Origin of the sequence: Streptomyces sp. NPDC046465, from assembly GCF_040646035.1 — a bacterium.
In the GTDB taxonomy this organism is placed as follows: domain Bacteria; phylum Actinomycetota; class Actinomycetes; order Streptomycetales; family Streptomycetaceae; genus Streptomyces.
The window spans coordinates 1-56851 of the sequence record NZ_JBEYZK010000031.1 but is presented as its reverse complement, the minus strand read 5'-3'; the positions used below and the strand labels follow the sequence as shown (position 1 = coordinate 56851).

The 56851-nt window shown below is 70.0% G+C and carries 52 protein-coding genes, 1 tRNA gene and 1 pseudogene (1 of these 54 cut by a window edge); 23 read left to right on the top strand and 31 right to left on the bottom strand.

The window, feature by feature from the left end:
• A protein-coding gene (locus ABZ953_RS34840) for a GntR family transcriptional regulator (protein ID WP_361732715.1) crosses the window boundary here: on the bottom strand, positions 1-699 show its 5' portion. It extends 87 nt beyond the left edge of the window; 699 of the gene's 786 nt are visible here — the first part of the coding sequence; the start codon lies at positions 697-699; its stop codon lies beyond the left edge, outside the window.
• A 169-nt stretch (positions 700-868) separates the two neighbouring features.
• Here ABZ953_RS34840 and ABZ953_RS34835 point away from each other — a divergent pair, with 169 nt between their 5' ends.
• Positions 869-1762 carry a D-alanyl-D-alanine carboxypeptidase gene (locus ABZ953_RS34835; protein WP_361732713.1) on the top strand — a complete coding sequence of 298 codons (894 nt, stop codon included), beginning with the start codon at positions 869-871 and terminating at the stop codon, positions 1760-1762.
• Positions 1763-1845: 83 nt separating this feature from the next.
• Here the strand turns inward: ABZ953_RS34835 and ABZ953_RS34830 are convergent, their stop codons facing one another.
• From ABZ953_RS34830 to pdhA (ABZ953_RS34820), 3 genes are read right to left on the bottom strand one after another with little or no spacing between them, the layout of a single operon-like run.
• Positions 1846-3333, bottom strand: a complete 1488-nt coding sequence (locus ABZ953_RS34830) for a dihydrolipoamide acetyltransferase family protein (RefSeq protein WP_361732711.1) — start codon at positions 3331-3333, stop codon at positions 1846-1848.
• Positions 3334-3345: 12 nt separating this feature from the next.
• Positions 3346-4326 (bottom strand): alpha-ketoacid dehydrogenase subunit beta, encoded by a 981-nt coding sequence (locus ABZ953_RS34825; RefSeq protein ID WP_361732709.1) that lies wholly within the window; start codon positions 4324-4326, stop codon positions 3346-3348.
• 2 nt (positions 4327-4328) lie between these two features.
• Positions 4329-5528, bottom strand: coding sequence for a pyruvate dehydrogenase (acetyl-transferring) E1 component subunit alpha (gene pdhA / locus ABZ953_RS34820; RefSeq protein WP_361732707.1), 1200 nt, complete (start codon positions 5526-5528; stop codon positions 4329-4331).
• A 383-nt stretch (positions 5529-5911) separates the two neighbouring features.
• On the opposite strand from pdhA (ABZ953_RS34820), the gene ABZ953_RS34815 reads away from it, so the two are divergent.
• Positions 5912-6571: a response regulator transcription factor gene (locus ABZ953_RS34815; RefSeq protein ID WP_361732705.1), complete on the top strand. Its 660-nt coding sequence runs from the start codon at positions 5912-5914 to the stop codon at positions 6569-6571.
• A gap of 98 nt (positions 6572-6669) precedes the next feature.
• The gene (locus tag ABZ953_RS34810; RefSeq protein WP_361732703.1) at positions 6670-7113 is read left to right on the top strand and encodes a pyridoxamine 5'-phosphate oxidase family protein; all 444 of its coding nucleotides are present in this window, start codon (positions 6670-6672) and stop codon (positions 7111-7113) included.
• 24 nt (positions 7114-7137) lie between these two features.
• Here the strand turns inward: ABZ953_RS34810 and ABZ953_RS34805 are convergent, their stop codons facing one another.
• Positions 7138-8694, bottom strand: coding sequence for a protein kinase (locus ABZ953_RS34805; RefSeq protein WP_361732701.1), 1557 nt, complete (start codon positions 8692-8694; stop codon positions 7138-7140).
• Between the two features lie 308 nt (positions 8695-9002).
• On the opposite strand from ABZ953_RS34805, the gene ABZ953_RS34800 reads away from it, so the two are divergent.
• A complete protein-coding gene (locus tag ABZ953_RS34800) occupies positions 9003-10682 on the top strand; it encodes a protein kinase (RefSeq protein ID WP_361732699.1) in 1680 nt (559 codons plus the stop codon).
• 198 nt (positions 10683-10880) lie between these two features.
• Here ABZ953_RS34800 and ABZ953_RS34795 read toward each other — a convergent pair whose 3' ends face one another.
• The 9 genes from ABZ953_RS34795 to pdhA (ABZ953_RS34755) all read right to left on the bottom strand — a co-directional run bounded on the left by ABZ953_RS34795 (position 10881) and on the right by pdhA (ABZ953_RS34755) (position 20708).
• Positions 10881-11426, bottom strand: a complete 546-nt coding sequence (locus ABZ953_RS34795) for a bacterial proteasome activator family protein (RefSeq protein WP_361732697.1) — start codon at positions 11424-11426, stop codon at positions 10881-10883.
• 87 nt (positions 11427-11513) lie between these two features.
• Positions 11514-11948 (bottom strand): hypothetical protein, encoded by a 435-nt coding sequence (locus tag ABZ953_RS34790; RefSeq protein ID WP_361732695.1) that lies wholly within the window; start codon positions 11946-11948, stop codon positions 11514-11516.
• Positions 11949-12203: 255 nt separating this feature from the next.
• Entirely contained in the window at positions 12204-13181 is a 978-nt protein-coding gene (locus tag ABZ953_RS34785; protein ID WP_361732693.1) for an NAD(P)H-quinone oxidoreductase, read from the bottom strand.
• A 117-nt stretch (positions 13182-13298) separates the two neighbouring features.
• The gene (locus tag ABZ953_RS34780) at positions 13299-14396 is read right to left on the bottom strand and encodes a potassium channel family protein (RefSeq protein WP_361732691.1); all 1098 of its coding nucleotides are present in this window, start codon (positions 14394-14396) and stop codon (positions 13299-13301) included.
• Positions 14393-15955, bottom strand: a complete 1563-nt coding sequence (locus tag ABZ953_RS34775; protein ID WP_361732689.1) for a molybdopterin-binding protein — start codon at positions 15953-15955, stop codon at positions 14393-14395. The genes ABZ953_RS34780 and ABZ953_RS34775 overlap by 4 nt, the downstream gene beginning before the upstream one ends.
• Positions 15952-17016 carry an NTP transferase domain-containing protein gene (locus tag ABZ953_RS34770; protein ID WP_361732687.1) on the bottom strand — a complete coding sequence of 355 codons (1065 nt, stop codon included), beginning with the start codon at positions 17014-17016 and terminating at the stop codon, positions 15952-15954. The genes ABZ953_RS34775 and ABZ953_RS34770 overlap by 4 nt, the downstream gene beginning before the upstream one ends.
• A 73-nt stretch (positions 17017-17089) precedes the next feature.
• Entirely contained in the window at positions 17090-18523 is a 1434-nt protein-coding gene (locus ABZ953_RS34765; protein ID WP_361732685.1) for a dihydrolipoamide acetyltransferase family protein, read from the bottom strand.
• Positions 18524-18549: 26 nt separating this feature from the next.
• Positions 18550-19566, bottom strand: a complete 1017-nt coding sequence (locus ABZ953_RS34760; RefSeq protein WP_361732683.1) for an alpha-ketoacid dehydrogenase subunit beta — start codon at positions 19564-19566, stop codon at positions 18550-18552.
• Positions 19563-20708 carry a pyruvate dehydrogenase (acetyl-transferring) E1 component subunit alpha gene (gene pdhA, locus ABZ953_RS34755; protein ID WP_361732681.1) on the bottom strand — a complete coding sequence of 382 codons (1146 nt, stop codon included), beginning with the start codon at positions 20706-20708 and terminating at the stop codon, positions 19563-19565. The genes ABZ953_RS34760 and pdhA (ABZ953_RS34755) overlap by 4 nt, the downstream gene beginning before the upstream one ends.
• A 190-nt stretch (positions 20709-20898) precedes the next feature.
• On the opposite strand from pdhA (ABZ953_RS34755), the gene ABZ953_RS34750 reads away from it, so the two are divergent.
• Positions 20899-21399 carry an Lrp/AsnC family transcriptional regulator gene (locus ABZ953_RS34750; RefSeq protein WP_361732679.1) on the top strand — a complete coding sequence of 167 codons (501 nt, stop codon included), beginning with the start codon at positions 20899-20901 and terminating at the stop codon, positions 21397-21399.
• A 2-nt stretch (positions 21400-21401) separates the two neighbouring features.
• Here ABZ953_RS34750 and ABZ953_RS34745 read toward each other — a convergent pair whose 3' ends face one another.
• Both ABZ953_RS34745 and ABZ953_RS34740 read right to left on the bottom strand, forming a co-directional pair.
• On the bottom strand, positions 21402-21995 hold the full coding sequence (locus ABZ953_RS34745) for a TetR/AcrR family transcriptional regulator (RefSeq protein ID WP_361732678.1): 594 nt from the start codon (positions 21993-21995) through the stop codon (positions 21402-21404).
• Positions 21992-23503, bottom strand: a complete 1512-nt coding sequence (locus ABZ953_RS34740) for a 3-hydroxyacyl-CoA dehydrogenase (RefSeq protein WP_361732676.1) — start codon at positions 23501-23503, stop codon at positions 21992-21994. The genes ABZ953_RS34745 and ABZ953_RS34740 overlap by 4 nt, the downstream gene beginning before the upstream one ends.
• 197 nt (positions 23504-23700) lie before the next feature.
• On the opposite strand from ABZ953_RS34740, the gene paaN reads away from it, so the two are divergent.
• Positions 23701-25392 carry a phenylacetic acid degradation protein PaaN gene (paaN, locus tag ABZ953_RS34735; RefSeq protein WP_361732675.1) on the top strand — a complete coding sequence of 564 codons (1692 nt, stop codon included), beginning with the start codon at positions 23701-23703 and terminating at the stop codon, positions 25390-25392.
• A gap of 43 nt (positions 25393-25435) precedes the next feature.
• Here the strand turns inward: paaN and ABZ953_RS34730 are convergent, their stop codons facing one another.
• The 3 genes from ABZ953_RS34730 to ABZ953_RS34720 are packed head-to-tail and all read right to left on the bottom strand — an operon-like array spanning position 25436 to position 28474.
• On the bottom strand, positions 25436-26275 hold the full coding sequence (locus tag ABZ953_RS34730) for a TrmH family RNA methyltransferase (protein WP_361732673.1): 840 nt from the start codon (positions 26273-26275) through the stop codon (positions 25436-25438).
• Between the two features lie 10 nt (positions 26276-26285).
• Positions 26286-27548, bottom strand: coding sequence for an HTTM domain-containing protein (locus ABZ953_RS34725; RefSeq protein WP_361732671.1), 1263 nt, complete (start codon positions 27546-27548; stop codon positions 26286-26288).
• Positions 27545-28474 carry a DUF5819 family protein gene (locus ABZ953_RS34720; RefSeq protein ID WP_361732669.1) on the bottom strand — a complete coding sequence of 310 codons (930 nt, stop codon included), beginning with the start codon at positions 28472-28474 and terminating at the stop codon, positions 27545-27547. Before ABZ953_RS34720 ends, ABZ953_RS34725 begins: the two co-directional genes overlap by 4 nt.
• Positions 28475-28659: 185 nt before the next feature.
• Here ABZ953_RS34720 and paaA point away from each other — a divergent pair, with 185 nt between their 5' ends.
• The 6 genes from paaA to ABZ953_RS34690 all read left to right on the top strand — a co-directional run bounded on the left by paaA (position 28660) and on the right by ABZ953_RS34690 (position 33661).
• Positions 28660-29712 (top strand): 1,2-phenylacetyl-CoA epoxidase subunit PaaA, encoded by a 1053-nt coding sequence (paaA, locus tag ABZ953_RS34715; protein WP_361732667.1) that lies wholly within the window; start codon positions 28660-28662, stop codon positions 29710-29712.
• The gene (gene paaB, locus ABZ953_RS34710; protein WP_055569192.1) at positions 29709-29999 is read left to right on the top strand and encodes a 1,2-phenylacetyl-CoA epoxidase subunit PaaB; all 291 of its coding nucleotides are present in this window, start codon (positions 29709-29711) and stop codon (positions 29997-29999) included. The genes paaA and paaB overlap by 4 nt, the downstream gene beginning before the upstream one ends.
• A complete protein-coding gene (gene paaC, locus ABZ953_RS34705; RefSeq protein ID WP_361732665.1) occupies positions 29996-30733 on the top strand; it encodes a 1,2-phenylacetyl-CoA epoxidase subunit PaaC in 738 nt (245 codons plus the stop codon). The genes paaB and paaC overlap by 4 nt, the downstream gene beginning before the upstream one ends.
• Complete coding sequence (gene paaD / locus ABZ953_RS34700; protein WP_361732663.1) at positions 30727-31227, top strand: 1,2-phenylacetyl-CoA epoxidase subunit PaaD; 501 nt, start codon at positions 30727-30729, stop codon at positions 31225-31227. The genes paaC and paaD overlap by 7 nt, the downstream gene beginning before the upstream one ends.
• The gene (locus ABZ953_RS34695; RefSeq protein WP_361732661.1) at positions 31227-32312 is read left to right on the top strand and encodes a 2Fe-2S iron-sulfur cluster-binding protein; all 1086 of its coding nucleotides are present in this window, start codon (positions 31227-31229) and stop codon (positions 32310-32312) included. The genes paaD and ABZ953_RS34695 overlap by 1 nt, the downstream gene beginning before the upstream one ends.
• A 173-nt stretch (positions 32313-32485) precedes the next feature.
• Entirely contained in the window at positions 32486-33661 is a 1176-nt protein-coding gene (locus ABZ953_RS34690; protein WP_361732659.1) for an acyl-CoA dehydrogenase family protein, read from the top strand.
• A 35-nt stretch (positions 33662-33696) separates the two neighbouring features.
• Here the strand turns inward: ABZ953_RS34690 and ABZ953_RS34685 are convergent, their stop codons facing one another.
• From ABZ953_RS34685 to ABZ953_RS34670, 4 genes are all read right to left on the bottom strand, one after another.
• Entirely contained in the window at positions 33697-34026 is a 330-nt protein-coding gene (locus tag ABZ953_RS34685) for a rhodanese-like domain-containing protein (RefSeq protein ID WP_361732755.1), read from the bottom strand.
• 59 nt (positions 34027-34085) lie between these two features.
• Entirely contained in the window at positions 34086-35036 is a 951-nt protein-coding gene (locus tag ABZ953_RS34680; protein WP_361732657.1) for a hypothetical protein, read from the bottom strand.
• An 88-nt stretch (positions 35037-35124) separates the two neighbouring features.
• Positions 35125-36621 carry a DUF2252 domain-containing protein gene (locus tag ABZ953_RS34675; RefSeq protein WP_361732754.1) on the bottom strand — a complete coding sequence of 499 codons (1497 nt, stop codon included), beginning with the start codon at positions 36619-36621 and terminating at the stop codon, positions 35125-35127.
• Positions 36622-36823: 202 nt separating this feature from the next.
• Positions 36824-36910, bottom strand: a tRNA-Leu gene (locus ABZ953_RS34670).
• Positions 36911-37450: 540 nt separating this feature from the next.
• On the opposite strand from ABZ953_RS34670, the gene ABZ953_RS34665 reads away from it, so the two are divergent.
• From ABZ953_RS34665 to pknB, 6 genes are all read left to right on the top strand, one after another.
• Positions 37451-38368, top strand: coding sequence for a DUF3662 and FHA domain-containing protein (locus tag ABZ953_RS34665; RefSeq protein ID WP_361732655.1), 918 nt, complete (start codon positions 37451-37453; stop codon positions 38366-38368).
• Between the two features lie 10 nt (positions 38369-38378).
• On the top strand, positions 38379-38897 hold the full coding sequence (locus tag ABZ953_RS34660; protein ID WP_361732653.1) for an FHA domain-containing protein: 519 nt from the start codon (positions 38379-38381) through the stop codon (positions 38895-38897).
• A gap of 131 nt (positions 38898-39028) precedes the next feature.
• Positions 39029-40570 carry a Stp1/IreP family PP2C-type Ser/Thr phosphatase gene (locus ABZ953_RS34655; protein WP_361732651.1) on the top strand — a complete coding sequence of 514 codons (1542 nt, stop codon included), beginning with the start codon at positions 39029-39031 and terminating at the stop codon, positions 40568-40570.
• Positions 40571-40596: 26 nt separating this feature from the next.
• Positions 40597-42030, top strand: a complete 1434-nt coding sequence (locus tag ABZ953_RS34650; protein WP_361732649.1) for an FtsW/RodA/SpoVE family cell cycle protein — start codon at positions 40597-40599, stop codon at positions 42028-42030.
• Complete coding sequence (locus tag ABZ953_RS34645) at positions 42027-43490, top strand: penicillin-binding protein 2 (RefSeq protein ID WP_361732647.1); 1464 nt, start codon at positions 42027-42029, stop codon at positions 43488-43490. Before ABZ953_RS34650 ends, ABZ953_RS34645 begins: the two co-directional genes overlap by 4 nt.
• Before the next feature lie 168 nt (positions 43491-43658).
• Complete coding sequence (pknB, locus tag ABZ953_RS34640) at positions 43659-45698, top strand: Stk1 family PASTA domain-containing Ser/Thr kinase (protein WP_361732645.1); 2040 nt, start codon at positions 43659-43661, stop codon at positions 45696-45698.
• A gap of 140 nt (positions 45699-45838) precedes the next feature.
• Here the strand turns inward: pknB and ABZ953_RS34635 are convergent, their stop codons facing one another.
• Genes ABZ953_RS34635 through ABZ953_RS34610 form a run of 6 tightly spaced genes read right to left on the bottom strand, consistent with a single transcriptional unit; the run spans position 45839 to position 50202 of the window.
• On the bottom strand, positions 45839-46576 hold the full coding sequence (locus tag ABZ953_RS34635) for a class E sortase (RefSeq protein ID WP_361732643.1): 738 nt from the start codon (positions 46574-46576) through the stop codon (positions 45839-45841).
• Positions 46577-46600: 24 nt separating this feature from the next.
• Positions 46601-47815 (bottom strand): class E sortase, encoded by a 1215-nt coding sequence (locus ABZ953_RS34630; protein WP_361732641.1) that lies wholly within the window; start codon positions 47813-47815, stop codon positions 46601-46603.
• Positions 47812-48471 (bottom strand): aminodeoxychorismate/anthranilate synthase component II, encoded by a 660-nt coding sequence (locus ABZ953_RS34625; RefSeq protein WP_361732639.1) that lies wholly within the window; start codon positions 48469-48471, stop codon positions 47812-47814. Before ABZ953_RS34625 ends, ABZ953_RS34630 begins: the two co-directional genes overlap by 4 nt.
• Positions 48468-48650 carry a hypothetical protein gene (locus tag ABZ953_RS34620; protein ID WP_361732757.1) on the bottom strand — a complete coding sequence of 61 codons (183 nt, stop codon included), beginning with the start codon at positions 48648-48650 and terminating at the stop codon, positions 48468-48470. Before ABZ953_RS34620 ends, ABZ953_RS34625 begins: the two co-directional genes overlap by 4 nt.
• A gap of 31 nt (positions 48651-48681) precedes the next feature.
• Positions 48682-49407, bottom strand: coding sequence for a class E sortase (locus ABZ953_RS34615; RefSeq protein ID WP_361732637.1), 726 nt, complete (start codon positions 49405-49407; stop codon positions 48682-48684).
• A 24-nt stretch (positions 49408-49431) separates the two neighbouring features.
• Positions 49432-50202: a DUF881 domain-containing protein gene (locus ABZ953_RS34610; RefSeq protein ID WP_361732635.1), complete on the bottom strand. Its 771-nt coding sequence runs from the start codon at positions 50200-50202 to the stop codon at positions 49432-49434.
• Positions 50203-50346: 144 nt separating this feature from the next.
• Between ABZ953_RS34610 and crgA the strand changes: the two genes are divergently transcribed.
• On the top strand, positions 50347-50604 hold the full coding sequence (crgA, locus tag ABZ953_RS34605; RefSeq protein ID WP_361732633.1) for a cell division protein CrgA: 258 nt from the start codon (positions 50347-50349) through the stop codon (positions 50602-50604).
• A 292-nt stretch (positions 50605-50896) separates the two neighbouring features.
• On the opposite strand, the gene ABZ953_RS34600 is transcribed toward crgA, so the two are convergent.
• Both ABZ953_RS34600 and ABZ953_RS34595 read right to left on the bottom strand, forming a co-directional pair.
• A complete protein-coding gene (locus ABZ953_RS34600; RefSeq protein ID WP_361732631.1) occupies positions 50897-51793 on the bottom strand; it encodes a rhomboid family intramembrane serine protease in 897 nt (298 codons plus the stop codon).
• A 134-nt stretch (positions 51794-51927) separates the two neighbouring features.
• Positions 51928-52461: a peptidylprolyl isomerase gene (locus ABZ953_RS34595; RefSeq protein ID WP_361732629.1), complete on the bottom strand. Its 534-nt coding sequence runs from the start codon at positions 52459-52461 to the stop codon at positions 51928-51930.
• A gap of 374 nt (positions 52462-52835) precedes the next feature.
• Between ABZ953_RS34595 and ABZ953_RS34590 the strand changes: the two genes are divergently transcribed.
• From ABZ953_RS34590 to ABZ953_RS34575, 4 genes and pseudogenes are all read left to right on the top strand, one after another.
• Positions 52836-53588, top strand: a complete 753-nt coding sequence (locus ABZ953_RS34590) for a DUF5324 family protein (RefSeq protein ID WP_361732627.1) — start codon at positions 52836-52838, stop codon at positions 53586-53588.
• 128 nt (positions 53589-53716) lie between these two features.
• Positions 53717-55207, top strand: coding sequence for an ornithine decarboxylase (locus ABZ953_RS34585; protein ID WP_361732625.1), 1491 nt, complete (start codon positions 53717-53719; stop codon positions 55205-55207).
• 8 nt (positions 55208-55215) lie between these two features.
• Positions 55216-55743 carry a flavin reductase family protein gene (locus tag ABZ953_RS34580; RefSeq protein ID WP_361732752.1) on the top strand — a complete coding sequence of 176 codons (528 nt, stop codon included), beginning with the start codon at positions 55216-55218 and terminating at the stop codon, positions 55741-55743.
• A 165-nt stretch (positions 55744-55908) separates the two neighbouring features.
• Positions 55909-56851, top strand: a pseudogene (locus ABZ953_RS34575) (Fe-S oxidoreductase); the annotation flags it as partial.

Sequence of the window (56851 nt, the reverse complement as noted above, 5' to 3'; positions counted from 1 at the left end):
CAGCGCGTCGAGGATCTCCTCGTGCTCCGCCAGGGTCTTCGCGATCCGGTCGGGGTGGGAGTGCATCACGGCGACCCCCATCCGCAGCTGGCGGTCCCGCAGCTGGTCGTAGAGGCGCGAGAGGATCTCGTTCCTGCCGCTGCGCACGATCTCGGCGTGGAAGCACCGGTCGGTGACCGCGGCCCCCGCGAGGTCGCCGGATGCCGCCTGCTCGCGCTGTCGCGCAAGGAGCTCCGCCAGTCGGCCGATCAGCCCTGCCGGGGCCGGTACCGCCTTGCGCACCGCGTGCGTCTCGACGAGCAGCCGCGTCTCGACGACGTCCGCGATCTCCTGCGCGGAGACGGGCAGCACCATGGCGCCCTTCTTCGGGTAGAGGCGCAGCAACCCCTCCACCTCCAGCTTGAGCAGCGCCTCGCGCACCGGGGTGCGGGACACCCCCACGGCTTCGGCGAGCTCGCCCTCGGTGAGGAGCGTGCCGCCCTCGTAGCGGCGCTCCAGGACGGCCTGCTTCACGTGGGCGTAGACGCGCTCGGCGGCGGGGGGACGCTTGGTGGCGGTGAGGGTGGGGCCGGTGGGAGCGGCCGCAGCGGTCGGAGCGGTCGGTACGGTCGGCGCTGTGGGACCGGTGGCTGTGGGACCGGTGGCTGTGGGACCGGTGGCTGTGGGGGTGACGGCTGTGGGGGTGGCGGCGGCTGACATGCGCACAGCATAGATACAACACGTATACACAGGTATCCCCGTCCACATCGCGGGCACCCCCGGCCGAATTCCTGGCCGTTCCGGCACATCCATCGACCCCCCTCACTCGTCTACTGAGTGAGCGGCATCCTCATGCAGCCGCAGCCCAGGGGCATTTGGAGTATTGAACTTGAATACCGGCATTAGAGGCGTACGTCGCACATCGGCCGTTCTCGTCACCGCGAGCGCGATGCTGGCCGGCGGCGCCCTCACCACCACGGCCCACGCGGCCGCACCGCCGAAGCCGTCGATCGTCGCCAAGGGCGGCTTCGCGATGAACAACGGCACTGGGAAGAGCCTCTTCACCAAGGCCGCCGACACCCGCCGTTCCACCGGCTCCACGACGAAAATAATGACGGCGCGCGTCGTGCTCGGCCAGCGGAACCTGAACCTGAACTCCAAGGTCACGGTCCAGAAGGCCTACAGCGACTACATCGTCAGGAACTCCGCCTCGTCGGCGCGGCTCATCGTCGGCGACAAGGTCACCGTCCGCCAGCTCCTCTACGGTCTGATGCTGCCGTCCGGCTGCGACGCCGCGTACGCGCTCGCGGACAAGTTCGGCAAGGGTTCGTCCCGCGCCGCCCGCGTGAAGAACTTCATCGGCCAGATGAACTCGACGGCCAAGAACCTGAACCTGAAGAACACCCACTTCGACTCGTTCGACGGCATCGGGAACGGCAGCAACTACTCGACGCCGCGCGACCTGACGAAGCTCGCGAGCAACGCGCTGAAGTACTCGCAGTTCCGCTCCGTCGTGAAGACGAAGTCGACGAAGCAGAAGGTCACGACGAAGAGCGGCGGCTACCGCTACATGTCGTGGTCCAACACGAACAACCTGCTCGGCTCCTACCGCGGCGCGATCGGCGTGAAGACGGGCTCCGGCCCCGAGGCGAAGTACTGCCTCGTCTTCGCTGCGACCCGCAACGGCAAGACGGTCGTCGGGACCGTCCTGACCTCGTCGTCTGTGAACAACCGCACGGCGGACGCGAAGAAGATCCTCGACTACGGCTTCAAGGTCGCCTGACCCGAGCAGTAGCGAAACGAGAGGGGCCCGCCGCGCTATCGCGGCGGGCCCCTCTCGTGTGTGCAGCGGATCGCTACCGCGTCCTACGCCCAGGTAAGCAGCCGCTTCGGCCGCTCCAGGATCGCCGCCACATCGGCGAGCACCTTGGAGCCCAGCTCCCCGTCCACCAGGCGGTGGTCGAAGGAGAGCGCGAGCGTCGTCACCTGGCGCGGCTTGACCTTGCCCTTGTGGACCCACGGCTGGAGCTTGATCGCGCCGACCGCGAGGATCGCGGACTCGCCGGGGTTGAGGATCGGCGTGCCCGTGTCGATGCCGAAGACGCCGACGTTCGTGATCGTGACCGTGCCGCCCTGCATGGCACCGGGCGAGGTCTTGCCGGACCTGGCCGTGGTGACCAGCTCGCCGAGCGACTCGGCCAGTTCGGGCAGGGTCTTGGCGTGCGCGTCCTTGATGTTCGGCACGATCAGACCGCGCGGGGTGGCCGCGGCGATGCCCAGGTTCACGTAGTGCTTCTGGACGATCTCCTGGTTCGCTTCGTCCCAGGCGGCATTGACGTCGGGATTCCGCTTGATCGCCACGAGCAGCGCCTTGGAGATGAGCAGCAGCGGATTGACCCGCAGCCCCTCGAAGGATTTGTCCTGCTTGAGCTCCTCGACCAGCTTCATCGTGCGCGTCACGTCGATCGTCACGAACTCCGTGACGTGCGGCGCCGTGAACGCCGAGCCGACCATCGCCTGCGCGGTGGCCTTGCGGACGCCCTTGACCGGGATACGGGTCTCGCGGGCGTCGGTGGACACGACGGAGGCAGCCGCGGCGGCGGGAGCGGGGGCCTGGACGTGTGCCTGGGCCTGGGCCTGGACCGCCTGCGGGGCGGGCGCGGGCGCGGTGGCCGGGGCCACCGCCGCGTGCACGTCCTCGCGGGTGATGATCCCGTCGGGCCCGGAGGGGACCAGCGTCGTGAGGTCGACGCCGAGGTCCTTGGCGAGCTTGCGGACGGGCGGCTTGGCCAGCGGCCGGGAGCCGTTCCCGTCCCCGTTCACCTTCACCTTCACCTGCGCCGGGGCTTCCGCGACCGGAGCTTCCACGACCGGAGCTTCCACGACCGGGGCCTCCGCGGCCGGGGCCTCCCCGGAGGCGGCCTTGCGGGCCCGCCGCTTGGTCGAGGACTCGGCGACCCCGTACCCCACGAGCACGGGCTGGCGCCCCTGCGGCGCCTCGGGCTCGGCCTCGGCCTCCGTCGTGGGCACCGTCGCGGGCGCCGCCTCAGTCGCCGCCGGTGCGGCCGCCGCCGAGGCACCCGCACCCGCCCCGCCCGGCACGTCCACGGCGATGATCACCTGGCCGACATCGACCGTGGTGCCCTCGGGGAAGCGCAGTTCGCGCACCACGCCGTTGAAGGGGATGGGGAGCTCGACCGCGGCCTTGGCCGTCTCGACCTCGCACACGACCTGGCCGTCGGTGACCGTGTCACCCACCTGTACGTACCACTTGAGGATCTCGGCCTCGGTGAGTCCCTCGCCCACGTCGGGCATCTTGAACTCGGCAAGAGCGTTGTCAGTCATCGTTGTCACGCCCTCCTCCCCTCAGTACGCCAGCGAGCGGTCGACGGTGTCGAGCACCCGGTCAAGGCCCGGCAGGTACTCCTCCTCCAGGCGCGCCGGCGGGTACGGCGCGTGATAGCCGCCGACCCGCAGCACGGGCGCCTCCAGGTGGTAGAAGCACCGCTCGGTGATGCGCGCCGCGATCTCCGCGCCCGTGCCCAGGAAGACCGGGGCCTCGTGGACGACGACGAGCCGCCGCGTCTTCTCGACCGAGGACTGCAGCGTGTCGAAGTCGATCGGCGACATCGAGCGCAGGTCCACGACCTCCAGGGACTTGCCCTCCTCCTCGGCGGCCGCGGCCGCCTCGAGGCAGACCTTGACCATCGGGCCGTACGCGGCGAGCGTGAGGTCGCTGCCCTCGCGGGCGACGACGGCCTTGTGCAGGGGGCCGGGGATCGCGTCCTTGTCGACCTCACCCTTGTCCCAGTAGCGCCGCTTCGGCTCGAAGAAGATCACCGGGTCGTTGCTCTGGATGGCCTGCTGCATCATCCAGTACGCATCGGCCGAGTTCGAGGGCGAGACCACCTTCAGCCCCGGGACGTGCGCGAAGAGCGTCTCGGGCGACTCGCTGTGGTGCTCGACCGCGCCGATGCCACCGCCGTACGGAATGCGGATGACGACCGGCATCTTGACCTTGCCGAGCGCACGCGCGTGCATCTTGGCGAGCTGCGTGACGATCTGGTCGTACGCGGGGAAGACGAAGCCGTCGAACTGGATCTCCACCACCGGGCGGTAACCCCGCAGGGCGAGCCCGATGGCCGTGCCGACGATGCCCGACTCGGCGAGCGGGGTGTCGATGATCCGCTCTTCGCCGAAGTCCTTCTGCAGCCCGTCCGTCACGCGGAAGACGCCGCCGAGCTTGCCGACGTCCTCACCCATGATGAGGACCTTGGGGTCGTTCTCCAGCGCGGTGCGCAGCGATTCGTTGATCGCCTTGGCGATGGGAAGTTTCTGGACAGCCATGGTTACTTGCCCTCCCCGCCCGCGGGGGCGTCCGCGAACGACGCCTGGTAGGCGGCGAACTGGGCGCGCTCCTCGTCGACAAGGGCGTGCCCGTCGGCGTAGACGTTCTCGAAGATCGACATCAGATCCGGATCCGGCATCGCCCGCACCACCTCTCGCACTCGCTTGCCCAACGCTTCGCTCTCGTCCTCGAGTTCCGCGAAATATCCCTCATCCGCGTGACCTTCGGACTCCAGGAAGGCCCGGAGGCGCAGGATCGGGTCCTTGGCCTCCCAGGCCTCCCGCTCCTCGTCCCTGCGGTACTTGGTGGGGTCGTCGGAGGTGGTGTGCGCGCCCATGCGGTACGTGAAGGCCTCGATCAGCGCGGGGCCCTCGCCCGTACGGGCCCGCTCCAGGGCCCACTTGGTGACGGCGAGCACGGCGAGCACGTCGTTGCCGTCGACCCGCACACCGGGGAAGCCGTAGCCCTGCGCGCGCTGGAAGAGCGGCACCCGGGTCTGCTTCTCGGTGGGCTCGGAGATCGCCCACTGGTTGTTCTGGCAGAAGAACACGACCGGGGAGTTGTAGACCGCGGAGAACGTGAACGCCTCGGCCACGTCGCCCTGGCTGGAGGCGCCGTCTCCGAAGTACGCGACCACGGCCGAGTCGGCACCGTCCTTGGCGACGCCCATGGCGTAACCGGTGGCGTGCAGCGTCTGCGAGCCGATGACGATCGTGTACAGGTGGAAGTTGTTGCTGTTCGGGTCCCAGCCGCCGTTGTTCACGCCGCGGAACATGCCGAGCAGGTTCGTCGGGTCCACCCCGCGGCACCAGGCGACGCCGTGTTCGCGGTACGTGGGGAACACGTAGTCGTCGTCCCGGGTGGCCCGGCCGGAGCCGATCTGGGCGGCCTCCTGGCCGAGCAGCGAGGCCCACAGGCCCAGCTCGCCCTGGCGCTGCAGGGCGGTGGCCTCGGCGTCGAAGCGGCGGGTGAGGACCATGTCGCGGTACAGGCCGCGCAGCTCCTCGCTGGTGATGTCGGCGACGTACGCGTCGTACACCGCGTTCTTCGCGCTCTTGACCCGCTTGCCCTCGGGCGTCAGCAGCTGTACGAGCTCGGGCTCCGCGCTCTTCTGCGGCGCGGCCTTCTTGGCGCTCGTGCGCTTGCCGCCGCTCGTACTGCTGCGGCGCGGTGTGCGCGCGGCGGTGCTCTCCACGGTCACGTGTGCTCCTCCGTCGGTCCGGCCCCCGGGGGTTACCGGGATGGCCAGTGCGGCTCGCCCGTCCACAAGCCCGCGCACGGGGTGGGTGCGACTCAGCCGGGAACAGGCGTGACAGGTGCCCCGGCGAGCACCCTGCTCAATGCACGTTACCCAGTGCTTCCCATTTCTGTGAAACCCCATCTGACCTGCGAATTTACTCGGAAATCCAAGTACCTGATTGCTCGGATTTCCCAGTAAATCGAGAAAGGGGGGAACACGTCCTGGTCACAGCACTGATCACAGCCTGGCAGGGGGCCGGAACACCGGCACGTTATCCCGGCCACCCCGCGTACGGGAAGGGTTCCGCCCGGGCACGGAAAGAGATCGTGTGTGAGACTGGCTCCGTGCGAGAAGACGGAAAAATTACGGTATTTCTCCTCGACGACCATGAGGTGGTCCGGCGCGGAGTCCATGAGCTGCTCTCCGTGGAGTCCGACATCGAGGTGGTCGGCGAGGCGGGTACCGCGGCAGACGCCCTGGTCAGGATCCCTGCGACCCGGCCCGACGTGGCCGTGCTCGACGTGCGCCTGCCGGACGGCAGCGGTGTCGAGGTGTGCCGCGAGATCCGCTCGCAGAACGAGGACATCAAGTGCCTGATGCTCACCTCGTTCGCCGACGACGAGGCGCTCTTCGACGCGATCATGGCCGGTGCCTCCGGTTATGTCCTCAAGGCCATCCGCGGCAATGAGCTCCTCACGGCCGTACGGGACGTGGCCGCCGGCAAGTCCCTGCTCGACCCGGTGGCCACGGCCCGGGTCCTTGAGCGGCTGCGGGACGGCAACAACGCCAAGGGCGACGACCGCCTCTCCAACCTCACCGAGCAGGAGCGGAAGATCCTCGACCTGATCGGCGAGGGCCTGACCAACCGCGTGATCGGTGAGCGCCTGCACCTCGCCGAGAAGACGATCAAGAACTACGTCTCCAGCCTGCTGTCCAAGCTGGGCATGGAGCGACGCTCGCAGGCGGCCGCGTACGTGGCACGCATGCAGGCGGAGAGGCACTGACGTACAGGAGCGCCTGTCGGTTGAGGGACTTACGTCCTCGGTTTATGAGGGCGGGATCCCCTTTTCCGACACCCTGTCCATGAACCAAGGTGGGTGGCATGCCCACCGACGAACAGCACGCCTTCGAACTCGAACAGCGCGCCTTCGACCTGCTCAGCCGCACCGACTACGGCCGGGTGGCGACCAGCATGCGCGCGCTTCCCTTCCTCGCGGCGGCCCGGCACATCGTCGTGGACGGAAAGCTCCTGCTGCGCATGCACAAGGGGTACGGCTACCACCGGGCCTGCATCGGCAGCGTCGTCGCGTACGGCGCGGACAACCTCGACGTGACGAGCGCGCGCGACACCCAGTGGACCGTCCAGTGCGTCGGCCTCTGCGATCGGGTGGAGCCGACCAACGCGGAGCTCGAACTCTTCGGCCCCGGCCCGCACTTCGCGGACGGCGACCTCTTCGACCCGGTCTACCTGCGCATCCAGCCGCAGTTCAGCACGGTCCACACCTTGCGGGCGGGGTACGACCGCCGTCTCCAGCACATTCTCTAAGGGCCGGGCGTCAGAGCCCTTACGTCAGAGCCCTTCGCCCTCGTTGCCGCCGTTGCCCGCGCCCTCGTCGTCGCCCGGATCCGTCGGGTCGCCCGTGGGCTCGGTCGGGTCGGTCGTCGGCGTCGTCGGGTCCGTGGTGGGCGTCGTCGGGTCGGTCGTCGGCTCGGTCGGCTCGTGGGTCGGCTGAGTCGGCCGGTTCGTCGGGCCCGTCGGGTCGGTGGGCTGGTTCGGCGTCGGGTTGTACGTCTCCCCGCCGGTGTCCGTCTCCTGGTCCGTCGGCTCGTCCGACGTCTCCTTGTCCGGGCTCTCGCTCGGGTCCTTCGACTGCGAGTGCTTCGGCGAGGGGGAGTGCGTCGGGTCCTTGGGGTCCTTCTTGTCGCTCGCGTTCAGCGCGAACGCGACGCCCACCGCGATGGCGATGATCGCGAGGACGACGAAGATCAACATCTTGCCGCGGCCGCCCTTGCCGCCGTGCTGACCGCCGTCGAAACCACCGTCGTCGCCCGGCGGCCGCAGCATGGGGCCCGGGATCTGCGCGGTCCCGGAGTCCGGGTGCGCCATCGCGGTGGTGCCCGCGACGCCCATGGCCGGGGTGTTGCCGCCCTCGTGCATCGCGACGGGCCCGGTGTTCCAGGTGCCCGTGTGGCTGCCCTGCTCGTGCAGCATCTGCAACCCGTACTGGACGAGGCCGCGCATCTCCTCGGCCGTCTGGAACCGGTCGTCCGGGTCCTTGGCGAGGGAGCGCATGACGAGCCCGTCCAGCTCCGGCGGCGCCGCGTCCGAGACCTCGGACGGCGGCACGGCCTGGTCCTGGACGTGCTGGTAGACCACGGAGAGCGGCGTCTCACCGGTGAACGGGGGCCGCAGCGCGAGCAGTTCGTAGAGGAGACAGCCGGTCGCGTACAGGTCGGAGCGGTGGTCGACGGCCTTGCCGAGCGCCTGCTCGGGCGAGAGGTACTGGGGCGTGCCCATGACCATGCCGGTCTGGGTCATCGTCGACTGCGCGCCGTGCAGGGCGCGCGCGATGCCGAAGTCCATCACCTTCACCGCGCCGGTGTCGGTGATGATCACGTTCGCGGGCTTGATGTCGCGGTGCACGATGCCGTGCTGGTGCGAATAGGCCAGGGCTTCGAGTACCCCCGACACGATGATCAGGGCCTGCTCAGGACCCGGCGCCTCCGCGTTGATCAGCAGATCGCGGATCGTCCGGCCCTCGACGATCTCCATGACGATGTACGGGACGACGTTCGGTCCGACGGCGTCTTCACCGGAGTCGTACACCGCCACCACAGCGTGGTGGTTGAGGCCCGCGACGGACTGCGCCTCACGCGTGAAACGGGCCTTGGACACGGGGTCCTCGGCGAGGTCGGAGCGGAGCAGCTTGACCGCGACGGTGCGGCCGAGACGTACGTCCTCGGCCGCGAAAACCTCGGCCATGCCGCCCCGGCCGAGTCTGTGGGTCAGCCGGTAACGGCCGTCGCCGACGAGCCCGCCATTGCCCCACAATTCAGGCGCGTCTGACATACCGCCGCCGGACGCCTCGGGGTCGGACGGGCCCTGAGCGCGCTGCGTCTGTGCCATCAGTCCTCGCCGTCGATTCTGGTCGTGGTACTTGGTGCTGAGTACGTCGCGATACGGGGTACTCCGACGGGCCACGCTACAGCCTTCGCGCAGCCCCCCGGTTCGACGTGGACCGGACATCAAAGCCCCCGCAGGGTCCCGTGCGCAAACTTGTAACGCTTCCGAGACGCTTCTTGCGCGTACGGTCACGGAACGGGCACCGAGCTTGACGCGTCATCGTCCTGGGGCAGACTTGGCCTGGAATAAGCGCTAAATCGATCACCAGCCGCGGAGCCGTCCGGCAGCCGCGCCGATGGGGGACGCACGAGATGAGCAGCCAGGACGGCGCACAGGGGCGGTACGCGGGGCGTTCGCTGGCCGGTGGCCGATACCAACTGCGCGATCTGCTCGGCGAAGGCGGCATGGCGTCGGTGCACCTGGCTTACGACACCGTGCTCGACCGCCAGGTCGCCATCAAGACCCTGCACACCGAACTCGGCCGCGAGCAGTCCTTCCGCGAGCGGTTCCGCCGCGAGGCCCAGTCGGTGGCGAAGCTCACGCACACGAACATCGTGTCGGTCTTCGACACCGGTGAAGACACGCTGTACGACAGCGGCTCCGCCGCGGGCGACGGCGCGATGATGCCGTACATCGTCATGGAGTACGTCGAGGGCAAGCCGCTCGGCTCCGTGCTCGACGCGTCCATCGCCCAGTTCGGCGCGATGCCGTCAGACCAGGCGCTGAAGATCACCGCCGATGTGCTCGCGGCCCTGGAGATCAGCCACGAGATGGGCCTGGTCCACCGCGACATCAAGCCCGGCAACGTGATGATGACCAAGCGCAACGTCGTGAAGGTCATGGACTTCGGCATCGCCCGCGCCATGCAGTCCGGCGTCACCTCCATGACCCAGACCGGCATGGTCGTCGGCACCCCGCAGTACCTCTCGCCCGAGCAGGCGCTCGGCCGCGGCGTCGACGCGCGCAGCGACCTCTACTCCGTCGGCATCATGCTCTTCCAGCTGGTCACAGGGCGGCTGCCGTTCGAGGCGGACTCGCCGCTCGCGATCGCGTACGCGCACGTCCAGGAGGAGCCCGTCGCCCCCTCCTCGATCAACCGTTCCCTTCCGCCCGCGGTCGACGCGATCGTCGCCCGCGCGCTCAAGAAGAACCCGAACGAGCGCTTCCCGACCGCCGAGGCCATGCGCGACGAGTGCCTGCGCGTCGCCCAGTCCTTCCAGGCGGCGGCCCCCAGCATCGTGCCGGGCGCGCAGACCACGAACGGTGCGGGCGTGGGTGCGGCGGTCTTCCCGCCGGTCGATTCGTCGCTGCCGCAGAGCGGCCACGTGCAGACGCCTTACCAGCCCAATCCGTACGGTGGTCCGGCCACACCGGCTCCGTCGCCCGCCCCCACGCCCGGCTACGGCTATCCGCAGCAGGGCGGCTACCAGACCCCGCCGCCCGTCAACGCGTACGCGCAGCAGCAGGGCGCGCACACCCCGCCGCCGTACAACCTCGCACCGCAGCCCGCGACGACGACCTCGGGCGGTACGGGCGGCTCCGGTGGCTCGGGCGGCGGCAAGCGGAACATGCCGGTGATCGTCGGCTCGATCGTCGTCGCGCTGCTCGCCGTCGGCGGCCTGGTCGCCGCCGTCTCGATGAGCGGGGGCGACGAGGGCGGCAAGGAGCCCGGCGGCGACAAGTCGAAGCAGCCGGTGGCCGGGCACAAGGGTCCGAATCGCAACATGACGATGGACACCGAGGAGTGCTCGGACCCCGAAGAGGCCTACAACGACGAGAACAAGATCAAGGTCCCTGACTTCACCTTCAAGGACTGGCGGTCGGCCCTGTCCTGCCTGCAAGCGGCCGGCTGGAGCTACGACAAGCGCAAGGTGAATGAGAACGCCTACGGGGAGGACACCGTCATGCGGCAGACCCCCAAGGAGGGCACGGAGGTCGACCCGAAGGGCGTCGACATCCAGTTCGACATCTCCACGGGCAATCCGGCCTAGGCCTGGCGGGACGCTTTCTGCGTTTCTAACGTTTCTACGTAGCGGGGTCTACGTAGAGGGCTACGCAGAGGGCTACGCAGAGGGGCTCGGTACGCGAGATGCGTACCGAGCCCCTCAGTGTTTTTGGTGTCGGTGTCAGTGTCGGTGCCGGTGTCCGGCGTCGGAGTCGGCGTTCGGCGTCGGTGCGGGGCCGTGGGCCTAGAGGTACGGGCCTCCCGAGCGGCCGGCGATGCCGCCACCGCCCTCTTCCTCCTCGTCGCCGCCCACGCCGGGCGGCAGCGCCCGCCGCATCGACTCCAGCTGGGCCCGCGCCGCCATCTGCTGCGCGAACAGCGTCGTCTGGATCCCGTGGAAGAGGCCTTCGAGCCAGCCGACCAACTGGGCCTGCGCGATGCGCAGTTCCGCGTCGCTGGGCGTCGACTCGTCCGTGAACGGCAGCGAGAGCCGCTCCAGCTCCTCGACGAGCTCAGGGGCGAGGCCGTCCTCCAGCTCCTTGACGGAACTGGCGTGGATCTCCTTCAGGCGCACCCGGCTCGCCTCGTCGAGAGGAGCCGCCCGCACCTCCTCCAGAAGTTGCTTGATCATGCTGCCGATGCGCATGACCTTGGCCGGTTGTTCGACCATCTCCGTCACCGGGACCTCACGGGATTCGTCGTCTCCGCCGCCACCGAGAGCCATTCCGTCCTGGCCCACGACCAGGACCTGGGGGCTCTCCGGCGACCGTTCGTTCCTCGGCATCTCCATCTCGCCATTCTCTCGCACGCCTGCGTCACACATCGGTGGTGCCCCCCAACACGACTGATCCACCCTGATCCACCCCGGGAGCCCGTCTCAGCCACGGCGCAGCCGCAGGCCGAGGAAACCGAGGCCGAGACCGATGAGGAGCAGGCCGCCGCCGAGGGGCAGGACGCGCAGGGTCGGGAGCACGGGCCCGACGGGCGTGCGCTCCGTGGGCTCGGAGGCGGCGTTCTGGTGGGTGACGGGGACCGGGTTCGGCCTCGGTCGCTGCGGGGGTGGCGTGTAGGGGGCCGCAGGCAGCTCGGGGAGCGGGGGCTGGGCCTGACCGGGGCGGTCACGGCCTTCGCCCGGGAGGCTGCCCGCGCGGGAGGTCTCGTCGACGGTGGTGGCCGGGCGTCTCGGCGGGGCGTCAGCGGCGGCGGCGTACGAGACGAGGTCGGGCGCCACCGTGGTGAGGGCAGGCACGGCCGTGGTGAGGGCAGGCACCGCCGTACTCAGGGCAGGCACCGCCGTGAGGACGGCGAGCAACGCGCCCACCGTAAGGGCCGCACTCCGTCCAACCCGTGAAGCTTCCACCGCGCTGACCCCCTCCCGTCGCCGGGCCGTCGGAATCAAGAGCACCGCTGCGCTGGTGACAAGCCTCACATGACGGCTCATATCCGGCATCTCGACCAGCTGTGCTGCTCAAGGGGCGCGGGGGGACTGCGCGACCAGCCACAGCGCCCCCGCAGCCAAGAGACCACCCGCAGGGGCCGAGCCGGACCTGTGGCCGAGCCGGACCTGCTACCGGGTCAGGATCACCTTGCCGATGTGGTTGCTCTCCTCAAGGATCCGGTGCGCCGCCGCCGCATCCCGCATCGGCACCGTACGGTCCACGATGGGCCGCACGTGCCCCCCGCCGATCAACGGCCAGACATGCTCCCGCACGGCCGCGACGATCGAGGCCTTCTCGGCGGCCGGACGCCCGCGCAGCGAGGTCGCGGTGACGGCGGCCCGCTTCTGGAGGAGCGTGCCGATGTTCAGCTCGCCCTTCGCGCCACCCTGCATGCCGATGATCGCGAGACGTCCGTTGACCGCGAGGGCCCGCACGTTCCGGTCCAGGTACTTCGCGCCCATGTTGTCGAGGATGACGTCCGCGCCCGCCCCTTCGGTGGCCCGCTCGATCTCCTCGACGAAGTCCTGCTCGCGGTAGTTGATGAGGATGTCCGCCCCCAGCTCCCGGCAGAAATCCAGCTTCTCCTTGCTGCCCGCCGTCACGGCGACCTTCGCGCCGACCGCCTTGCCCAGCTGGATCGCCATGGTGCCGATGCCGCTCGAACCACCGTGGGCGAGCAGCGTCTCGCCGGGCCGCAGGTGAGAAATCATGAAGACGTTGGACCACACGGTCGAGGTCACCTCGGGCAGCGCGGCCGCCGTCACGAGGTCGACGCCCTCGGGCACGGGCAGCAGCTGACCGGCCGGCACGACGACCTGTTCCGCGTACCCGCCGCCCGAGAGCAGCGCGCACACCTCGTCCCCGACCGCCCAGCCGGAGACGCCGGTGCCGAGGGCGCTGATCCGGCCCGCGCACTCCAGGCCGGGGTAGGGGGACGCGCCGGGCGGCGGGTTGTAGAAGCCCTGCCGCTGCAGCAGATCGGCGCGGTTCACGGCGCTCGCCACCACCTCGACGAGCACCTCGCCCTCACCGGGCACGGGATCGGGGACCTCGGCCCATACGAGCGCTTCGGGGCCGCCAGGTTCGGGGATCGTGATCGCATACATGCGGGCGAGGCTACTCGTGTCACGGATCCGGCACCGGTCGCCGTTCCCGCCCGGCGCCCAGCGCTCCCTCTCTCGCCGGTCCGGCCCCGCGTCAGTCCTCGCCGGACCATCCTTGCGTCAGCTCGGTCGCAGCGGCTTGATGTCCGGGGCGACGGTCGTGCCCGGTGAGGCGCGGACGATCGTGATCAGGCGGTCCGTCAACTGCAGCTTCCCGACGGCCGGGTCGTCGTACCCGAGCACGCGATGGCCTCGTACGACACTCACGACCAGGTCCTCCGTCTCCCGCACACCCAGTCCCACCTCGGCCTTTATCACCGGCCGTTCGACCAGATCGAGCCCGCTGCCCTGCTGGATCAGGTCCTCCATGACCATGCCCGCGCTCGGGCTGAGCACGGAGAGGCCGAGCAACCGGCCCGCCGCGCTGGCGCTGGTGATGACCGCGTCGGCGCCGGACTGCCGGAGCAGCGGCGCGTTCTCCTCCTCGCGCACCGCCGCCACGATCTTCGCCCCGCGGTTCAACTGCCGTGCGGTGAGGGCGACAAGCACCGCCGTGTCGTCGCGCTGCGTCGCGATGATGATCTGGCGCGCCCGCTGCACCTCCGCACGGAGCAGTACATCGCTGCGCGTCGCGTCGCCGACGACGCCCGCGAAACCCTCGGCCGTGGCGGCGTCGATGACCTTCGCGCTCGGGTCGACCACGACGATCTGGTCCGGCTTCAGGCCGGTGGCGCAGACGGTCTGGATCGCGGAACGGCCCTTGGTGCCGAATCCGACGACGACGGTGTGTTCACGCAAGTTGGACCTCCAGCGGGACAGACGCCATTCCTCGCGCGTCCGTTCCGTGAGCACTTCGAGGGTGGTGCCGACCAGGATGATCAGGAAGAGCACGCGCAACGGCGTGACCAGGAGGATGTTGGTGAGCCGCGCGCTGTCGCTGTACGGGACGATGTCGCCGTAGCCGGTGGTGGAGAGCGTGACCGTGGCGTAGTACGTGGCGTCGAGGAAGTCGACGCGGTTGTCCGAGTTGTCGTGGTAGCCGTCGCGGTCGATCCAGACGATGAACGTCGTCAGGGCGAGGACCAGCAACGCCATCGCGAGTCGGCGGGTGACCTGGCGCAACGGCCGCTCGACCGTACGCCGGGGCAGCTTGATCCGATGGGTCGTGTGCTGCTCTTCGGGGTGACGCGCGATCGCGTCATGCCCGGGAAGTTTCACGTGAAACGCTCCTCGCCGTCTGCGCCACCCGCGCCATCCGCGCTCTTGGCAGCCTCTGCGCCACCGGCGCCGTACAGCCCCACCCCGGCGCCGTACAGCCCCGCCCCGGTGCCGACGTCCGGCACCGCCCACGGCAGATCCAGAATCTCCAGCTCCTGCCCCTCCCGCGCCCCGCCGGGCGGCACGACCGCGAGCCCGTCGGCCGCCGCGATGCCGCGCAGCATCGCCGGGCCGTTGAAGCGGAGCGGCACGGCCCGGTCGGCGCGCAGGGTGACGGGGACGAGGCGGGTGTCGTGGGGGTGCCCCTGCACGGCGTCGCGCAGGGGAGCGGTGTACGTAGAGGGGCCGCCGCAGCCCGTCACGCGCCCGGAGAGCGTCCGCAGCAAGGGTTCGGCCAGCGTCAAAAGGCCGGAGACGGCGGCGAGCGGATTGCCGGGCAGCCCGACGAGGTGCTGGCCGGGGCGAACGCGGGCCAGCAGCATGGGGTGCCCGGGGCGCACGGCGACGCCGTCCACGAGCAGTTCGGCGCCGACCCGGGCGAGGGTCGGGTGAACGTGGTCGACGGGCCCCGACGCGGTACCGCCCGTCGTGACGATCAGGTCGGCGGTCGACGCACGGAGCGCCTGGTGGAGCGCTTCGGCGTCGTCTCCGAGGAACCGGACGGCGGTCACGTCGGCGCCCAGCGCGTGCAGCCAGGGCGGCAGCATCGGGCCGAGCGCGTCCCGGATGAGGCCTTCGTGGGGAAGGCCCTCCGTCAGCAACTCGTCGCCCAGTACGAGGACTTCGGCGCGGGGCCTGCGCACCACCGCCAGCGTGTCGTACCCGGCGGCCGCGGCCAGGCCGAGCACGGCGGGGGTCACCAGGGAACCGGCGGGCAGGAGGTGGTCGCCGGAGCGGCACTCCTGGCCGCGCGGTCGGATGTCCTGGCCGGTGACCACCTTGAGCCGCGCGTGCAGCCGTCCCCTGTCGTCGATGGTGCCGTGCTCGCTGCGCAGCACCGCGGTGGCGTCCTGCGGGATACGGGCGCCCGTCGCGATGCGTACCGCCTCCCCGTCGCAGAGCGCGTCCGGTCGGCCGTGCCCGGCGAGGACCTTCTCGGCCCGCACGTCCCAGGGTCCGGGCCCCGCGACGGCCCAGCCGTCCATCGCCGAGGTGTCGAACGACGGCAGGTCCGTGAGGGCGGTGAGCGGCGCGGCGAGAATCAGACCGAGGGCCCGGTCCAGGGGGACAGGACCAGGTTCGACCGTCGGCCGCGGGGCGGCCCGCTCCGCCCGGGTGCGGGCGGTGGGCCAGGGGATGGACCCGGGGGCGGACTCGGGAGCGGACGTGGGGGTGGTGGGGGTGAGGGCGGGGTCGCGTTGCTTGCCGCCTTCTGGCGCGGGCGGAGGTGTGGCGGCGGATCGGGCGGCCGATCGTGCGGCTGGGGTGGCCACGGGGGCCGACCGGGGCGCGCCCTCGTGGCCGTCATGACCGTCATGGCCGTCATGGCCGTCGCGGTCACCGTTCACCAGAGCGAGTGCCTCATCGAGATCGGCGTCCGGCACGGGTTGCCCGGTCATCCGGCGTCCGGCCGGGTGCGGGGCGAGTCGTCGGCCGGGGCGTCGGTCGGCGCGTCAGTGGCGGTATCGGTGGGGGCATGGCTCGCGGCCTGAGGCTTCACGTCCTGCTGGCCCTCGTCCGGCTGGCCCTCGTCCGGCTGGTCCTCGTCCGTCCAGCGGGCCGCGAGTGCGGCGGCCTTGCGCGTCGCCTCGGCCACCGCCTCGGTGCCGTCGGCTGTTCCGCCCCGCGCGGCGGCCTGCGCCGCCGCGTATCCGACGAGGAACGTGGTCAGCGGTGCGGCCGGCCTGGCCACGCCATGCGCGGCGTCGCGGGCTAGGTCGAGGAGGGCGCCGGTGTCGACATCGAGATCGATACCCAGCTCGTCCTTGACTGCGGAAATCCATTCATCCAACACGTGCCCATGCTCCCTGATACGCGCCCGAGCGGTGGCGATGTCGTCCCAGGTGTCGCAGTCGAATGCGGCGACGGGGTCGGCGACGCGGGAAAGCTCGAGCCGCGCGACGAGCAACCGCAGGGGCAGCCCGGTCAGCGCTCGGGCCCGCTCCCGCTCCTCCGCGAGCCCAGCGAGCCCCGTGAGCCCAGCGAGCCCAGCGAGCCCCGCGATCTCCCGGCACAGCGCATCCCGCCGGTAAGCCGCGACGAGCGGCTGATCGCGGCCGTCGGGATCCGTGAGGACCACCCCGTCCGCACCGCTCTCGCCCAGCGCGGTGAGCAGGCGGCGCACGGTCCGCTCCCCCAGGAACGGCAGGTCGGCCGAGAGCACCACCACCCGCTCCGCCGAAGTGCACCGCAGCCCCGCGGCGAGCGCGGCCAGCGGCCCGCCGCCCGCGGGTTCCTCGCGCGCCCAGACCACGGGGCGCGCGGTAGGCCTCGGCGCGGCCACGACGACGGTGGTCCCCGCGCCGGAACAGGCCGCGAGGACCCGGTCGATCAGCGTCCGGCCGCCGACCCGCACCCCCGGCTTGTCCGCGCCGCCGAGCCGCGCGGCGCCACCGCCCGCGAGGACAACGGCGTCGTACGGCGCGGCGGGCTCGGGCGGGTCGCCCTCGTTCGTGGTCACCCACTGAGTATGGGCATACGAAGGATCAATACCACCCCCGCGAAAGGCCTTACGGACAAGGGACTTACGTCACTCACATCGACCGCAACAGCACCGCCGGCTGTTCGACGCAGTCGGCCACGTAGCGCAGGAATCCGCCCGCGGTGCCGCCGTCGCACACCCGGTGGTCGAAGGTGAGGGACAGCTGCACCACGTGCCGCACCGCCAACTCCCCCTGATGCACCCACGGCTTGGGCACGATCCGGCCCACTCCGAGCATGGCTGCCTCGGGGTGGTTGATGATCGGCGTGGAACCGTCGACTCCGAACACCCCGTAGTTGTTGAGGGTGAAGGTGCCGCCGGTGAGCTCCCCCGGCGTGAGCCTTCCCGTCCGCGCCAACTCCGTGAGCCGGATCAGCTCCGCGTTGATCGAGTCGGTCGTGCGGGCCTGGGAGTGCCGCACCACCGGGACGACCAGGCCGCGGTCGGTCTGCGCGGCGAAGCCGAGGTGGATGTCGGCGAACTGCCGCACCTCGCGCGCTTCCATGTCCACGGAGGAGTTGAGCATCGGGAAGCGGGTCAGCGCGGCCACGCTGATACGGGCGAGCAGCGCGAGCAGGGACACCTTCCGGCCCCCGTCCGCCCCGTCCCGTTCCGCCGTCGCGGCGTTCATGGCCTTGCGGGCCGCGAGCAGTTCGGTCGCGTCGGCGTCGACCCAGCAGGTGGCTTCCGGTATCTCGCGACGGCTGCGGGACATCTTGTCCGCGACCAGGCCCCGGATGCCGGTCAGCGCGTGCCGGGACACGAGTCCCGCGTGCTGCGGCTCCAGTTCCGCCGCTACCTCGCGGCGCGCCACGGTGTCCGGCTCGGTGTCCGCCTCAGTGGCCCGCGCCCCCGCACGGTCCGCCGTGAGGGCCGCGTCGACGTCCGCGCGCGTGATGAGCCCGTCCGGGCCGGAGCCCACGAGGGCACGCAGGTCCACGCCGTTCTCCCGGGCCAGCTTGCGGACGAGAGGGGAGATCACCGGAATGGGGCCGTCCCCGCGAGCGGGGGCCGCGGCCTGGTCCTGGGCGTCCTGGACCGGGGGCGCCACGGGAAGCACGGCGGCTTCCCGTGGTGCGGGGCGCGAGGGCCGCACCCTCCGGCGGCGCGCGGGAGCCGCCGCCGTCCCGTACCCGACGAGGACGTTCCCCGAGGACTCCTCGGCAGCGGTCTGCAAGGCTCGCTCCGCGGGCTCTTCGGGAGCCCGGCTACCGGTCGCCCCCTCCAGGGCACCGGCCTCGACCCCGGCCGGTGCACCGACGGCAACGGTCAACAGCGGCGCCCCCACCGGCAGTTCCGCGCCTTCTTCACCGAAGCGCGCCGTCACCACGCCTCCGTAGGGACACGGCACCTCGACCATCGCCTTGGCCGTCTCGACCTCGACGACCGGCTGGTCCACGGCCACGACGTCGCCGACCTCGACGAGCCAGCGGACGACCTCCGCCTCCGTGAGCCCTTCCCCGAGGTCGGGCAGTTTGAATTCCATACTGTTCACATCAAGGGCCGGGGCCATCAGCTCTCCGCCTCCCACTGCAGCCGCGCGACCGCGTCCAGGATCCGGTCGACACCCGGCAGATGGTGCTTCTCCAGCATGGGCGGCGGATACGGGATGTCGAAGCCCGCGACCCGCAGCACCGGCGCCTCCAGATGGTGGAAGCACCGCTCCGAGACCCGTGCGGCGATCTCGCCGCCGGGGCCGCCGAAGCCGCCCGACTCGTGCACGACGACCGCCCGACCCGTGCGCCGCACGGACGCGGCGACCGTCTCGTCGTCGAAGGGCACCAGCGAGCGCAGGTCGACCACTTCCAGGTCCCAGCCCTCGGCGCGCGCGGCCTCGGCCGCCTCCAGGCAGACGGGCACGGACGGTCCGTACGTGATGAGCGTGGCGCTGCGACCGGCGCGCCGCACCACGGCGCGGCCTATCGGGTCCACGGTCTGCGGGGCGTCCGGGTTCCAGTCGGCCTTGGACCAGTACAGGCGCTTCGGCTCCAGGAAGACGACGGGGTCGTCGGAAGCGATGGAGGCGCGCAGCAGGCCGTAGGCGTCGGAGACCGTGGCGGGCGTGACGACGTGGAGTCCCGGCGTCGCCATGTAGTACGCCTCGGAGGAGTCGCTGTGGTGCTCGACGCCGCCGATGCCGCCGCCGTAGGGCACGCGGACGGTGATGGGCAGCGGCAGCGCACCCCGCGTGCGGTTGCGCATCCGCGCCACGTGCGAGATCAGCTGCTCGAAGGCGGGGTAGGCGAAGGCGTCGAACTGCATCTCGACGACGGGCCGCAGCCCGTACATCGCCATGCCGACGGCCGTCCCCAAAATGCCCGCCTCGGCGAGCGGTGTGTCCGTGCAGCGGTCCTCGCCGAACTCCTTGGTGAGCCCGTCGGTGACCCGGAAGACCCCGCCGAGCGCCCCGACGTCCTCTCCGAGGATGTGCACGGAGGGGTCCTCGGCCATGGAGTCCCGCAGCGCGCGTCCGAGCGCCTGCGCCATCGTGGCCGGTTTGGTGGCCGGCTTCGCCGCGACCGTGGTCATCGCGCTTCCTCCTCGGCCTCTCCGGAGGCCACTTCCAGCTCGGCACGCAACTGTGCCGCCTGCTCCCGCAGTTGGGAGGTCTGCTCGGCGTACACGTGCGTGAAGAGGTCCATGGGGTCGAGTACGGGCTCCTGGTTCATGCGTTCGCGCAGGTCGGCCGCCATGGCCTCCGCGTCGTCGCCCGCCTGCCGCTTCGTGTCGTCGTCCAGGAGTCCGCGCTCCGTCAGCTCCCGCTCCAGGAGCAGGATCGGGTCGTGGTCGCGCCAGGCGTCGACGTCGGTGTCCTGGCGGTACCGCGTGGCGTCGTCGGCGTTCGTGTGGGCCTCCATGCGGTACGTGACCGCCTCGACGAGCGTGGGGCCTCCGCCGGCCCGCGCGCGGGCGACCGCTTCGCCGAGGACCTCGTGCATCGCCACCGCGTCGTTGCCGTCCACCAGGCGCCCCGGCATGCCGTACCCCACTGCCTTGTGGGCCAGGGACGGAGCGGCGGTCTGCTTGTCGAGCGGCACGGAGATCGCGAAGCCGTTGTTCTGCACGAGGAAGACCACGGGGGCCTGCCACACCGCCGCGAAGTTCAGCGCCTCGTGGAAGTCGCCCTCGCTGGTGCCGCCGTCGCCGACCATGGCGAGCGCGACCACGTCGTCGCCCTTGAGCCGGGCGGCGTGCGCGAGGCCGACAGCGTGCGGCAGCTGCGTCGCGAGAGGCGTGCTCAGGGGCGCTATGCGGTGCTCGCGCGGGTCGTACCCGGTGTGCCAGTCGCCGCGCAGCAGGGTCAGCGCGCTCATGGGGTCCAGGCCGCGGGCCACCACGGCGAGCGTGTCCCGGTAACTGGGAAAGAGCCAGTCCCGCTCCTCCAGGGCGAGCGCGGCGGCGATCTCGCACGCCTCCTGCCCGGTGCTCGAGGGATAGACCGCCAGCCTGCCCTGCTTCGTCAGGGCCGTCGCCTGCGTGTTGTAGCGGCGACCGCGCACCAGCTCCGCGTACAGACGGCGCAGCAGCCCCGGATCGGCCTTCTCGGCAGCCGTAGTGCCCAGGACGCGGTACGGCTCCGCGTCCGGAAGCAGCGGCGCGGGGTCGGTCCTGGGCTGCCAAGCGGGGGGCGGGGTGGGCCGGTAGGCGCCCCGCTGCTCCATGACCGTCATCACGGCACCTCCTGGGGGGAAGCGGACTCCTCGTGGGAGCGGAAATGAGGCGCGTCGACGTGATGCGCCTCACCTACCGATTGTTCGGTCGTCGGCACATTTTGGCTACAGGCCCCTCCAGGCTGTGGACAAACGGTTCTCCACAGCCTGGGATGGATGCAGTACGTCCATGGTAGGGAGGCGGGGGGACATGGCATCTGAACGAATGGCCGACGGCCGAGTCACGGAGGAGCAGGCGCCGGATCCCCGCCCTCTGGACGCCATCGACCGCGACATCCTGCAGATACTGCATACGGACGGTCGCGCGTCGATACGCTCCGTCGCCGAACGCGTCCATGTGTCACGCGCCAACGCGTACGCGCGCATCAACCGCCTCATCGACGACGGCGTCATCCGGGGTTTCGGGGCGCGCATCAACCACGAGCGCGCGGGGCAGGGCGCGTCCGCGTACATCACGCTGAAGATCGTCCAGAACACCTGGCGCACGGTGCGCGAGCATCTGCGCACACTGCCGGGTGCGTCTCACATCGCACTGGTCAGCGGGGACTTCGACGTACTGCTCCTGGTGCACACGCCGGACAACCGCGCCCTGCGCGAACTGGTGCTCACCCGTCTCCAGTCCATCCCCGAAGTACTCAGCACGCGTACGTTGCTGGTCTTCGAGGAGGACGACATGGAGCCGGAGAACTGACGTCAGCGGTCGGTGCGCAGCCCCGCGAAGGCCAACTGCACGACCGCGTCGGCGATCTGCTCGCCATTGGCGGCTCCACGGCTCTCCGGCCGGTACCACTCCACGATGGAGTTGATCATCCCGAAGAGCAGCCGGGTGGCCAGGCGCAGCTCGACGTCGGAGCGCAGATCGCCCGCCGCGGCAGCCTCCTTGAGCAGCTCGGCCACCTGCTGGTCGAACTCCCTGCGCCGCTCCATGGCCCAGCGCTCGGTGTCCGTGTTGCCGCGCACCCGCAGCAGCAGCGTCACATAGGGCAGTTCGGCGACCAGGACCTCCACGGTGCGCCGCGTGACGTACTCCAGGCGCTGCATCGCGGTGCCCACACGCGCGTGCTCCTCGACGAGGATCCCGAAGAGCCCGTCGAGGGCCCGGCTCACCGCCCTGCGCAGCAGCTCCTCCTTGCCCGCGACGTGGTGGTAGATCGACGACTTGGAGATGCCGGCCGCCTTGGAGAGGTGCTCCATGGACGTGCCGTCGTAACCGCGTTCGTTGAAGACCCGGACGGCCACGCTCAGCAGCGTCTCCGGGGTGTACGTGTCCCGCCGGGCGGTGGTCATGAGTACTCCTCTCGCACGGCCTGGCGCCGCAGTGCCTGGGAGGGCGCATAGCGCCCGGTGGGGTACTCGTCGTGCAGGACGTCGAGCGCCTCGGCCACCCGGTACGCGGTGAGCCTGCGGCCCCATTCGAGCGGTCCGAGGGGGTAGTTGACGCCGAGCCGCATGGCGGTGTCGATGTCCTCGGCGCCCGCCACCCCACGGCTGACGGCGTCGAGGGCGAAGTCGACGAGCATCCACACCGTGCGGGCCACGATCATCCCAGGGGTGTGCTCGATGACGCTGACCCTCTTGCCGAGCGCCTGGAAGAGGCCGATCCCCTCCTTCAGGCCCTGCTCGCTCACCCGGCTCGACGGGGCGAGGGCGATCCTGGTCGCGGCGGCGTAGTCCAGGGCCAGGTCGAAGTGGATCGTGGGCTCCGCCGCGGCGTCGGCGGCCGTGCCGTCGGCCAGGGCCAGCCGGACACCGCTGGGGAGCTCGATGAAGCCGGGGTAGCTCGGGACGCCCTTGCCGCGGCGGACCTGGATACCCGCCCCGCCGATCAGGCCGGACAGGGCGTCGGCCGGGAAGAGGTCTCCATGGACGGCGACGGAGGCCGGGGCCTTCGCGGGCGGGGAGGTGTGCGGTTCCGCGCGCGGGGCGTCGTCCCCGTACGCGTACCAGCCCTGGCCCGACTTCCGTCCGAGGCGGCGCGACTCGACGAGGCGGCGCTGGGCCAGCGAGGGCGTGAACTTGGGGTCCTGGAAGAAGGACTCCCAGACGGAGCGCGTGACGGCCTCGTTCACGTCCTGGCCGATGAGGTCGGTGAGCTCGAAGGGGCCCATCTTGAAGCCGCCGCACTCGCGCAGCACGGCATCGATCGTGGCGGGGTCGGCGACCCGCTCCTCGTACAGGCGCAGGGCCTCTGCGTAGAAGGGCCGGGCGATGCGGTTGACGATGAAGCCGGGGGTGTCCGCACAGCGCACCGGGGTCTTGCCCCAGGCCTTGGCGGTCTCGTACGCGCGCGTGGCCGCCGCCTCGTCCGTCGCGAAGCCGCTGACGACCTCGACGAGGGGGAGCAGGGGGGCCGGGTTGAAGAAGTGCAGCCCGACGAACCGGCCCGGCTTGCGCAGGGGGCCCGCGACGGCGGTCACGGAGAGGGAGGAGGTATTGGTGGCGAGCAGACAGTCCTCGGCGACGACTTCCTCGAGGTCCTGGAAGAGCCGCTGCTTGACGTCCAGTTGCTCCAGGATCGCCTCGACGACGAGGCCGCAGTCGGCGAGCTCCGCGAGGCTCTCGGCCGGGCTGAGCCGGGCGCCTGCCGCGGCACGGTCACCGGCCGTGAGGCGGCCCTTCTCGACGAGCCGGTCCAGGCGGGCACCGATCGCGTCGGCCGCCGCTTTCGCGCGGTCGGGCACGGCGTCGTACAGCCGCACGGGGTGGCCCGCGACCAGGGCGACCTGGGCGATGCCCTGCCCCATGGTGCCGGTACCGACCACGGCAACGGCGCTGCTGAGCTCGAGTGCTGTCATGCTCGCGATCCTCCCGCACGGCCCGTCGGCCGCAGGGTCCGGGGGTGACCGTGAAGAAGTTGTCCACAGGTTTGGCGGAGCCCCTTGTCCCGACCGATCGTTCGGTTACTCTAGCTGTGTCAGAGCGTTCCTGCCCACCGTCCCTGCCCAGCTCGCCGGCTCGACGAGGAGCCGGCCGAGGAGGAGTTGGTCCCGTCATGGCCGCCGAACTCACCGCGCACCAGCTGATCGCCAAGCACCGGCCCACCCTCGACCAGGCGCTGGAGACCATCCGCTCGCGCGCGTACTGGTCCCCCCACCCCGAACACCCCAAGGCGTACGGGGAGGACGGAAGCCTGAGCCTGCCCGAGGGCAAGGCCGCCTTCGACGCCCTTCAGGGCACCCGCTTCGACCTCGACCAGCCCGGCACGGACGACTGGGTCGGCGGCGAAGTCTCGCCGTACGGGCCCGAGTTGGGGATCACGTATCCGCACCCGGACGTGGACACCCTGCTCCCCGCGATGCGCGCCGGAATGCGCGCCTGGCGCGACGCCGGCGCGGAAGTGCGCGCGATGGTCTCCCTGGAGATCCTGTCGCGGATCAGCGCCCGCACGCACGAGCTGGCGCACGCGGTCATGCACACCAGCGGTCAGGCCTTCATGATGGCCTTCCAGGCGGGCGGGCCGCACGCCCAGGACCGCGGCATGGAAGCGGTCGCGTACGCGTATGCCGAGCAGGCCCGCACCCCCGACGCCGCGGAGTGGACCAAGCCCCAGGGCAAGCGCGACCCACTCGCGCTGAACAAGCGCTTCACACCCGTGGCGCGCGGCATCTCGCTCCTGATCGGCTGCAACACCTTCCCCACGTGGAACGGCTATCCGGGCCTGTTCGCCTCGCTCGCCACCGGCAACCCCGTCCTGGTCAAGCCGCACCCGCGCGCGGTGCTGCCCCTGGCACTGACGGTGCGGATCGCCCGCGAGGTCCTCACGGATGCGGGCTTCGACCCGAACCTCGTGTGCCTGGCCGCCGAGCGCCCCGGCGAGGGCATCGCCAAGACACTCGCCCTGCGCCCCGAGATCAAGATCATCGACTACACCGGATCGTCCTCGTTCGGCGACTGGCTGGAGGCAAACGCCCGCCAGGCGCAGGTCTACACGGAAAAGGCCGGGGTCAACACCGTCGTCGTCGAGTCGACCGACAACTACAAGGGCATGCTGGCCAACCTCGCCTTCTCCCTGTCCCTGTACAGCGGCCAGATGTGCACCACCCCGCAGAACCTCCTGATTCCGCGCGACGGCATCCGGACGGACGCGGGCGCCAAGTCGTACGACGACGTGGTGTCCGACCTCGCGGCCTCGGTGAGCGGCCTCCTCGGCGACGACGCCCGGGCGAACGGCGTCCTCGGCGCGCTGGTCAACCCCGACGTGAAGACCCGCCTCGAAGCGGCCGCCGGCCTCGGTGAAGTCGCCCTCGCCTCACGGGAGGTCGCCAACCCCGAGTTCCCGGACGCCGTGGTCCGCACCCCGGTGATCGTCAAGCTGGACGGCGCCAAGCCGGACGCCGAGGCGGCCTACCTCAGCGAGTGCTTCGGCCCGGTCTCCTTCGCGGTCGCCGTCGACTCGGCGGCCGACGCCGTGGAGCTGCTGCGCCGCACGGTGCGCGACAAGGGAGCGATGACCGTCGGGGCGTACACGACGTCGGAGGAACTCTCCGCCGCCGTGGAGGAGACCTGCCTCGAAGAGTGCGCCCAGCTGTCCCTGAACCTCACGGGCGGCGTGTATGTGAACCAGACAGCGGCGTTCTCGGACTTCCACGGCTCGGGCGGCAACCCCGCGGCGAACGCCGCGCTGTGCGACGGCGCGTTCGTCGCCAACCGCTTCCGCGTAGTGGAGATCCGCAAGGACGCCTGACCGCGCACGGCCCAGAAGAGGCCTGGCTCGGCTGCCGGGGGTGTCAGTGCGGCATTTCCGGCGGCCGTCCCGACGACGCCGACCAGTGGAACAGCGCCATGCCGACACTCGTCGCGAGGTTGTAGCTGGAGACCTGCGGGCGCATGGGCAAGGACACCAAGTGGTCGGCGCGGTGCCGCAGTTCGGCCGAGAGACCGCTGCGCTCGGACCCGAAGGCCAGCACGGCGTCGTCCGGGAGCTTCAGCCCCCTGATGTCCTCACCCTCCGCGTCGAGCGCGAACACCGGGCCAGGCGGCAGCTCCGTCACGTCCATGCGCTCCACGGCCGTCGCGAAGTGCAGGCCGGCGCCGCCCCGTACGACCGTGGGATGCCAGGGGTCGAGGGTGCCGGTCGTCACGACCCCGGTCGCCCCGAACCCCGCGGCGAGGCGGATCACCGCCCCGGCGTTGCCGAGGTTGCGGGGGTCGTCGAGCACGACGACCGGCGCCGGCCTGCCCGTACGCCCCAGTACTTCGAGGTGGGCAGCACGCGAGGGACGCACCGCGAGGGCGGCCACCGCCGTGGGGTGCAACCGCGGCACAAGGGCACGCAGCCGCTCGTCCGGAACCTCCACCAGAAGCACGCCGAGCACGTCGGTGACATCCGGTGCGAGGTCGTCCGCGAGGGCCAGGACGGCCGACCGGTCGCTGGTCAGCGCGACCGGCACCTGCGCACCGAAGCGCAACGCGTGCTTGATCGCGTGAAAACCGTCAAGCAGCACGGAGGTGTCAGCGATCCCGCGCCAAGCACGTACGGCGCCCTCGGGACCCGCACCATCCGTCCTGTCTGTCCTGTCCGACCTGTCCGACCCGTCCGCCCTGTCCGCCCTGTCCGCCCTGTCCATGGAGGGCAGCCTATGCGCGCGCCGACTCGGTGGGCTCCTCGTCCCGCTTCCCGTCCGCGGCGCGCTGCTCCGGCAGACCGCCACCACCGGCGATGCGGCGCAAGCGCGGCAGGGAAGGGCTGGAGAGCGGCAGGCGGGAGAGCGGGAGACGGGAAACCACCCCTCCACGCGCGCGTGCCGCCCAGCCGCCCATACGGCGCAGGAACGACGTCGGCAGGAACACCGCGTCGGCCGCGATCATCGCGAGCGAGAAAAACGGCAGCCCCAGGACGACCGCGATCACCGCATGCTCGACGATCATGGCCGCGAGCAGGACGTTCTTGACCCTGCGGTTGAAAAGCGTGAACGGGAAAGCCACCTGCACGGCGACGGTTCCGTACGTCACGAGGAGCACCATGACGCCGTGGGACGAGAGCAGTTCGGAGAGCGCGGGCCACGGCGAGAAGTAGTCGAGGTTCAGCGGGTAGTAGACGGCCGTGCCGTCCTGCCACCGGCTCCCCTGGATCTTGTACCAGCCCGCTGTCGAATAGATCAGACAGGCCTCGACCATGATCACCAACAGGCCCGCGTTGTGGGCGAGACTGGCCACGACGTCGAGCAGCTTGCGCAGCTCACTCCCCGGCGCGCGCCGCCCCACGGCCCACCACAGACCGTGCACCAGCAGCAGCCCCCAGAAGAACAGCAGCCACCCGCCGCGGACCTCCCCCATGAACGTCACGACGGACAGACCGAGTCCGCACACCCACCACAGAGCGAGTCCCGCCCGGTCGACCGGCTGCGCAATCCCCTCTCCACGCGCGCGTGCCGCACGCCGCGCGTCCAGCGACCACACCTGACCGCACCGGGTGAAGACCAGATAGGTCGCCATCAAGTGGATGACGTTGTCGCCGCCGTCCCCCATGAAGATGCTGCGGTTCTGCAGCGACAGCACACCGATCATGAAGAGCACGGACATCGCCCGCGTGTGCCAGCCGAGCAGCAGCAGGACGCTGCTGACCATGGCCAGTACGTAGACGACCTCGAACCAGATCTGCCCGTCCGACCACATCAGGGCGGTGAAGGCGCCGTTGCTCGCGATGAGCTGCTGCGCCATGTCCCAGCTCCAGGGGCCGTCGGGCCCGTACATCTCCTGGCGGTGGGGGAGTTCGCGGAGCAGGAAGAACAACCAGGTGGCGGCGAAGCCGATGCGGATCACCGCGGTCTGGTACGGGCCGAGGGCGAACCCGGTGACCCGGTTGATGCCGCGCGCCAGCGGGCGTTCGAGACGGCTCACCGGAAGGCCCCCTTCGTGGGTGGAACGGGCCGGTGCGTGTTCGCGGGTGGAACGAGCCGGTGCGTGTTCCCGTGTGCAGCGGTGTCGTGCGTGCCGCGCAGGCTCTGCGCGCTGCTCGCACCCTCGCTGAGCGGCAGGTCCTCGGGCTTCACCGGCCACCAGGGGAGCAGCCGGTACGACGGCTTGGTGGAGATCTTCTCCTCGCTCCACTTCGGCAGCGGCACGTTCGTGGTCTTCGAGCGCAGCTGGACGTTGACGATCTTGTCACCCTTGCCGCCCGGCGCCTCGTGGTCGAGCCGCATGTACGCGATACGGCGGACGTACCGCTCGGAGAGCTGGCCGCGCAGACCGACGGGACGATTCTTCGCGTCGTGCGACCCCACGTAGAAGTCCCAGGCCCGGCGGAGTTCGTTCTGCTGCGTATGGCTGGGCAGCAGACTGCCGTCGATGTCGGCACCGTCCTGCGCGGACAGCTCGTACCAGTCCGTGGTCCGCATGTTCCCGTCAGTCGTACGGAGCTCCGCCCGGGCCTGCACCGCGACGTTCTGTTGGAGCGGGTTGGGCGCGAAGAGCTTCCAGTTCTGCTCGAACTCGGGATAGATCCAGTCGTCGACCACATCGCCGTGCTGCTTGGTCACCGTGTTCGAGGGCGCGACGTGGAGGAAGAGCATCCCTATATGGACGCAGGCGGCCGCGGCGACGACGGCGAGGGCGCACGCCGCGGCGATCTGATATCCGAGCTTGAGCCCGGCGATACCGACCCGGGCTTGAGGCTCGGGTTCGTCCGCCGACCCCGGCCCGAGCACTGTGGTCCCACCGGCCTCGGCCGGCGTCACCCGTTCGGCCGTTGCGCTCCGCTCGGCCGCCGGACCGGGCCCGTCAGGCACTGCGGGCCCACCGCCCGAGCCCTTGTCGTACCCGTCCATTCCGCCCCGTTCCCCGATCGCGCACCGAACCCTGCCGCCGGAACGGTACTCAGGCCTGCCCGCCACGCACAGCGCCCGTGAAGTTATCCACAGGGTTGACACCTTATGGCGGAGGGCCGCACCATTGAATTCAACGAACCGAACGATCGGTCGGGCGGTTCGCATCAGGGTCGAGGGGGACCGAGATGGCGACAGCAGCCGCACACCAGGCGGCAACGACGGAGCCGGACGAGGCCGCGTCCACCGCCGCGCGCACGGCGGAGCAGCAGACCGCCTTCGACGCGGCGGTCGCCGCCGACGAGCGCATCGAGCCGCGCGACTGGATGCCGGACGCCTATCGCGCGTCCCTGGTCCGCCAGATCGCCCAGCACGCGCACTCCGAAATCATCGGCATGCAGCCTGAGGCCAACTGGATCACCCGCGCCCCTTCTCTGCGGCGCAAGGCGATCCTCATGGCCAAGGTGCAGGACGAGGCGGGTCACGGCCTCTATCTCTACAGCGCGGCCGAAACGCTCGGCACCAGCCGCGACGAGCTGCTCGACAAGCTCCACTCCGGCCGCCAGAAGTACTCATCGATCTTCAACTACCCCACGCTGACCTGGGCGGACGTCGGCGCGATCGGCTGGCTCGTAGACGGCGCGGCGATCACCAACCAGGTCCCCCTGTGCCGCTGTTCGTACGGCCCGTATGCACGCGCCATGGTCCGCGTCTGCAAGGAGGAGTCCTTCCACCAGCGCCAGGGGTACGAGTCGCTGCTCGCCCTCAGCCGCGGCACCCAGGCCCAGCACGACATGGCGCAAGACGCGGTGAACCGCTGGTGGTGGCCTTCCCTGATGATGTTCGGCCCGCCCGATGACGAGTCCTCGCACTCCGAGCAGTCGATGACGTGGAAGATCAAGCGCCACTCGAACGACGAGCTGCGCCAGCGGTTCGTGGACATCTGCGTCCCCCAGGCCGAGTCGCTCGGACTGACGCTCCCCGACCCGGACCTGGTGTGGAACGAGTCCCGGGGGCACCACGACTTCGGCCCGATCGACTGGACCGAGTTCTGGGCCGTCCTCAAGGGCAACGGCCCTTGCAACGACCAGCGCATCACCCAGCGCCTGCGCGCCCATGAAGAGGGTGCCTGGGTCAGGGAGGCCGCAGCCGCGTATGCCGAGAAGCAGGCGGCAGCGAAGCGGACAGACGTGACCGGCTCGCACGGCGACGCCGGACGACGCGGAGAGGCGACAGCATGAGCAGCTCGACCGACTGGCCGCTGTGGGAGGTGTTCGTCCGCTCCCGCCGCGGGCTCTCCCACACCCACGCGGGCAGCCTGCACGCCCCGGACGCGGAGATGGCTTTGCGCAACGCCCGCGATCTGTACACGCGCAGGAGCGAGGGCGTCTCCATCTGGGTCGTGCCGTCCGCCGAGATCACCGCCTCCTCCCCGGACGAGAAGGACTCCTTCTTCGAACCGGCCGGTGACAAGCCCTACCGCCACCCGACGTTCTACGAGATCCCGGAAGGGGTGAAGCACCTGTGACCACCCCGGCCCCCCTCGCAGCCGACGCCCCGGCCCTCCCCGCCCTGGCCCTCGGCGACGACGCCCTGGTGCTCTCCCACCGTCTGGGGGAGTGGGCAGGACACGCCCCCGTCCTCGAAGAGGAGGTCGCGCTGGCGAACATCGCCCTCGACCTGCTCGGCCAGGCCCGCATCCTGCTCTCCCTGACCGGCGACGAGGACGAGTTGGCGTACCTCCGCGAGGAGCGCGCCTTCCGCAACCTCCAACTGGTCGAGCAGCCGAACGGCGACTTCGCCCACACCATCGCCCGCCAGCTCTACTTCTCCACGTACCAGACGTTGCTGTACGGCCAGTTGGCCGCCGGAGACGGCGAGTTCGCCCCCTTGGCCGCGAAGGCGGTCAAGGAAGTCGCTTACCACCAGGACCACGCCGAGCAGTGGACACTGCGCCTCGGTGACGGCACGGACGAGAGCCACGCGCGAATGCAGCGCGGCCTCGACACGCTGTGGCGGTTCACCGGCGAGATGTTCCAGCCCGTGACCGGCCTTGCGGTCGACTGGCGAAAGCTGCAGGAGTGCTGGACCTCGTCGGTGACGGCCGTCATCGAGCGGGCGACGCTGACCGTGCCCGAGGGCCCGCAGTCCGGCGCCTGGGCCGCGGGCGCAGGCCGACAGGGCCTGCACACCGAGTCGTTCGGCCGGATGCTCGCCGAGATGCAGCACCTGCACCGCAGCCACCCGGGGGCGTCATGGTGACCACCGCCCCCACCGCACTGGAGACGGAGCTCCTGGCCCTCGCGGGCTCGGTGCCCGACCCCGAGCTGCCCGTGCTGACCTTGGCCGAGCTCGGTGTGGTGCGCGGTGTACGGGTTCTCGCCACCGGCGAGGTCGACGTCGAGCTCACCCCGACGTACACGGGATGCCCCGCGATAGAGGCCATGACGGCCGACATCGAGCAGATACTGCACGACCACGGCATGGCCCAGGTCTCGGTGCGCACGGTGCTCTCACCCGCCTGGTCGACGGATGACATCAGTGCCGAAGGCCGCCGCAAACTGGCCGAGTTCGGCATCGCTCCCCCGCGCTCCCACGCGGCGGACGGGCCCGTCCCTCTGAGCCTGTCGATCCGCTGCCCGCACTGCGGCTCGACCGACACCGAACTGCTCAGCCGCTTCTCCTCCACGGCCTGCAAGGCACTGCGCCGATGCGCCTCCTGCCGCGAACCCTTCGACCACTTCAAGGAGTTGTGATGGCCCGCTTCCACCCGCTCCGGGTAGCTGCGGTCGACCGGCTGACCGACGACTCCGTGACGCTGACGTTCGACGTGCCTCCCCCGCTGCGCGAGGAGTTCCGGTTCACCCCGGGCCAGCACCTCGCCGTCCGCCGCTTCGCCGACGGCACGGAGATCCGGCGTACGTACTCGATCTGCTCCCCGGCCCCGTCCCTCGACGCTCCGGACGAGCCCCGGGCCCTGCGCGTCGGCGTGCGCCTAGTGGAGGACGGCGCCTTCTCCACGTACGCCTTCAAGGAAGTCGCCATCGGCGACGAACTGGAAGTGATGACCCCCGCAGGACGCTTCACGCTCGACCCGGCCCCCGGCCGCTATGCGGCGATCGTCGGCGGCAGCGGCATCACTCCGGTGCTCTCCATCGTCTCGACGCTCCTGGAGCGCGAACCGAAAGCGGACTTCTGCCTCATACGCAGCGACCGCACCGCCGCTTCGACGATGTTCCTGGAAGAGGTCGCCGACCTGAAGGACCGCTGGCCCGGCCGGTTCCAGCTGGTGACCGTGCTCTCCCGGGAGGAACAGCAGTCCGGCCTCGACTCCGGGCGACTCGACGAGGAGCGCCTCACCCAGCTGCTGCCCGCGCTGTTGCCCGTGACGGAGATCGAGGGATGGTTCCTGTGCGGACCGTTCGGCCTGGTGCAGGGCGCTGAGCGGGCCCTGCGCGGTCTCGGCGTGCCCCGCCGCCGCATCCACGAGGAGATCTTCCACGTGGACGACGGCCTCTCCACTGCCTCCGCCGACTACACGGCCCCCGCGATTACCGCGCCCGCGCACAGCACGGTGACGGCGACCCTCGACGGCCGCTCGGGCACCTGGCCGGTCCTGGAGGGCGAGACGCTCCTGGAGACGGTGCTGCGCAACCGCGCCGACGCGCCCTATGCCTGCAAGGGCGGGGTGTGCGGCACCTGCCGCGCCTTCCGCGTCTCGGGCGAGGTGCGGATGGACCGCAACTTCGCGCTGGAGCCGGAGGAGACGGAAGCGGGATTTGTGCTGGCGTGCCAGTCCCGTCCGGCCACGGCCACAGTGGAGCTGGACTTCGACCGCTGACCCCCGCACCTTCGCTCCCGCTCCCTCCCTGCTCCCTCCCCATTCCCTTCCCATAGAACCTGTTCTATCTTGACGGCCCGTCAGGTACGGCGAATCAGATACCGAGAACCAGGTGCAGAGAAGCGGAAGAGGCGGCGGAGACGTCGGCCGACCGGTGCGTGGGAGGACTGGCAGTGGACTTCACCTTCACCGAGGAACAGCAGGCCGTGGTCGAAGCGGCTAAGGCGCTCTTCGCCGATGTCGTGCCGGACGGGGTGCCCAGCCCCGCCCTCACGCCGGGCGCCGTCGCCGATGACTTCGACCGCGCCCTGTGGTCCCGGCTCGCCGACGCCGACCTGCTGGGTGTCCTCATCGACGCCGAGCACGGCGGCGTGGGCCTGGACCCCATCGCGCTGTGCCTGGTGCTGCGCGAGTCCGCGAAGGTACTCGCGCGTGTGCCGCTCCTGGAGAGCAGCGCTGCCGCGGCAGCCGTACAGGCCCACGGCGGCGCCGAACTGCAGCGCAAGATCCTCCCTGCGGCCGCCCGTGGCGAACTCGTCCTGACGGTCGCCGCCCACGGCCGCACCGGACACGACCCGGTCGAACTGGCCGTCACCGCACAGCGCGACAGCGACAGCGACAGCGACAGCGACAGCGACAGCGACAGCGACAGCGACAGCTGGATCCTGGACGGCCTGCAGACGGGCGTGGCCTGGGCGCAGAACGCCGACCTCGTCGTCGTGCCCGCCCACACGCCGGAAGGCCGCACCGTTCTCGCGCTCGTCCCCCGTGAACAGCAAGGCCTCACACTCGCCGAGCAGTTCTCCACCAGTGGCGAGCGCCTGGCCGAGCTCAGCCTGCAAGCCGTACGCATCCCCGCGGCCGACGTCATCGAAGCCGACGGGGCCTGGGACCGGCTGCGCGATCTGCTCACCACCGGGACCTGCGCGCTCGCCCTCGGTCTCGGCGAGGGCGTCCTGCGCATGACGAGCGAATACACCAGCAAGCGCGAGCAGTTCGGCCACCCGGTGGCCACCTTCCAAGCCGTGGCCGTACAGGCCGCCGACCGCTACATCGACCTGCGCGCGATGGAGGTCACCCTCTGGCAGGCCGCCTGGCGCATCAGCACCGGAGCGGACGGCGCCCTGCCCACCGCGGGAGACGTCGCGGTCGCCAAGATCTGGGCGTCGGACGGTGTACGAAGGGTCGTACAGACGGCCCAGCACCTGCACGGCGGCTTCGGCGCCGACACGGACTACCCCCTGCACCGGTACCACGCCTGGGCCAAGCAGCTGGAGCTTTCCCTCGGCCCGGCGGCAGCACACGAGGAGGCGCTCGGCGACCTACTGGCCGCCCACGCGCTCGGCTAGCCCGCCCACCAGCCCGAACCGGTCTGAGACCGGTCTCAGACCACGGTGCCCGGCTGGCCCTCGTCGGTGACGACGGGTCGCCCGGCGGCCGCCCAGGCCTCCATGCCACCGGCCACGTTCACCGCGTCGATGCCCTGCTGCCCGAGGTACATGGTGACCTGAGCGGAGCGCCCGCCGGACCGGCAGATCACATTGACCTTGCCGTCCTGCGGGGCGGCCTCGGTCAACTCGCCGTACCGGGCCACGAACTCACTCATCGGAATGTGCAGCGCATCCGCGGCGTGCCCCGCCTGCCACTCCTCGTCCTCCCGGACGTCCAGCAGAAAGTCACCGTTCGAGAGGTCGTCGACGCCGACCGTGGGCACCTGAGATCCGAAAGCCATGCCCCCGACGCTACCCGACCACCACCGGGCCCCGGGCGGTACTACGCGGTCAGCCGAGCCAGCTCCGTCTCACGCTCGGCGACCTGGGCGAGCAGTTGCTCGGCGATCTCGTCGAGGAGCGCGTCCGGGTCGTCGGGGGCAAGCCGCAGCATTCCGCCGATCGCTCCCTCCTCCAACTCCTTGGCGAGGACCGAGAGGAGCTCCTTGCGCTGGGAGAGCCACTCAAGCCGTGCGTACAGCTCCTCGCTGTGGGTGAGCCGCTGCTCCTCGGGCACAGGACCCGTGGCCCACTCCTCGGACAGCTCACGCAGCAACGCCTCGTCTCCACGGGCGTACGCGGCATTGACGCGCGTGATGAACTCCTCACGCCGCTGCCGCTCCCCCTCCTCCTGCGCCAGATCCGGATGCGCCTTGCGGGCCAGCTCGCGGTAGAGCTTGCGGGCTTCCTCACCGGGGCGCACCCGCTGTGGCGGCCGCACCGACTGATCGGTCAGCATCGCGGCGGCCTCGGGGTAGAGCCCGTCGCCGTCCATCCAGCCGTGGAACAGCTCCTCGACGCCCGGCATCGGCATCACCCGTGCCCGCGCCTCCTCGGCCTTGCGCCGGTCCTCCGCGTCGCCGGTACGGGCTGCGGTGGCCTCGGCGATCTGCGCGTCCAGCTCGTCGAGGCGGGCATACATCGGACCGAGCTTCTGGTGGTGCAGGCGGGAGAAGTTCTCCACCTCCACGCGGAAGGTCTCCAGCGCGATCTCGTACTCGATCAGCGCCTGCTCGGCCGCGCGGACCGCTCTTTCGAGCCGCTCCTCGGGGCGTTCCTCAGCGCGTTCCTGCGCGCCCTGCCCGGAACGCTCTTCGGACCGCGCCGCGGACCGCTCCTTGAGCCGCGCCTTCAGCTGCTCCTTGAGCCGTCCTTCCGCACCCGGCTGCTGTGCCCCCTCTGCGGGAGTCTCAGGAGTCTCGGGGGGCGTCGGCTCGGCTTCCGGGATCGTCACCCGTCCAGCGTAGGCCACCGTGGCCCCGGCCCTGGAAACCCGCACCACCGACCCCGGGCCCCGCCCCTCACAGCCCGGCCTGCGGCCCTCAGACCCCGGATTCCGCCGCCACCCGCCCTTCCTTTACCGCGCTCACCAGCAGCGCGTGATCCTCCTCGGTACGGTCCGCGTACGCCGTGGCGAACCGTGCCATGGCCTCGTCCAGCTCGTCGTTCTTGCCGCAATACCCCGCTATGAGGCGCGGGTCCGCGCTGTGTGCGTGCGCGCGGGCCAGCAGGGCGCCAGTCATGCGGCCGTAGTCGTCCAGCTGGTCGGCTGCCAGCGCCGCCGGGTCCACGCTGCCTTTGCGGTTCCTGAACTGCCGTACCTGGAAAGGAAGTCCGCCGATCGTCGTCCACCCGAGCAGGAAGTCACTGATGACCTGCATGCGCTTCTGGCCGAGGACCACTCTGCGCCCCTCGTGCACGGTCTCCGGCGCCTTGAAACCGGCCACCGGCAGGTGCGGCAGCAGTGCGGAGGGCCGCGCCTCCTTCACCTGGAGCACCAGCGGCTCGCCGCAGTGATCGAGCAGCAGCACCACATACGACCGGAGGCCCACGCTGCCCGTGCCGACGACGCGGAACGCCACGTCCTGGATCGCATACCGCGCGAGCAGCGGCAGCCGGTCCTCGGTCAGCGTGCCCAGATACTCCTCGAGCCCACCGGCCACCGAGGCGGCCTCCGCGTCCGGCACCCGCCGGAGCACGGGCGGAGCGTCGACGAAGCGCCGTCCTGCGGAGCCGTCACCGCCCTCGACGGCCTCGGTCGCCTTCGCCGCGAAGCGGGCACTCGTATTCTTCCGTGCTTTCTCGGAGACCCGCTCCAAGGTGCCGAGCAGGTCACGCGCGTCTGTGTGCGAGACCAACTCCTCGTCCGCGATGGCGTTCCACGCGTCGAGGACCGGCATCTTCGTGAACAGCCGCATGGTGCGGCGGTAGGCCCCGACGGCGTCCCTCGCGGCCGCCCCGCAGACGTCCTCGCCCGCGCCCGCTTCCCGCCCCGCGAGCACCAAGGACGCGGCCAGGCGCTTGAGATCCCACTCCCAGGGGCCGTGCGCCGTCTCGTCGAAGTCGTTCAGGTCGATGACGAGGCCGCCGCGCGCGTCCCCGTACAGCCCGAAGTTCGCCGCATGGGCGTCCCCGCAGAGCTGGGCGCCTATGCCGGACAGGGGGGTGCGCGCGAGGTCATACGCCATGAGGCCCGCGGAGCCCCGCAGGAACGCGAAGGGTGAGGCGGCCATCCTGCCGACGCGGATGGGCGTGAGCTCCGGGAGCCTGCTGCGGTTGGACTCCCGTACGGCGGCCACCGGGTCGGGACGCCCGCCGTCCACCGCGAACTCCGCGTGCGAGGCACGGGGCACCCGCTCCCGCAGCGCCTTGCCCTCTCGCTTGGGCGACCCCTGCGCGGGCCACTCGGCGAACCCGGGCACCCGCGGCACCCGCGGCACCCGCTCACCTTGCTGCCCCGGCCCCCGCCGCTGTCCCCCCTGTCCCCGCTGTTCCTGTCGTCCTCGCCGCCCGGGAATCTTCCCGCCGAGCTCCGCCATGCTCATCGCCCCCGTCGGTCATCGGCCAATCCCGAATCCGGCTTCGACCGTACCGCCGCCCGCCGACCGCCGTCAGAGCCTGTGGATAACTTCGGTGACATACATCACGGCCCCCATCGGCGCATCCGCGGGCGCAAGTCCGAGCACGCAAAAAGAAGCGGTCCTCCTCCGGACTTTCGTCCGGAGGAGGACCGCTTCCTCATGGTGCGCGAGGGGGGAGTTGAACCCCCACGCCCTTTCGGGCACTGGAACCTGAATCCAGCGCGTCTGCCTATTCCGCCACCCGCGCATGGGTGTTTGTCTTTGGGTCTCTCGCTGTGTTGGTGCGAGCGCCTGCTGACATCGAGAAGATTAGCACGCTGCAGGGGCCGGATTCACATCCGTTTGGCGGGGCACCTGCCCAGGCAGGGCCGGTCCGGGGCCGCTCGCCTCGCCCGGAACGGCACCCGGAAGAAACCCGTCCTTCCAAGCACCCGGCCCCCGCACCCCCACGCGCACCCCACCCGCAAGCGCCCGTCACACCGCCGACCCGCCCGAGCCCGGCGAGCTCCACAGCCAGGTGCGGGACACTGGTTCTGGGCCCCCTCTACGATCCGTTGTAAAAGGAGGCTCGAGCAGACGTCCCGAGCAGCTGCCCGTACGGGGTTCCGGGAACACGGATCAGGGCTCTCTCAGGGGTCCTGGGAGGATCCTCACGACCCTGGTGCGGGCATGCCTTGTGAGAGGCGACACTCGTCGACTGGGCGGACAGGGGGAACCAGCCGATTTCCCGGCGCGTGGATACGATCAGTAAGCAGTACCAGGATGACTACGACGGAGGAGGTGCCCCATGGGAGTCCTGAAGAAGTTCGAGCAACGTCTCGAAGGTCTGGTCAACGGCACCTTCGCCAAGGTGTTCAAGTCCGAGGTCCAGCCCGTCGAGATCGCCGGTGCCCTCCAGCGCGAGTGCGACAACAACGCGACGATCTGGAACCGCGAGCGGACGGTCGTCCCCAACGACTTCATCGTGGAGCTCAGCGCCCCCGACTTCGATCGGCTGAGCCCGTACTCGGGCCAGCTGGGCGACGAGCTCTCCGGCATGGTGCGTGACTACGCGAAGCAGCAGCGCTACAGCTTCATGGGTCCCATCAAGGTTCACCTTGAGAAGGCCGAGGACCTCGACACCGGCCTGTACCGCGTGCGCAGCCGCACACTGGCCTCCAGCTCCTCCCAGGCGCCCGACGGCGCCCCCGCGAGCCCTGCGGGCCCCGGAGGCCCCGCGGCCCCCGGCCGCGGCGCTGGTGCGGGCGGTGGCGGTGGCGGTGGCGGTTACGGCTATCCGCAGCCGTCTTCCGGCGCTGCCGGAGCTCCCGGAGGCCCACCTCCCATGCCCGCCGCGCCCCCGACAGGCGCGGGCCGACCCGGCGGGCAGTCCCCGGCACCGAACAGGCCCGCGGGCCCCGGCGCCGGACCACTTCCGGGCGCCCAGGTGCGGCGCTGGATCGAGATCAACGGCAACCGCCATCAGATCTCCCGCCCGACGCTGGTGCTGGGACGCAGCACCGACGCCGATGTGCGGATCGACGACCCCGGCGTATCCCGTCGGCACTGTGAGATCCGGACCGGAACGCCCTCGACGATCCAGGATCTCGGGTCTACCAACGGCATCGTGGTAGACGGGCAGCACACCACCCGCGCTACGCTCCGCGACGGCTCGCGGATCGTCGTGGGCCAAACCACCATCGTTTACCGGCAAGCCGAAGGGTGAAGCGGGGGCAATGTCAGAGCTGACCCTGACGGTCATGCGGCTAGGTTTCCTAGCTGTTCTGTGGCTGTTCGTGATCGTGGCCGTCCAGGTCATCCGCAGCGACCTGTTCGGAACGCGCGTCACACAGCGCGGTTCGCGCCGCGAGCGACCCCAGCAGGCCGCCCGCCAACAGCAGGCTGCCGCGGCTCCGCAGCAGCGGCAGCAGCAGGGCGGCGGTGGCCGCCAGCGGCGCGGCGCCCCCAGCAAGCTGGTCGTCTCCGAGGGCATCCTCGCCGGGACGACCGTCGCGCTGCAGGGCCAGACCATCACGCTGGGTCGTGCGCACGATTCCACGATCGTGCTGGACGACGACTATGCCTCCAGCAGGCATGCCAGGATCTACCCGGACCGTGACGGCCAGTGGATCGTCGAGGATCTCGGGTCCACCAACGGCACATATCTCGACCGGACCCGACTCACCACCCCGACGCCCGTTCCGCTGGGCGCGCCGATCCGCATCGGCAAGACCGTCATCGAGCTGCGGAAGTAGTACTACGTCATGACAGAGCGCGAGCGGAGCGAGCGAGCCGGAACGGCTGTCCAGGCACTGGACGCCGGCACGCTCCCGACCGGAGGGTGGGCACCGTGCGGATGTACCCGGAGCCGACGGGCGAGGTGCGCATGAGTCTGTCTTTGCGCTTCGCCGCCGGATCGCACAAGGGCATGATCCGGGAGGGGAACGAGGACTCCGGTTACGCCGGCCCGCGTCTCCTCGCGATCGCCGACGGCATGGGGGGCCAGGCCGCGGGTGAGGTGGCGAGCTCCGAGGTCATCTCGACGCTCGTCACGCTCGACGACGACGTCCCGGGCTCGGACATCCTGACGTCACTGGGCACCGCCGTACAGCGGGCCAATGACCAGCTGCGCCTGATGGTCGAGGAGGACCCCCAGCTCGAGGGCATGGGGACGACCCTGACCGCCCTCCTGTGGACGGGCCAGCGCCTCGGTCTCGTGCATGTCGGCGACTCGCGCGCGTACCTCCTGCGGGACGGCGTCCTCACGCAGATCACGCAGGACCACACCTGGGTGCAGCGCCTCGTGGACGAGGGCCGCATCACCGAGGAAGAGGCCACCACCCACCCGCAGAGGTCCCTCCTCATGCGCGCGCTGGGCAGCGGCGACCACGTCGAGCCGGATCTGTCGATCCGCGAAGTGCGCGCCGGCGACCGGTACTTGATCTGCTCGGACGGGCTGTCCGGCGTCGTCTCGCACCAGACGATGGAAGACACCCTCGCCAGCTACCAGGGCCCCCAGGAGACCGTGCAGGAGCTGATCCAGCTCGCCCTGCGCGGCGGTGGCCCCGACAACATCACCGTGATCGTCGCCGACGTCCTGGACATCGACAGCGGCGACACCCTCGCGGGCCAGCTGTCCGACACCCCCGTGGTGGTCGGCGCGGTCGCCGAGAACCAGCTCCAGTCGCAGGACGACGGCTCCATGCAGACGCCCGCGGGCCGCGCGTCGGGCCTCGGCCGCCCGGTGCCGACGCAGCCCTCCGGAGGCGGCTTCGGCCCGCCCGGCAGCGGCGACACCACGGGGTACGACTCCGAGGGCAGCTTCGGGGACTACGCCGACGACGACTTCGTCAAGCCCGGCGGCGGCCGCAAGTGGCTCAAGAGATCCCTCTACGGAGCACTCGCGCTCGCCGTCATCGCCGGCGGCCTCTACGGGGGCTACCGCTGGACCCAGACCCAGTACTACGTGGGCACGAACGACGAACACATCGCCCTTTACCGCGGCATCGACCAGGATCTGGCCTGGGTCAGCCTGTCGAAGGTCGAGAAGGACCACCCCGAGATCGAACTCAAGTACCTGCCGCCGTATCAGCGCAAGCAGGTCGAGGCCACCATCCCCGAGGACAACCTCGACGAGGCCACGGGCAAGATCGAGGAGCTGGGGCTGCAGGCCTCCGCCTGCAAGAAGGAAGCCGAGCGGCGCGAGGTCGAGCGTGACAACAACGCGAAGCCCGGCGAGGGCGAGGCGGGCGGCACCACCGGAAAGCACCCGAAGACGGGCCCGGATTCCACGACGGCCCCGCCCGTCGGGGACGACAAGAACAGCACGACCGAAAAGACCAAGTCCAAGACCGCACCGACTCCCACACCCGGCCCCAGCCTCTCCGAGGATGAGCAGAAGCTGGTCCCGCTGTGCGGTAAGCAGTAAGCAGCCGTTGGGGGCCTCTGCACGCCATGAGCAGTAGTACTACACACACGTCAACGATCGGCGCGATCGGGGCGCCGAGCCGGCGCAACACCGAGCTCGCGCTGCTCGCGTTCGCGGTCGTCATCCCGCTCTTCGCCTATATGAACGTGGGCCTGGCGCTGGACGGCAAGGTGCCCTCCGGCATGCTCGGATACGGAGCAGGCCTCGGGCTGCTCGCGGCGGTGGGCCACCTGGTCGTCCGCAAGTTCGCGGCGTACGCGGACCCGCTGCTGCTGCCCCTGGCCACCCTCCTGAACGGCCTGGGCCTGGTGCTGATCTGGCGGCTCGACCAGTCCGAGCGCCTGCAGCAGCTGCCCAACTTCAGCCCGGCGGCGCCGAACCAGCTCAAGTACTCCGCGATCGGCATCGCCCTGTTCGTCGGTGTGCTGCTGCTGCTCAAGGACCACCGCGTCCTGCAGCGCTACACCTACATCTCCATGGTCGCGTCCCTGGTCCTGCTGCTCCTGCCGCTCGTGCCGGGCCTCGGCCTCAACATCTTCGGCGCGAAGATCTGGATCCGCGTCGGCGGATTCCAGATCCAGCCCGGTGAGTTCGCGAAGATCGTCATCGCCATCTTCTTCGCCGGATACCTGATGGTGAAGCGCGACGCGCTGGCCCTGGCCAGCCGCCGCTTCATGGGCCTGTACCTGCCGCGCGGGCGCGACCTCGGGCCGATCATCGTCGTCTGGGCGATGTCGATCCTGATCCTGGTCTTCGAGACGGACCTCGGTACGTCGCTGCTGTTCTTCGGCATGTTCGTGGTCATGCTGTACGTCGCCACCGAGCGCACGAGCTGGATCGTCTTCGGTCTCCTGATGTCCTCGGTCGGTGCCGTCGCCGTGGCGAGCTTCGAACCGCACATCCAGACGCGTGTGCAGGCATGGCTCGACCCATTGCGCGAGTACAAGCTCAGCCAGGCCGGCGTCCAGGACGGTGTCCTCCACTCCGAGCAGGCGATGCAGGCCCTCTGGGCCTTCGGCTCCGGCGGCACCCTCGGCACCGGCCTCGGCCAGGGCCACTCGGACCTGATCAAGTTCGCCGCCAACTCCGACTTCATCCTCGCCACCTTCGGTGAGGAACTGGGTCTCGCCGGGATCATGGCGATCCTGCTCATCTACGGACTGATCGTCGAGCGCGGCGTCCGCACGGCACTCGCCGCCCGCGACCCCTTCGGCAAGCTCCTCGCGATCGGCCTCTCCGGAGCCTTCGCCATCCAGGTCTTCGTCGTCGCCGGTGGCGTCATGGGCCTGATCCCGCTGACCGGTATGACCATGCCCTTCCTGGCGTACGGCGGTTCGTCCGTCATCGCCAACTGGGCCCTGATCGGCATCCTGATCAGAATCAGCGACACCGCACGCCGCCCAGCGCCGTCACCCGCCCCGAACCCCGACGCCGAGATGACCCAGGTGGTCCGACCGTGAACAAGCCCCTGCGCCGGATCGCGATCTTCTGCGGGCTGCTCATCCTCGCCCTGCTCGCCCGGGACAACTGGCTCCAGTACGTCCAGGCCGACTCCCTCGCGAAGCACGAGAAGAACCGCCGCGTCACCATCGAGCGGTACTCCCAGCCGCGCGGCGACATCATCGTCGACGGCAAGCCCATCACCGGTTCGAAGGCGACGCCGGGCAACGACCTCAAGTACAAGCGCACCTGGAAGGACGGGCCCATGTGGGCCCCCATCACCGGGTACTCCTCGCAGCGCATGGGCGCCACCCAGCTGGAGAGCATCGACGACGGCATCCTCACCGGCAACGACGACCGGCTCTTCTTCCGCCGCACCCTCGACATGCTGACCGGCGAGAAGAAGGAGGGCGGCAATGTCGTCACGACCCTCAACTCCGCAGCTCAGAAGGCCGCGTACGACGGCCTGAAGAGCAAGGGCAAGGGCGCCGTCGCCGCGATCGACCCGTCCACGGGCGCGATCCTCGCGCTGGCCTCCACTCCGTCGTACGACCCCGGCGACTTCGCGGGCAACTCGAACGACGAAGCCGAGAAGTACCTGAGCCTGGAGAAGGACAAGGACAAGCCGATGGTCAACCGCGCTCTGCGCGAGACCTACCCGCCCGGTTCCACCTTCAAGGTGGTCACGGCGGCGGCCGCCCTTGAGCACGGCCTGTACGACAGCATCGACAGCAAGACGGACTCGCCGGACCCCTGGACGATGCCGAACACGACGCAGCCGCTGCCGAACGAGGGGAACATCCCCTGCAAGAACGCCTCGCTGCGTGAGGCCCTTCGCTGGTCCTGCAACACCGTCTTCGGCAAGATCGGCTCCGATCTCGGCAAGGACAAGATGCTGGAGACGGCGAAGAAGTTCGGGTTCAACGAGCAGCAGTTCGTGCCCGTCCGCTCCAACGCCTCCAACTTCCCCGAGGACATGGACAGGCCGCAGACCGCGCTGTCCTCGATCGGCCAGTTCGAGACCGCCACGACGCCCCTGCAGATGGCCATGGTCGCCTCCGCCATCGCCAACGACGGCACGCTCATGGAGCCGTACATGGTCAGCGAGTTGCAGGCGCGCAACCTCGACGTCATCGAGAAGCACTCGCCCAAGGAGATGAGCGAGCCGCTCTCGAAGGGGAACGCCCAGAAGCTGCAGGAAATGATGGAGACGGTCGTCGAGAAGGGCACCGGAACCAACGCCCAGCTCCCGAACGTCACCGTCGGCGGTAAGACGGGTACGGCCCAGCACGGCGTGGCCAACAGCAAGAACCCGTACGCCTGGTTCATCTCGTACGCCAAGACGGATTCCGGTTCGCCGGTCGCCGTCGCGGTCGTCGTCGAGGACTCCAAGGCCAGCCGTCAGGACATCTCCGGTGGCGGTCTGGCGGCTCCGATCGCCAAGGACGTCATGAAGGCAGTCATCGACAGCAAGAAGTGACCCCCATCACGCCCCCTCCACATCGGTGCACGTTGCGGTACCGGTCCGGTATCGGGTGACGGTCGCGGCCGGGTCACGTAAGTGGAGCCGGGTACCGTATGCCCGGACAGCACACCGCCGGACCACACAACGGTGCGGTCGGGACCGACGGAGAGGGCTGGATTAGCTATGGAAGAGCCGCGTCGCCTCGGCGGCCGGTACGAGCTGGGCCAGGTGCTCGGCCGTGGTGGCATGGCCGAGGTGTACCTCGCGCACGACACTCGGCTCGGCCGCACCGTGGCGGTGAAGACGCTGCGGGTGGACCTCGCTCGCGACCCGTCCTTCCAGGCCCGGTTCCGCCGTGAGGCCCAGTCGGCCGCCTCGCTCAACCACCCGGCGATCGTCGCGGTCTACGACACCGGCGAGGACTACGTCGACGGGGTCTCCATCCCGTACATCGTGATGGAGTACGTCGACGGCTCCACGCTGCGCGAGCTCCTGCACTCCGGCCGCAAGCTGCTGCCGGAGCGGGCCATGGAGATGACGATCGGCATCCTCCAGGCCCTGGAGTACTCGCACCGGAACGGCATCGTCCACCGCGACATCAAGCCCGCGAACGTCATGCTGACGCGCAACGGCCAGGTCAAGGTCATGGACTTCGGCATCGCCCGCGCCATGGGCGATTCCGGCATGACGATGACGCAGACCTCCGCGGTCATCGGCACGGCGCAGTACCTCTCGCCGGAGCAGGCCAAGGGCGAGCAGGTCGACGCCCGCTCCGACCTCTACTCCACCGGCTGTCTGCTCTACGAGCTGCTCACCGTCCGGCCGCCGTTCGTCGGCGACTCCCCGGTCGCGGTGGCCTACCAGCACGTACGGGAGGAGCCGCAGGCCCCGAGCGTCTTCGACGGCGAGATCACGCCGGAGATGGACGCCATCGTCCTGAAGGCCCTCACCAAGGACCCGGACTACCGCTACCAGTCGGCCGACGAGATGCGTGCCGACATCGAGGCCTGCCTCGACGGCCAGCCCGTCGCGGCCACCGCCGCCATGGGCGCGGTGGGCTACGGCGGTCACCCGAACGACCAGCAGACCGCGATGCTGCACCAGCAGAACGGTGGCGGCCAGACGTCGATGATGCCGCCGGTCAATCCGGACGACGGGGGCTACGGCTACGACGAGGGCCGCGGCCGGCGCCAGAAGAAGAGCAACGTGTCGACCTGGCTGCTCGTCCTCGCGGGCATCCTGGTCCTGGTGGGAGCGATCCTCATCGGGAAGGTGGCGTTCACCGGGGACGGCGGTGACGACAGCACCAAGGCGCCGAACTTCGTGGGCGAGACCTACAAGGAAGCCAAGGAGTCGGCGGACAACCTCGGCCTCAAGCTGGAGATCGGCGAGCGCAAGCCGTGCGACAAGTTCCCCAAGGGTGAGATCTGCGATCAGGACCCCGGGGCCGACGCGGAGGTCAAGAAGGGCGAAACGGTCACGGTGACGGTGTCGACCGGTGCGCCCAAGGTCGCGGTGCCGAACGTCATCTCCACGAACGTCGACGACGCCACGAAGAAGCTCCAGAGCGACAAGTACAAGCTCGAGGTCACCACCAAGTCCCGGGAGTCCACCGAGGAGGCGGGCACGGTCCTGGAGCAGGACCCGACCTCTGGTACCGAGGTCCAACAGGGCAGCAAGGTCACGCTGACCGTCGCCAAGGAGAAGAAGCAGGTCAGCGTCCCGGACGTGGCCGGCCTCGACTACGCGGACGCCGAGAAGCGGCTCAAGGACAACGGCTTCACGGCCTCCCGCGAGGACGTCGCGAGCGAGGACGTCGACGAGGGCAAGGTCATCAAGACCACGCCGTCGGCCGGCACCGCCGCCGACCCCGGCTCGACGGTCACCGTCCAGGTGGCCAAGGCGGCCGAGGAGTCCACCGTCCCGCCCCTCACCGGGCAGAAGCTGAAGGACGCCCGTAAGGCCATCGAGGACGCGGGCCTGACGGTCGGCACCATCACCGGCCCGCAGGACGACGACGCCATGGTGGTTCTCTCCCAGCCCAACGTGGGCGAGAAGGCGGCGCCCGGCTCGGCGGTCAACCTGACCACCGCGGGCGGCGGTGGCGGCGGCGGCAACGGCCACGGCGACAACGGTGGTGGCGGAGACGGCGGGAACGACGGCTGGGTCGGCGGCCTGTCCAACCGTGACGACCACGACAAGTGGCCGGGCTTCGACTACTGACCCGTTCCAGAGGACGAGCTCCGGACACGACTTCCGGACACGAGTTCCAGAACACGGGAGAGCCCCGGTACCGCTGAGCGGTACCGGGGCTCTCCCGTTGCGTTCGTACTTCGCCGTTGCGTCCGTACCGCGGGTGCGGGTCAGCCCCGCAGCTCCGGCGGCGGCGTGCGCTTGGCGTCGACCTTCTCGATCCGCTCCAGTTCGCCCCATACGACGTACCGGTAGCGGGACGTGTAGACCGGCGTGCAGGTCGTGAGCGTGATGTAGCGGCCCGGCTTCTTCACGCCCGATTCCTTCGGGACGGGGTCCAGGACCTTCACGTTGAACTTCGAGGTCTCGGACAGCGTCGAATACACCTTGTAGACGTACCACTTGTCCCGGGACTCGTAGACGATCGCGTCGCCCTTCTTGATCTTGTCGATCTTGTGGAACTTCGCGCCGTGGCCGTCGCGGTGCGCGGCCAGCGCGAAGTTGCCCTTCTTGTCCTCGGGCAGGGCCGACTTGACCGGGTCCTTGTAGTAGCCGGCGACGCCGTCGTTGAGGACCTTGCTGCTGGTGCCCTTCTTGACCAGCACCTCGCCGTCGCCCATCGCCGGTACGTGAAGGAAGCCGATGCCGTCCTTGGTGTCGATCTTCCCCGGGCCGCTCGCCCAGTGGTCGCGCACCCGGTTGCCCTGCTTGTGCGCCTCGCGGTCCGCTATGACGTTCGTCCACCAGAGCGAGTAGACGACGAACAGGCCGAGCACGAGGCCCGCGGTGATGAGGAGTTCACCGAAGACGCTGACCGCCGTGGCGAGGGGGCCGCGGCCCCGGCGCCGTGGCGCGGGGGCCGGTGCGGGCGCCTCCGCCTGCTGCTCGTCGTCGGTCGTGGCTGCCACTCGATCTGCCCCGTTCTCACCGTTCTAGTTCACGAGCGCGCCGGGTTTGCCCTTGTCACGCGGTCGTTCCTCGACCATCTTGCCCCAGACGATCATTCGATACTTACTCGTGAATTCCGGGGTACAGGTGGTCAGTGTGATGTACCGGCCGGGTTTGGTGAACCCCGAGCCCTGCGGCACAGGACCGATCACGCTCGTGTTGCCCGGGGACGTCTGCGGCAGGATGCTCGCCATTTTGTAGACGTAGTACTTGTCCTGCGTCTCGACGACGATCGGGTCGCCCGGCTCAAGACGGTTGATGTAGCGGAACGGTTCGCCATGGGTGTTGCGGTGGCCCGCGACCGCGAAGTTGCCCTTCGCCGCGTCCGGCATCGGGGTCTTGGTGCTGCCTTCGTTGTAGTGGCCGACCATGCCTCGGTCGAGGACCTGCTGCTTGTCGATGCCCTCGGCGACCGGTACGACGACGTCCAGGCGCGGGATGTGCAGCAGCGCGAAGCCCTGGCCCGGCTCGAAAGTACCGGGCTTGCCCTCGCCCTTGGCCCAGCTCTCCTGGAGGTCGTGGGCGGCGCCGTTCGCCTGCTGGTGGGCGCGGATGTTCGTCCACCACAGCTGATACGTGACGAACAGCAGCATCAGGACGCCGACCGTGATGAAGACTTCGCCGAGCCCCCGGCTGATCACGGCGCCCGGCGACGGCCTGCGGGCGCGCTCCGCACGGCGTGCCTCTACGCGGGAGAGGGGGGCGGTCGCAGGCCGGGCCCCGGCGGCTCCGTCGCGGGTCGCGGCCGGGCGCGCACCGCCCTTCTTGGCGGCCTTTCGGCGGGCTGCGCGACCGCCCTCGACGGCCCTGTCGGCCCTGTCGGCCTCCGGGGTGCCGTCGGGCTCCGCTTCGGCCGGCTCCGCTTCGACTATTCGACGGGTGTCCGCCGTCCGCAGGCCTACGGTCTCGTCGTCCCGTACGGGGGGCGGGGGCGGGGGCGTGGGCTGCTCGGGGGCGTACGCGCCGTACAGCTCCTCGTACGTGGGCTCCGGCTGGGCGGGCGGCTGTGGCTGTGGCTGTGGCCGTGGCTCCGCCTGCGTGCTGCGGAACCACGGCGAGGAGTGCTGCCCCGGCAGCGGATCCGTCAGCGGGTCGTCCAGATGATCGACCGCCGCCTCGAACGCACCTGCGTCCCCGTACGCGCCGTTCGCGTCGTACGGGGCTCCGGAGGAGTCGCGCTCGGGGCGCAGGTCGGTCACGCCGTGGCCCGGCCCACCACCGGGGCCAGCCCGCTCGATCGCCCGACGGCACCGGTGTCGCCGCACTCCACCAGCCAGTTGGCGAGCATCAGATGGCCGTGTTCGGTCAGCACCGACTCGGGGTGGAACTGCACACCCTCGACCGGTAGTTCGCGGTGGCGCAGGCCCATGATGATGCCGTCCTCCGTGCGCGCGGTGACGTCCAGTTCGGCCGGGACAGTGGCCGGTTCGGCGGCCAGCGAGTGGTAGCGGGTCGCGGTGAACGGCGACGGCAGGCCCGCGAAGACGCCCTTGCCCTCATGGCGGACGGAGGAGGTCTTGCCGTGCAGGAGCTCAGGGGCGCGGTCCACCACGCCGCCGTACGCCACCGCCATGGACTGCATGCCGAGGCAGACGCCGAAGACGGGCACGCCGGTGGCGGCGCAGTGCCGCACCATCTCCACGCAGACACCCGCCTGTTCCGGGGTACCGGGGCCGGGCGAGAGCAGCACGCCGTCGAAGCCGTCCTGCGCGTGCCGGAGCTCGACCTCGTCGTTGCGCAGGACCTCGCACTCGGCACCGAGCTGGTAGAGGTACTGGACGAGGTTGAAGACGAAGCTGTCGTAGTTGTCGACGACCAGGATGCGGGTGCGGTCGCCGCCGCCCGCGGTGCTCACTGGCCGTCCACGGTGACGTCGTTGAAGGGCAGCAGCGGCTCAGCCCACGGGAAGATGTACTGGAACAGCACATAGACCACCGCGAGAACGAGCAGCAGCGAAACCAGTGCTCTCACCCAGGCGTTTCCCGGCAGATGCCGCCAGATCCAGCCGTACATGCCGTCCCTTCCGTCGCGCACGGCGTGGCCTCCCTCGCCGTACCGCACCAGACTAACGGCGCAGTGCCTCCGGTTTCCCGGCCTCCACAGGCTGGGTGGCATCCAGATGCGCCCAGGCGATCAGCCGATGACTGTGGCCCCACTCTGGTTCGCAGGTCGTAAGGGTGAGGTAACGCCCCGGGCCGTCATAACCGGATTTGCGCGGCACGGGATCAATGACGCCGATGTCGCCGGGGAGCGTCTTGTAGGGCTTCTTGTCGATGCGGTACGTGAACCAGGTCGCGCCGTCGGTCAGGACGACGGGGTCGCCGGGGCGCAGCTCGGGGAAGTCCTTGAAGGGGTCGCCGTAGGTGCGCCGGTGGCCCGCTACGGAGAAGTTGCCCTTCTGTCCGAGGCGGGCGGTGGAGGCGTAGTGACCGAGGCCCTTCTTCAGGATGGCGGCGCCGGTGCCCTGGAGCACGGGCTTGTTCCACGTGAAACCGAACCGCGGGATGTACATGACGGCGAAGGCCTTGCCGTCCCTGTAGGGGGCCGGCTCATCGGGCGAGGCTGCCTCGGTCGGTCCCGTTCCGGCGACCGGTCCCGTTCCGGACGGCTTGTCGTCCGCCCCCGTGGAGACCGCGCCACGCGCCCACCGGTCCTGCAACTCGTCGATCTGGCTGTCCATGGCGTTGTCGGCCTTCACGCCGGTCCAGAACAGGACGTACACGACAAAGAGCACGATCAGTGTGCCGACGGTGATGCAGAGTTCGCTGAACGTCCTGACGAGCACACGCACGGACACAGGCTCCCCCAGGGGCCGCTACTCCACAGGCTTCGCGTAGTGGAGATCCACTGTGCCCGAGTAGCCGGGAAGAGTCACCGCCCCGTCGTCGTCCACTTTCCAGCCGAGCCCGTAGGCATTGACGTACAGCATGTAGTTTTGGATCTCGGGGGAGGCCGCGAGGGCGTTCTTGAGCTTGTCGGGGTCGCCGACCGCGGTCACCTTGTACGGCGGGGAGTAGACGCGGCCCTGCAGGATCAGGGTGTTGCCGACGCAGCGCACGGCGCTCGTGGAGATCAGCCGCTGATCCATGACCTTGATGCCCTTGGCGCCGCCCTGCCAGAGGGCGTTCACCACGGCTTGCAGGTCCTGCTGGTGAATGACCAGGTCATTGGGTTGCGGCTCGGGGTAGCCGGGCAGCTTCGCGGTGGCGTTGGGCGGGGCGTCGGCGAGCGTGACGCTGACCGCGTCACCACTGAGCTTCTTGGTGCCCGCGTTCTCCTCCAGCGCCTTGAGCCGGGCGTCGTCGGCCTTGGTGCCGCCACCGTCGCGCTGGGCGAGCGATTCGACGTCGTCGCGCAGGGAGCCGTTGGACTCGTCGAGCTCGCCGTTCTTGTGGCTGCGCTCCTGAATGAGGTCGGAGAGTTTGAGGAGCGAGGCATCCGTACGGATGTTGGTGCCCTTGGCCGTGTTGAAGCTGGTGAAAAAGATCAGGCCGGCGAGGGCGAAAACAGCGCCCGTAAGCACCCGAACCGGACGCCATCGGGGGCGACGACCGGCACCTTTGTGGGGGTCGGCAGAATTGCTCAACGTACCCTTATCTCCTTCAGCGCCGCGGAAGCACTACGCTAACGGACGCCCGGGGGAGGCTTCAGCTCCGTGTAGTGCCACGCCCGGCGCGCCAGACCACAGTTACCTGCGCGGCCACGCAGCGCATCGACAGGAGAGACCCTCGTGCCGAAGTCACGTATCCGCAAGAAGGCAGACGACTACTCACCGCCGCCCGCCAAGAAGGCGACGACCATCAAGCTGACCAACCGCAGCTGGGTGGCTCCGGTGATGCTGGCGATGTTCCTCATCGGCCTCGCCTGGATCGTCGTCTTCTACGTCACGGACGGCAAGCTGCCGATCGACCCGCTGGGCAACTGGAACATCGTCGTCGGCTTCGGCTTCATCGCCGCGGGCTTCGGCGTCTCCACCCAGTGGAAATAGCTCCCGCCCAGGGCCTCGCCCTGCGGTAGGAACGACGGTAGGAACCACCAGTGATCCCGCGCCGAGCGCAAGCCTTGCCCTGAGTTATCCACAGCGCTATCCCCACCTGGGGATAAGACTGAAGATCTGTGGATAACCCTCGGCCGGTTGACGCCGGTGTGACTGGCCCACCGGATCCTCGCACCTCGCGTGCCCCTTGTCCTTCCTGGGGAAACCCAGGTCAGTGACAAGGGGCACGCGTGTTCCCACTGCATGCACAAGATTCGCCACACGCTGTGGACAACGTGGTACGTCAGGTGAGCTCCGCGGTCCGTACGAGGACCATGACCACCGTCGCGACAAGGACCAGCGCACAGCTCCCGTACTGGATGAGGTTCCGCCGCTCGCGGGGCGCGTGCACCATCGCGTAGCCGACGATGACGCCGCCGGCGAGGCCGCCGACGTGGGCCTGCCAGGCGATGTTGGGCCACCAGAAGGTGATGACCATGTTGATCGCGAGGAGTGCGATGACCGGCCGCATGTCGTAGTTCAGCCGCCGCATCAGGATGGCGGTCGCACCGAACAGTCCGAAGATGGCGCCGGAGGCGCCGAGCGAGGGACGGTACGGCTCCTCGAGGAGATACGTCAGCGCGCTGCCCGCGAGGCCGGAGGCCGCGTAGAGCGCGAGGTAGCGGACGCGGCCGAGGGCCGCTTCGAGCGGACCGCCGATCCACCACAGGCTGAGCATGTTGAAGGCGATGTGCATGTAGCTGCTGTGCAGGAACATCGCCGTCACGAGGCGGTACCACTGCCCCTCGGCGACGCCCTCGACCGAGCCGAACTCCGGCACGAAGGCGCGCCCCAGCAGATCGAACCGGTCGGTGAAGCGGTCCCCGACCGCAAGCTGCACGACGAACAGGGCGAGATTGAGCCCCACGAGGACCTTGGTCACCAGGCGCGGGTCGGCGGCGATCGTGCCGCCCGCGACCGTGCGCGGCTGATTGGCCTCCGGTGTGTGGCCGGTGCCCGAGCCGCTGCGGACGCAGTCGGGGCACTGGAAACCGACCGAGGCGCTGATCATGCACTCGGGGCAGATGGGACGCTCGCAGCGCGTGCAGGTGATGCCGGTCTCCCGGTCCGGATGCCGGTAACAGGCGGGCAGGCCCGACGCCCCCTGCGACTCCTGCGGGCTGCCTGGCGCCTGGTCCATGGGGTCCCCTCAATCCTCGTACGAAGGCACTGTGACGACACGTGGCAACGCACCGCCCCGCCCTTCCTTACGGATGGGCGGGGCGGTTTGGTTCCCTCGCGGACACGCGAGGCTCCCTCGCGAAGACGCGCAGGTCAGGCGTCGCGGGTCTCGATGACCACGGACTCGATGACCACGTCGTTGACCGGGCGGTCGGTGCGCGGGTTGGTCTGGGCGGCCCCGATGGCGTCCACGACCTTCTTGCTGGCGTCGTTGGCGACCTCGCCGAAGATCGTGTGCTTGCGCGTCAGCCAGGCCGTCGGCGACACAGTCACGAAGAACTGCGAGCCGTTGGTGCCCGGACCGGCGTTGGCCATGGCCAGGAGGTAGGGCTTGTCGAAGGCGAGGTCCGGGTGGAACTCGTCCTCGAACTCGTAGCCCGGGCCGCCGGTGCCGTTGCCCAGCGGGTCGCCGCCCTGGATCATGAAACCGCTGATCACCCGGTGGAAGACGGTGCCGTCGTACAGGCGGTCCGTGGTCTTCTTGCCGGTCGCGGGGTGGACCCACTCGCGCTCGCCCTGAGCGAGCTCAACAAAGTTCTTGACCGTCTTGGGCGCGTGATTCGGCAGGAGCCGGACCTCAATGTCGCCCTGGTTGGTCTTCAGGGTGGCGTAAAGCTGCTCAGCCACGATCTGCCTTCCGTTGTCTTCTGTGACACCCCGATCCTCGCACGGACCGGATTGGGACGAGTAGCCACCGACTGGGCGCGCGCCCAGTCGATCCGTGGCATTGTCGGCCAAGAGCTCTTCTTGCACCGATTCGATCGTATTGAACGGGATAGACGGGTCGATCGGGGTAACCGGGGGAAGCAGAGATTTTTTCTTGCGCAAAAACTCGCCCAGAGCCGGACTCGGAGACTGGACCGGCTGACCGGAGATCGGTCGGCACCAGCTCCTGTGACCCGGATGCCCGCCCTCGCATGTCTTTGGAGCGATCCGGAAGGCATGATCGCTGAAAGGGTGGAAAGGTGACATACCTATACGCCACCGAGGAGGAGGATCCCGTGACCCGCATCGACAGCGTGCGCGCCGCGACCGGCTCGGCCAAGGACAGCGTGCGTCACGCCGCGGACGCGGTGGCGCCCTACGCCGACACGGCCAAGGACCGGGCCACCCACTACGCCCACGAAGCGCGCGTACGGCTCGCACCCAAGGTGTCGCAGGCCGCTGAGCAGGCCCGTGTCCAGTACGGCGCCCACGTCGCCCCCCGCGTCGAGCAGGCCCGCACGCATGTACCGCCGAAGGTCGACCACGCCGCGCACGAAGCGGCCGTCCGCACCCGCAAGGCAGCCCGGCAGGCCGCCGACTACTCCAAGCCCCGCATCGAGAACGCGGTCGCCGCCGCGCAGCCCGTGCGGGACGAGGCCGCGTCCCGTGGCACGGCGGCCCTCGCCGCGCTGCGCGGTCAGGTCTCGGCCAAGGAGATCCAGCGCCTGACCCGCAAGCACGAGCGCCGGGCCAGGGCGGGGCGCCTCGCCAAGAGCCTGGCCGTGTTCGGCATCCTCGCGGGCGGTGCGGTCGCCGCCTGGAAGTGGTGGGACAAGCAGGCCAACCCCGACTGGCTGGTCGAGCCGCCCGCGGCCACGGAGGTCCCGGCCAGCACGCCGCTGACCTCCGTCGACGGCAGCGCCCAGGCGTCCCTCGACCCCGAGGTGCAGGCCAAGCAGGCCGAAGCGGAGGCGGAAGCCGCGGCCAAGGACGTCCAGGACGCCAAGAACACCCAGGACGCCAAGGGCCACGACAAGAAGAAGAACTGACCCGGTCCGGGAGCGAACGTCGCCGTGGGGCGGAGGCCGGGAGGTCTCCGCCCCACGGCGTTCCTGTTTCACGTGAAACAGAGCGAGCGCCGGAACACCCGATGCCAGGGAAGGGGAGCGGCTTCTGCATGGCCGTGAACGAGAGCTTGAACCACGACGAGGCGCCCGTCCTCGAGGCACTGGAGCGCTACCACGACGTCGACGAACTCGCCTTCACTCCACCCGGTCACAAGCAGGCCCGCGGCGCGGACCCCCGGGTCAGAAGGGTCCTTGGCGACGCGGTCTTCCACGGTGACCTGCTCGCCAGCGGTGGCCTCGACGACCGGCTGTCCCGCGGCAACGTCCTGGAGAGGGCCCAGCGCTTGATGGCGGATGCCGTCCACGCCGAGCACACGTTCTTCTCGACCTGCGGCAGCTCCCTGTCGGTCAAGGCAGCCATGCTGGCGGTGACCGCGCCGCATCGCCGCCTGCTGGTCGGGCGCGACGCCCACAAGTCCGTCATCGCGGGGCTGATCCTGTCGGGTGTCGAGCCCGTCTGGGTCGATCCCGCCTGGGACGCCGAACGTCACCTCGCGCATCCGCCCACGGCCGAGTCGTTCGAGGACGCCTTCGCCGCCCACCCCGACGCCGACGGCGCGCTGGTGACCAGCCCTACGCCCTACGGTGCGGCCGCCGACCTGCGCGGCATCGCCGACGTCTGCCACCGGCGCGGCAAGCCCTTGATCGTCGATGAGGCATGGGGCGCCCACCTGCCCTTCCACGACAAGCTGCCGACCTGGGCGATGGACGCGGGCGCCGACATCTGCGTGACCAGCGTCCACAAGATGGGCAGCGGACTCGAACAGGGCTCGGTCTTCCACCTCCAGGGCGACCTCATCGACCCCGCGGCCCTCGCTTCCCGGGCGGATCTCCTCGGCACCACCAGTCCCTCGGTCCTGCTCTACGCGGGTCTCGACGGCTGGCGCCGCCAGATGGTCCAGGACGGCAAGCGGCTCATCGACGACGCCCTCAGCCTGGCCGCCCGCACCCGTGCGGCGATCGAGCGCATCGACGGCCTGCACGTCGACGACGCCGACGACTACTGCGGTCCGGGGCGAGCAGCGGATTTCGACCCGTTGCCCGTCGTGATCGACCTCTCCGGCCTCGGCACCACGGGTTACCGCGCCGGGGACTGGCTGCGCACCCACCACCGCGTCGACATGCACCTCTTCGACCACCGCCGGATCAGCGCCCAGCTCACGCACGCCGACGACGAGTCCACCGTGGGGCGGCTCCTCGACGCGCTGCGTGATCTGTCCGCACACGCCGATGAGTTGAGGGACGTGCCCGGGGTGATCGTGCCCGACCCGGCCCACCTGCGGATGACCCAGGCGACCCTGCCGCGCGACGCCTACTTCGCCTCCTACGAGGACGTCCCCGTCACGGACGCGGCAGGCCGTGTCGCCGCGGAGATGATCACCCCGTACCCGCCCGGGATCCCCGTCGTCCTGCCCGGTGAGCGGCTGACCGAGCCGGTTCTGACCTACCTGCGGTCGGGGGTGCGGGCGGGCATGAACCTCCCGGACGCCGCCGACAGCAGCCTGCGGACCGTCCGGGTCACCGCGAGCGCGAGCGTATAAGCGTGAGCATGGACGAGCGCAGGGACGAGCGCATGGATGGGCGCAGGGACGAGCGCATGGATGTCTTCACCGATCTCCTGTCCCCACCCATGTACGTGGTCACGGCGGTGACGGAGGACGGGCAGCGCGCGGGCTGTCTGGTCGGCTTCGCGAGCCAGTGCTCCCTGCAGCCCGTGCGGTTCGCCGTCTGGCTCTCCAAGGCCAACCACACGTACCGCCTTGCCCTGAAGGCCCGCACCCTCGTGGTCCATCTCCTGCCGCGCCACCGGCACGACCTCGCCGAGCGTTTCGGCTCGCTCTGCAGCGCCGAGGCGGACAAGTTCGCCGGCCTGAAGTGGCACGAGGGGCCGGGCGGAACCGTCGTCCTCGACGACGCGCTCGCCTGGTTCGCCGGCCGTGTCCACGACCGCGTCGACGGCGGCGACCACGTCGCCTTCTTCCTCGACCCGATCGCTGTGCACGCGGACGGGGCCGGGGGGCGGGCCCCGCTCTCGCTCCACGACGCGAGCGACATCGCTGCCGGGCATCCCGCCTAGTACGCACTCGGGGCTCATCTGGTACGCACTCGGGGCTCATCAGCGACGCAGATCACTGCCTGAGCGGCTGTGCCCCCGCTGAGCGGGGCGGTAGTCTCGTACGAGCTCAATAAGTTACCGCTTAGTAATAGTCCAGCCCCACCGGGACCGGTTCGAGGAGCCCCCATGCAACTCGCCGCGATCGTCGTTTCGCTGACACTCAGCGCGGTCGGCATTGCATTGTTCGTGCGCGCCTTTGTGCATTTCTTCCGCTTCTTCCGGCTCGGTGCACCGCTGCCGGAGAACGCGAATCGTCTGGACAATCCGTGGCAGCGGAGCGTGACGCTGGTCAAGGAGTTCCTCGGCCATACGCGGATGGCCCAGTGGGGGCTGGTGGGCTTCGCCCACTGGTTCGTCGCGCTGGGTTTCTACACGCTGATCCTGACGATCGTGAACGCGTACGGGCAGCTGTTCCATCCGGACTGGACGCTGCCGATCATCGGTGGCTGGCTGCCGTACGAGATGTACATCGAGTTCATCGGCACCGGCACCACGCTCGGCATCGTGATCATGTTCGTGATCCGGCAGCTGAGCCTGCCGACCCGGCCGGGCCGCAAGTCCCGCTTCGCCGGGTCGAACCGGACCCACGCCTACTTCGTCGACATCGTCATCTTCCTCATCGGGCTCTCGGTGATGGCGCTGCGTGGCCTGGAAGGCGTGCTGCACCACGCGGACTACGGCCCGGACAACTACGTCTCCTACAGCATGACCCTCCTCTTCGAGGGCCTCAGCCACTCCGGTGTGGAGACCTGGGTCTACTTCTTCGCCATGCTCAAGCTGAGCGCGTCGTTCATCTGGATGATCACGGTCAGCCTGAACCTCGACATGAGCATCGCCTGGCACCGCATGCTCGCCTTCCCGAACATCTGGTTCAAGCGGGAACCCTCCGGCCGCACCGCCCTGGGCGGGCTGCAGCCGATGTCCTCGGGCGGTAAGCCGATCAACTTCGAGGATCCGGGCGAGGACGACGTCTACGGCGTCTCCCAGGTCGAGCAGTTCTCCTGGAAGGGCCTGCTGGACTTCTCCACCTGCACGGAGTGCGGGCGCTGCCAGTCGCAGTGCCCCGCCT

Bases quoted from the DNA above. Each gene is read 5' to 3' on its own strand.
- ABZ953_RS34810 (WP_361732703.1), top strand. From the start codon at position 6,670: ATGCCCACCGACGAACAGCACGCCTTCGAACTCGAACAGCGCGCCTTC.
- ABZ953_RS34745 (WP_361732678.1), bottom strand. From the start codon at position 21,995: ATGACCACCGCCCGGCGGGACACGTACACCCCGGAGACGCTGCTGAGC.
- ABZ953_RS34795 (WP_361732697.1), bottom strand. From the start codon at position 11,426: ATGGAGATGCCGAGGAACGAACGGTCGCCGGAGAGCCCCCAGGTCCTG.
- ABZ953_RS34750 (WP_361732679.1), top strand. From the start codon at position 20,899: ATGGCATCTGAACGAATGGCCGACGGCCGAGTCACGGAGGAGCAGGCG.
- ABZ953_RS34720 (WP_361732669.1), bottom strand. From the start codon at position 28,474: ATGGACGGGTACGACAAGGGCTCGGGCGGTGGGCCCGCAGTGCCTGAC.
- ABZ953_RS34825 (WP_361732709.1), bottom strand. From the start codon at position 4,326: ATGGCTGTCCAGAAACTTCCCATCGCCAAGGCGATCAACGAATCGCTG.
- ABZ953_RS34775 (WP_361732689.1), bottom strand. From the start codon at position 15,955: ATGACCGGGCAACCCGTGCCGGACGCCGATCTCGATGAGGCACTCGCT.
- ABZ953_RS34785 (WP_361732693.1), bottom strand. From the start codon at position 13,181: ATGTATGCGATCACGATCCCCGAACCTGGCGGCCCCGAAGCGCTCGTA.
- pdhA (WP_361732681.1), bottom strand. From the start codon at position 20,708: ATGACGGTCATGGAGCAGCGGGGCGCCTACCGGCCCACCCCGCCCCCC.
- paaD (WP_361732663.1), top strand. From the start codon at position 30,727: ATGGTGACCACCGCCCCCACCGCACTGGAGACGGAGCTCCTGGCCCTC.
- ABZ953_RS34650 (WP_361732649.1), top strand. From the start codon at position 40,597: ATGAGCAGTAGTACTACACACACGTCAACGATCGGCGCGATCGGGGCG.
- paaA (WP_361732667.1), top strand. From the start codon at position 28,660: ATGGCGACAGCAGCCGCACACCAGGCGGCAACGACGGAGCCGGACGAG.
- paaB (WP_055569192.1), top strand. From the start codon at position 29,709: ATGAGCAGCTCGACCGACTGGCCGCTGTGGGAGGTGTTCGTCCGCTCC.
- ABZ953_RS34765 (WP_361732685.1), bottom strand. From the start codon at position 18,523: ATGGAATTCAAACTGCCCGACCTCGGGGAAGGGCTCACGGAGGCGGAG.
- ABZ953_RS34740 (WP_361732676.1), bottom strand. From the start codon at position 23,503: ATGACAGCACTCGAGCTCAGCAGCGCCGTTGCCGTGGTCGGTACCGGC.
- ABZ953_RS34695 (WP_361732661.1), top strand. From the start codon at position 31,227: ATGGCCCGCTTCCACCCGCTCCGGGTAGCTGCGGTCGACCGGCTGACC.
- pknB (WP_361732645.1), top strand. From the start codon at position 43,659: ATGGAAGAGCCGCGTCGCCTCGGCGGCCGGTACGAGCTGGGCCAGGTG.
- ABZ953_RS34600 (WP_361732631.1), bottom strand. From the start codon at position 51,793: ATGGACCAGGCGCCAGGCAGCCCGCAGGAGTCGCAGGGGGCGTCGGGC.
- ABZ953_RS34675 (WP_361732754.1), bottom strand. From the start codon at position 36,621: ATGGCGGAGCTCGGCGGGAAGATTCCCGGGCGGCGAGGACGACAGGAA.
- ABZ953_RS34665 (WP_361732655.1), top strand. From the start codon at position 37,451: ATGGGAGTCCTGAAGAAGTTCGAGCAACGTCTCGAAGGTCTGGTCAAC.
- ABZ953_RS34760 (WP_361732683.1), bottom strand. From the start codon at position 19,566: ATGACCACGGTCGCGGCGAAGCCGGCCACCAAACCGGCCACGATGGCG.
- ABZ953_RS34655 (WP_361732651.1), top strand. From the start codon at position 39,029: ATGAGTCTGTCTTTGCGCTTCGCCGCCGGATCGCACAAGGGCATGATC.
- ABZ953_RS34800 (WP_361732699.1), top strand. From the start codon at position 9,003: ATGAGCAGCCAGGACGGCGCACAGGGGCGGTACGCGGGGCGTTCGCTG.
- paaN (WP_361732675.1), top strand. From the start codon at position 23,701: ATGGCCGCCGAACTCACCGCGCACCAGCTGATCGCCAAGCACCGGCCC.
- ABZ953_RS34805 (WP_361732701.1), bottom strand. From the start codon at position 8,694: ATGGCACAGACGCAGCGCGCTCAGGGCCCGTCCGACCCCGAGGCGTCC.
- ABZ953_RS34585 (WP_361732625.1), top strand. From the start codon at position 53,717: ATGGCCGTGAACGAGAGCTTGAACCACGACGAGGCGCCCGTCCTCGAG.
- ABZ953_RS34580 (WP_361732752.1), top strand. From the start codon at position 55,216: ATGGACGAGCGCAGGGACGAGCGCATGGATGGGCGCAGGGACGAGCGC.
- ABZ953_RS34660 (WP_361732653.1), top strand. From the start codon at position 38,379: ATGTCAGAGCTGACCCTGACGGTCATGCGGCTAGGTTTCCTAGCTGTT.
- ABZ953_RS34730 (WP_361732673.1), bottom strand. From the start codon at position 26,275: ATGGACAGGGCGGACAGGGCGGACAGGGCGGACGGGTCGGACAGGTCG.